Origin of the sequence: Flexivirga sp., assembly GCF_035551235.1 — a bacterium.
GTDB lineage: Bacteria > Actinomycetota > Actinomycetes > Actinomycetales > Dermatophilaceae > Flexivirga.
Genome location: NZ_DASZNO010000032.1, coordinates 1 through 57,671 on the forward strand (window position 1 = coordinate 1; position 57,671 = coordinate 57,671).

Sequence of the window (57,671 nt, forward strand, 5' to 3'; positions counted from 1 at the left end):
CGCGTGTCCGTCGACGATGCCCTGCACGCCCAGGCCCTCGACGTTGGCGAAGTCCTCGACGACGCCGAGCTCACCGGCCTCGCGGGCGGCATCCGCGATGGCGCGCGCGATCGGGTGCTCGGAGGCGTCCTCCAGCGCCCCCGCCATACGCAGCACGTGGGCGGTGTCCTCGCCGTCGGCGACGTGCGTGCGGGTGAGGGTCATCTCGCCGGTCGTGACGGTGCCGGTCTTGTCCAGCACGATGGTGTCGACCGTGCGGGTCTGTTCCAGCACCTCCGGCCCCTTGATGAGTATGCCGAGCTGGGCCCCGCGGCCGGTGCCGACCATCAGCGCGGTCGGCGTCGCCAGGCCGAGGGCGCACGGGCAGGCGACGATCAGCACGGCGACCGCTGCGGTCAGCGCACCGGCCGCGCCGGCACCGGTGCCGAGCCAGAAGCCGAAAACGCCGGCCGCGAGCGCGATGACGACCGGCACGAAGATGCCGGAGATGCGGTCGGCGAGCCGCTGCACGGCGGCCTTGCCGGTCTGCGCGTCCTCTACCAGCCGGGCCATCTGCGCCAGCTGGGTGTCGGCGCCGACCCGGGTCGCGCGCACCACCAGGCGGCCGGCCGTGTTGACGGTCGCGCCGGTGACCGCGTCGCCGGGGCCGACGTCGACCGGCACCGACTCACCCGTGAGCATCGACGCGTCGACCGCCGAGCGTCCCTCCTCGACGACGCCGTCGGTGGCGATCTTCTCACCCGGCCGGACCACGAACCGGTCCTGAACAGCCAGCTGCGACACCGGGATTCGTTGCTCGACGCCGTCCCGTAACACGGCAACATCGCGGGCGCCCAGGTTGAGCAGCGCCCGCAGCGCGGCACCGGCGTTGCGCTTGGACCGGTGCTCCAGGTAGCGACCGAGCAGCAGGAAGGTGGTGACGCCGGCGGCGGCTTCGAAGTAGATGTTCGAGGTGCCGTCGCTGCGCTCGATGGTCAGCTCGAAGGGGTGACGCATCCCCGGCATACCGGCATCGCCCCAGAAGAGCGCATAGACCGACCAGGCGAACGCCGCGAGCGTGCCCATCGACACGAGCGTGTCCATCGTCGCGGCGCCGTGCCGCAGGTTGGTCCAGGTCGCGCGGTGGAAGGGCAGCGCGCCCCAGACCACGACGGGCGCTGCGAGCGTCAGCGACAGCCACTGCCAGTTGTCGAACTGCAGGCTCGAGATCATCGCCATCGCAATGACGGGGACCGAGAGTATGGCGGAGCCGATCAGCCGGGTCCGCAGGTCGCTCAGCGCCGGATCCGCTTCTGCTTCCTCAGGACTCGCGCCGCTCTCGTCCGGCGCGTCCTGCGGCGGCTCGGGAATCCTTGCGCCATACCCGGCGGCCTCGACGGTCGCGACCAGGTCGTCGGTCGTCACGTCGTCGGCATACGTGACCCTGGCCTTCTCGGTCGCGTAGTTGACCGTGGCGGTCACGCCGTCGAGCTTGTTCAGCTTGCGCTCGATGCGGTTGGCGCACGACGCGCACGTCATCCCGGTCAGCAGCAGCTCGACATCGGTCCCGGCCGGCGCCGAGCCGGTGTCGCTGGTTGCCGCGTCAGTGGTCGTGCTCATGCTGGGCGCCTCCTTCGTGTCCATTGTCCTCGCCGGTGGCGGTGCCGGCCCCGTCGCGGTGCGCGTCGAGCGTGAACGCCGCCGTGTGCACCCGGCCGTCGACCCGGAAGTCGAGGAAGAGGTGATAGCGGGTCGCGCTCGGCACCTCCGCGCCGAAGCCGATGCTCGGACCGGGCTTCGTGGTGCCGTCCCCGGGCTCACCGTCCGGGTGCACGTGCAGGTATGCCGCGTCGTCCGCGCGCAGCGCGACCAGGTGGCCGTAGGCGCCGAGGTAGGGCTGCAGGTCGGTGACCGGCTTGCCGTCCCTGGTCACCCGGAAGTCGAGCATCGAGTGCTCACCCGCGGTCAGGGACCCGGTCGCGGTGACGGTGTAACCGTCGACGTGCGCCACCCGCTGCGGTGCGGGCAGGGACTGTTTCCCGGGATCGCCGGGCACGAGCAGGTCGCTCGCGAGGGTCAGGCCGTCGCCGCCCGTGGGGACGAAATCGGTGTAGATGCGCCAGGTGCCCGGCGCCAGGTCGAGGCCGACCGTCCAGGTGCCGGACGAGGTGTCCAGCGTCGGGTGCACGTGCTGGAAGCCGCTGAAGTCCCGCCGCACCGCGATCAGGTGCAGCTTCTTCTCGTGCGACGTCCGGTATGACGTGACGGGCTTGCCGTCCGGGCCGGTGATCCGGAACGACACCTGCTGCCGGCCCGCCCGGTGCACCGCGGTCGCGAGGTGCAGGTTGTAGCCCTGCCGCCCGGCGGTGACGCCCTGTGGCAGGTCGGTGGGGGAGGCGGTGTTGGTCTTCATGTCGTGCGTCGTGCCGCCGGCCATGTCGTCGGTCATGTCGTCGGTCATGGCGTCGGCTCCCTCGTGGGTGCCCATGCCCGCATGCGTCGAGTCCGTCGTGTTCGGCGATCCGGCGTCGACCCGGCCACCGACGGCGTAGCCGCCGGCAGCGAGCAGCAGCAGGCCCGCGCCATACGCGCCCAGGCGGGTCGGTGTGTTCATGCCGGTCCTCTCGATCGAGTGCACAATACCCCCTAGGGGTATTGCGAGTGTATACCCCCAGTGGGTATTCGGCCAGCGCCGCCGAAATCCCGGTGCGCGGGCGGCACGCAGCCGCGAAGATCTGCGTATGACGAAAGACCCCGCACCGACTCCCGATTTCGCCGGACTCGGGCTGGATCCGGCGGCCTTCCCCGGCTGGACGGTGCGTGCGCTGCGACTCGACGATGCGCCGGGAGTTGCGGCCGCGATGGCAGCGTCGGAGTTGCACGACATCGGCCAGGTCGGCATCGAGGAGGCGGACATCGTGAGCGACTGGCAGCGGCCGTCATTCGAGGTCGGTGCGAGCACGGTCGGCGTCTTCACTCCGGGCGGAGAGCTCGCGGCATACGCCGAATATCCCGGGCACGACCGCTGCGACGCGACCGTCCAACCGGCATACAGGACACGGGGTTTGGGCACTGCGCTCGCTCGCTGGGTCATCGCGCGCGCTCGCCGGGCCGGGGCTGTGGCGGTTGGTATGCCGGTGCCGCAGGGGTCCGCCGGGGAGAGCCTGCTGCGCGGCCTCGGTTTCGCCGACCGCTGGACATCATGGACCCTGCGACTGCCGTCCGACGCGCAGATCGAGCGACCGCGGCTCCCGGACGGACACCGGATCCGGAACGCCGTCTCGACGCAGGATCGGAGGGCGGCATACGACGTGCTCGAGGACGCGTTCCTCGAGTGGTCGGCCCGCGACAAGGCGACCTACGACGATTTCGCCGCGCAGACCTACCAGCGCCCTGGCTTCGCCGACTGGCACATGCGCATCGTGTGTCGCGACACGGCGGACGGCGAAGACGTTGTGGCAGCGGTGTTTTCGGTCGTCGACACCAATCACGGTTCGGTGTATGTCGACCGTCTCGCGGTCCGTGCCGACGCGCGCCGGCAGGGGCATGCGCGCGCCCTGCTCGCCGACGTGTTCGCGATCGGGCGTGAGCACGGGGCGACCGGCTTCGAGTTGTCGACCGACTCCCGGACCGGAGCGCTCGGTCTCTACACCGGGCTCGGCATGGAGGTCACGAGCACCTGGATCAACCTGGCGGTCTCGCTCTGGCCAGCCGATGTTACTCGCTGGTAAGTTTGCCGGGTTCACGCCGTAGAACCTCGACCTGAGACCTCCCCTGAGGACAACCGATGAAGCGTTCCGTTATCCGCTCCGCCACCGCCGCTGCTCTGACCGTCACGGCTTCCGTCGCCTGCATTGGCATGGCGCCGCACGCACGCGCAGCGACCACCGATCCGTTCTTCACCTACTCCGGAAGCACGCCGCTGGCGTCATACAAACCGGGCGCGGTGCTCAAGACGCGGACGCTGCCCTATCACGTGGTGGGCATTCCGACGCCGGTGCAAGCGGTCCAGATCCTCTACCGGACCATCGACGCGCAGGGCCGGCCGGCCGCCAACGTCACGTCGATCCTGAAGCCGGTCGGTGGCGGCGATCCCTCGAAGGCCGTTTCTTTCCAGTCCTATTACGACTCCGGCAACCCCGAGGACGGGCCGTCCCGTGCGATCGCCGGCGATGTGCGACTGGGCAGTGCGCTCTTCGACACCGAGACCCTGCTGATCGTGCCGCTGCTGACGCAGGGCTACTCGGTGATCGTCGCCGACACCGAGGGGCAGCAGGCCGACTTCCTCGCGAGCCCGGAGTACGGCACGAACACGCTGGACTCGATCCGCGCGACGACCCACGAGCCGGCGACCGGACTGAACACGTCCACCCGGATCGGGATGATCGGCTACTCCGGCGGCTCCGTCGCCTCGACCTGGGCCGCGCAGCTCGCGCCGAAATACGCGCCGGACGTCAACAAGCAGCTGGTGGGCGCGGCGGTCGGCGGCGTGGTCGTCGATCCGGCGCACATGACGGAGTATGCGAGCGGCAGCCTGCTGTGGGCCGGGGTCATGCCGACGATGATGGCGACCACCGCGCGTGCGTATGGCGAGGACCTCTCGCCATACCTGAGCGACTACGGCAAGCAGGTGATGCCGGCCCTGAGCCACGAGGCGATGGTCAACGTCCTCGGCCGCTACCCGGGGCTGAAGTGGCAGCAGCTCTTCAAGCCGGAGTACTCCACCCTCGCCTCCATCCCGCCGCTGGCGCGCTCGCTCAACAAGATCAACATGGGGTCGGCGCCGACTCCGACGATCCCGATGTTCCTCGGCCAGGGCGCCAATGGCGCGCTCGAGGGCACGCTGACCAACAATCTCCCGGGCATCGGCCCCGGCGACGGCATCACCGTCACCGGTGACGTGCGCGCCCTCGCGCGACAGTTCTGTGCCGACGGCAACAACGGGATCAGCTATTCGCAGTACGACCTGCTGAGCCACAACACCGCCGAGCCGGTGTGGGCGCCGCAGGCCATCCTGTGGCTCAACGCCCGATTCGCCGGCAAGACCGCACCGTCCAGCTGCGGCCACATCCCGCCCGGCAACTCGCTGGCGCCGCTGCCGACGTCGTGACGCGCGGCGGGTCGAGCCGCCGCTGAGCGTCCGATCCGAGTCAGTCGCCGCTTCGGGCAAGCTTTTGCGCGACGAGCACCACGGCTCGCCCGGAGCCGACCGCGGGCGTGAGCCGCAGCTCCGCCGTCGGCTGCAGTCCGGCCGCGGTCAGCATGTCCACGAACTGCTCCGGCTGCCAGCGATGCGTGGTCCAGCGCACGGGCACGTCGCCATACGCCTCGGTGCGCTGGACGTCCTCGTCGCCGACGTGCGTGGCGACGATCAGCTGCCCGCCGGGCTGCAGCGCCTGCGCGCAGTGCGCGAGCACCGGTGGCACGAGGTCGCGCGGCAGGTTGAACAGCGACCACCAGCCGAGGATCCCGCCGTATGACGCGGGCGGCAGCTCCAGCTCGCTCCACGAGCCGACCTCGAAGCGACACTCCGGGTGCAGTCGTCGCGCGTTGGCGATCATCCGCGGTGACAGGTCGATGCCCGAGACGTCGACTCCGCGCTCCTGCAGGTATGCCGTGACGGTGCCCGGCCCGCAACCCACGTCCAGCACCGGCCCGAGCGCAGTGACGGCGTCGGCGAAGACGTCCATGGCGGCGCACAGCCACGGCTCCTGCCGGATGTCGCCGAGCCCGTCGGTCGTCACCATCCGGGCGTAGTTGTCGGCGACGGCGTCATACGACTTGCGAACGGCCTCGAGGTCGGCGGGATGGCGGCGGGTCTGCGTGGGCATGGACGCCAGTCAACCCGGGAGCACTGACAGGGAGTTTCCTCGGCCACAACTGAATGCGCATTGGCTACGGCCTGGGTGAACGGCAAAGCACTGGTCTGTGTTCGGTCTCGGTTCGATCTGGAGCCCGAGCGGAGCGTCGATCCGCTCATAGGATGCGGCGCGCGATAGCCGATCTCGACTCGTTCGACCACCCCTTCGCCGAGACGGCTGGCGCTTCCTTTCCACCCTTTCAAGGAGGCTCCGTTGAAGGCAAAGCACTGGCTCATCAGCTCCCTCACTGCCGCGACGACCGTCGCAGCCGCAGTCTTCGTTCCGCTCGGCGGGACGGCCCACGCCGCGGGTGACTACTCGCTGGTCACGCTCCCGGACCAGGGCGAGAGCGCGATCTACAACTTCGTGAACACCGCCACGAAGTCGATCGACGTCACGATCTACGAGCTGCGTGATACGACGCTGGTCGATGATCTGGTCGCCAAGCAGAAGGCCGGCGTCAACGTCCGGGTGATCTTCGACTCCCAGCACTCCTCCATCGACGGGCCGGCATACAGCGCGCTCCAGGCTGCGGGTGCCGGTGTGACCTACTCGTCGTCGGCATACGTCTACACCCACCAGAAGACGATCACCGTCGACGGCACCGAGTCCTACATCAGCACAGGCAATTTCGACACGAAGTACTATTCGACATCGCGCGACTACGGCGTCTTCGACACCAACCAGTCGGATGTGTCGGCCATCGAGACCGTCTTCAACGCGGACTACGCGAAGCAGCCGATCACCCCCTCGGACGGTGCCGACCTGGTCTGGTCGCCCACCGACTCGCAGACCCGGATCCTGGCCCTGATCAACGGCGCCCAGCACAGCCTCGACGTGCAGGAGGAGGAGTTCGGCGACCCGACCCTGGTCAACGCGGTCGTCGCCGATGCCAAGCGCGGGGTCGCCGTGCGAGTGGTCGCGGAGAACGAAAACAACTCCTACACAACGGAATTGAATGAGGTGACTGCAGCCGGCGGTCAGGTCAAGACCTACACCAGCTCGGCCGGCTACTACATCCACGCGAAGGCGATCGTTGCCGACTACGGCACCTCGAGCGCGAAGGTCTTCGCCGGCTCGGAGAACTTCTCCGACAACTCGCTCAACCACAACCGGGAGCTCGGTCTCATCGTGAGTGACTCCGGCATCGTCAACGGGATCGAGCAGGCCTTCGACAAGGACTTCGGGTCCTCGGGCAGCAGCGGCTGCTCGAGCACGGGCCAGAAGCTCGGCAACCCTGGTTTCGAGACCGGCACCGCGTCACCGTGGACCGTCTCGTCGCCGCAGGTCCTGTATGGCGGCACCGCGGAGCCGGCCCGCACCGGGTCGTGGGACGCGTGGCTGGACGGCTACGGCACCACGCACACCGACACGCTCGCGCAGACCGTCGCACTCCCAGCCGGTTGCACCGTGTCGGCATCCTTCTGGATGCACATCGACACGGCCGAAACGTCGACCACGACGAAATACGACACCCTGAAGCTGCAACTGCTCGCCGGTAACGGCACGGTCCTGCGCAATCTCTACACGTATTCGAACCTGAACGCCAACACTGGATATGCGCAGCACACTTTCGACATCTCCGCGTATGCCGGGCAGACCGTGACGCTGAAATTCACTGGGACCGAGGACTCGATGAAGCAAACCAGTTTCGTCATCGACGACACGGCCGTCACTGCGTCCTGAGCGCGCCCATCGGTAGCTGAAACCGACGCCAATTGCATACAAGGGACTTAGGTCTATTGCCCGGGATCGGACTAGATCCCGACAATCGATAAGCACGCCACGGCGGCGACTTCATCGTCATTGCCGCGGCGTCAATGTCGTTCTGTCGATGGATCTGAGAGGAAACTGTGATGACGAATACAGCAGAGATTGATGGGCATGTCGCCGAGAGTCTCGACGTTTCGAACTTCGCGAAGCTCCAGGACGGTGGTCTTCGAGCGACGAACGAAGGGCAACTGAAGTCGGCATCGAAGCAGGCGGTGCACGCGCAGATCGAGCAGATCCAGAAGTATGCGGACGCTACGCCGGACGGTGAGTTGGTCCAACCCAACAAGGAGTTGCTGTCCCTGGGCGCAGATGTGGAGACGTGGTTCGCCGGCCCCGGGAATTTCAGCATCACGTCGGCATACGGATGGGCTCTCGGCGGCGGCGTGATGTTCCCGGGCAAAGCGCCATTGGGATTTTTGTATGGCGGGAAGGGTGAGAGTTGGAAGGCGTGGGCGACCGGAACCTGTGTCATGTTGGGTTCGTTCGTCGTTGATCCGATGAAAGTGTGCCTGTCCAAGGACTTCCACGATGAAGAAAGCCCGATCGGCGTCGTCCGGAAGGGCTTCTGCAACTTCACCTCGAGCGGAGGGGGAGCCGGGATATCGGAGACGAATATCAGCTTCTACTCGAAGGGCGGCGCCTTCTGGGGCAGCCTTTCCGGAAGCGGGGCGCTCATCGGCGGCTACAGCCTGGAGGGTGAACTCGAATTGGTCTGGCAGGGTTTCTGACCGACGGCTCTTCAGGGTCCGGAGCTGCCGGCACAGGGTCTCGGGCCCGGCCGGTCCGCGTCCTACTGCAGCGGGTCGGTCACGTCGGCGACCTCGGCGCCCAGCGCGCGGATGACGTCGTCGGCGTCGACCGTCGCGGAGACGCCGTGGTCGCCGCCACCGATCGAGATGGTGCCGGCGACCCGTGTGTCGGCGATGACCGGCCAGGCGCGCAGCGACCCGAACGGCGTGATGGTGCCGCGCTCGTAACCGGTGACAGCGAGTGCGGTCGCGGCATCGGGCATCGAAAGCCGTTTGACACCAAGCAGATCGCGCAGTTTCGGCCACGAGATCTTGCGATCGCCGGGCACCAGTACGAAGAGGTAGTCGTCATCGTCACGGCGTACGACGATCGTCTTGGCGATCTGGGACGGCTCGATGCCGCGCACCGCGGCCGCCTCGGCCAGCGAGCTGACCGGCCCGTGCCGAACGATCTCGTGCGCGATGCCCGACGCCTCCAGGGCTTGCGCCGCCCGCTGCGCACCGTTGCTCGTCACGCTCGTCCTCCTCGTGGTCCGAGGCCATCATGGTGCCAGGCCGCAAGGTTCTGCGTGGCCGACGGGTTGACCGGTCCGGGACCGGCCGCCGGTCAGAGATCGCTCGCCAGCCGGTTCAGGTAGCGCTGCTCCGGGATGCTGCGCGAACGTTCGGCGGCACGCAGGAACGCCGCCCGGGCCTCCGTGGTCCGGCCCGCCCGCACCAGCAGGTGACCGCGCGCCGCGTCCACCCGGTGGCCGGCACCCGCCACTCCGTCCAGGGCGTCGAGCCCGGCGTCCGGGCCGTCGACCTCGGCGATCGCGATCGCGCGGCCGAGTGCGACCGCAGGGCTCGGATCGACCTGCCACAGCATGTCGTAGAGGACCCGGATCTGCGGCCAGTCCGTGGCCGCGTCGTCGCCGGCCTCGTCGTGCACCGCCGCGATGGCTGCCTGCAGTTGGAACAAGCCGACGTAACCGGCCGGGAGGGCCCGCTCGATGAGGTCGACGCCCTCGGTGATCAGTGTCCGGTCCCAGAGGGTGCGGTCCTGCTCGTCCAGCGGTACGAGGTCACCGCTCGCGGTGAACCGCGCCTTCCGCCGTGCCTCGGTGAGCAGGAGCAGCGCGAGCAGGCCGGCGTTCTCCGGGTCGGACGGGGCGAGCCGGTGCAGGTCCCGGGCCAGCCGGATCGCGGTGGCGCCCAACGTCGTTGCCCGTTCGTCGGTGCCGTCCTGCGCGGCGTGCGCCCGCGTGTAGAGCAGCGCGATCGCGTGCCGCACGGCTACGAGGCGTCCCGGGAGGTCGGCCGGCGCCGGCCGCTCGAACCTCGCGTTCGCCCTGCCCAGGCTGCTCTTCGCGCGGCTGATCCGCTGCCCCATGGTGGCCTCGGGGACGAAGAAGCCGTCCGCGATCTCGCGGGTGTGCAGACCACCGACTGCCCGAAGCATCAATGCGACCTGCGAGGTGGGTGTCAGCACTGGGTGCGTGCACAGGATCATGAGCTGCAGGGTGTCGTCATCGGCAACGGGCTCAACGGTTTCCGGCGCTGTCTGCTCGAGTCGAGCCGCCTTCTGCTCGCGGGCACGGCGTGAGGTGTCGGCGCGGATCTGATCGATCAGCCTGCGCGAGGCGACTGTGGTGAGCCACCCGATGGGTTCGTCCGGAAGGCCGTCCCGCGGCCACTGTTCGGCGGCGGCGACCAGTGCGAGCTGCACCGCATCCTCGCAGTCCGCGAAGTTGTCGTGCCGGCGCAGCAGTGCCGCGAGACCGTATGGCGCAGCGCCGCGCCATACGTCCTCGAAGTCCGGGGTCACCATCGCGCCTCAGGCGTCGTCCGCCCCGTCGCTCATCACCGGGCGGAGCTCGACCGTCTCGCCGGGCCCGCTGAAGAACTTCGCGATGTGTTCGGCGCGCTCCTGCGACTCGACGTCGATCAGGAAGAAACCGGCGAAGTGTTCCTTTCCCTCGGCATACGGACCGTCGGCGACGATCCGTTCGCCGTCGCGGAACCGGAACAGGCGCGACGTCGCCGGCGCTCCCAGGGCTGCTCCGGTGACGAACTCGCCGCGCTCCGTCATTTCGGCGAAGACGTCGTCGAACTCCTTGTTCAACCGGTCACGTTCGGCCTGCGGTAGTGCCTGGTGCTCGGCGACGAAGTCGGAGGTCGGGTGTCCCCACGGCTGCGGGTTGGAGTGGATGAGGATGACGTACTTCATGGCTGCTCCTTGCCTGTGTGCTCGGAAGCACCTTGCTTCCACCATCCAAGTCGGAGCTCAGCGGCGGGCTTCGACATACGGCACGGACATTTCTGCGAACCGCCGGCCGAAGCCGTCACAACGCGGTCAGCAGGACCAGCACGACCGTCGTCACCGCGAACAGACCGTGCACCAGCACGGCGGGCGGGGGGAAGCGGTCCTCGGCGGCGTGCCGAGGTGCGTGCGCGTGCCGGCCGCGACTGATGTTGCCGGCCGCGAACCACAGGCCGAACATCGTCAGGCCGAGGGCCGCGACGCAGACCAGCACGCCCAGGGCGACCCAGGGCAGTGCCTTGGCGCCGCTGATGAGGTACCAGACCCAGATCGCCAGGCCGGCCGCGGCGAGCCCGGCGTGACCGAGGATCAGCGGCGGCGCGAAGCGGGACGCTCGACCCTCGGTGTCCTTCTGCAGCCCACCGTTCGCCACGAACGTAGTGAGCAGGAAGCCACCCAGGAGCGCGGCGAGAATCCACGTGATCAGAGCCGCGAACGTCACGAGGGCCTCCTGGTACCGGTCCGCCGGGGACAGTATTCCAATCTATTCGGACAGTATGGCGGGTCAGGCCCGCAGACTGCTGAGGGATTGGCGGGACAGCGCGGCGGCGGCCGCCCGGTCGGCGACGACCAGCACGTGCGGGTGCCGCTGCAACCACGACGCCGGGCAGTCCGCCGACGGCGGCTGCTCCATGGCGCAGGCCAGCGCGTCGGCCTTCCGGGAACCGGACGCGAGCAGCAGGATGCTGCGCGCCTGCATGATCGTGCTGATGCCCTGCGTCAGCGCCTCGCGCGGCACCTCGTCCGGAGAGTCGAAGAAACGCGCATTGTCCTGCCGGGTGCGTTCGGCAAGTGTCACTGCGCGAGTGCGCGAATCCGCTTGGGAACCGGGCTCATTGAAGCCGATGTGGCCGTTGGCACCGATGCCCAGGATCTGCAGGTCGACACCACCGGCATCGCGCACCTGCTGCTCGAAGAGGGCAGCTGCCGCCTCGAGATCGTGCGCGGTCGCACGCGGTACGGCGACATGCTCCGGCGGTATGCCGAGCGGCTCGGCGATGTTCCGGCGCACGAATGTCGTGTAGCTGCCGGGGTGGTCGGCGGGCAGCCCGACATACTCATCGAGGGCGGCGAGGCGCACGTCCGCCAGCCGGCCGTCAGCGCGACGGGCCAGCTCGCGGTAGGTGCTGGCGGGGGTGCCGCCGGTCGCGACACCGAGGACCTGCAGGGCACCGTCGGCGCGAGCCTGCAGGATCCGCTCGGCGCCGACACGACCCAGCGCCGCGTCGTCGGCCACGACCTCGAGATGCATGGTGAGGAAGCCCCTTCTCGTTTCTGTAATAGAATTTCAGTTTAACTGTTGATCTGTGAAGTGCCACTCCATCTCATCCGGAGGTCCTCATGCCGCACCAGGCGGTGACACCGCACGGCGACGTGCTGCGGCTGGTGGCTGCGCGCCGGGACGACCTGACGCCGGCGTTGCGCCGCATCGCGGACACGATCGCTGCGCATGCGGACGAGGTCGTGCACATGTCGACCGCGGAGCTCGCCCGTCGCGCCGACACCTCCGACGCTGCCGTCTCCCGCTTCTGTCGGAGCGTCGAGGTGACCGGCTTCCCGGAGCTGCGGTCGCTGATCGCGGTGGCGCTGGCCCAGGGCAAGGAGCCGACGCCCGTCTCGCTGGCCGACGTTCGGCGCAACAGTGACCTCGCCACGATCGCGCGCGCGATCCGCAACGCACACGTGGACGCGGTCGACCTGACCTTCACCCGGCTCGACTTCGATGAAACCGCCCTGGTGATCGACGCGATCGGCACCGCCCGGCAGGTCGTCGGCTTCGGCGTCGGAGCGGCCGGTGCGGTGCTGGCCGACCTCGACTTCAAGCTCGGCCAGGTCGGCGTCCCGGTGACCACCACCACCGACGTGCATCGCGCGCTCGCGCTCACCGCCCGGGCCGGCGCCGACACCGTCGCGATCATCGTCAGTCACTCCGGCGACACCCGTGAATGCGTCGAGGTCGCGCAGGCCGGTGTCGAGGCCGGCGTCACCGTCGTGGCGATCACCGCGGCCGCCGGTTGCACCCTGAGCAAGACCGCCACCCACGTGCTGCGGCCGGTCGCCCATGAGCCGCGGGTCGGCGCCGGCGGCACCGCATCCCGCATCGCGCAGCTGTATGTCGTGGACCTGCTCTACCTCGGCCTGCTCGCCCGTGCCCCGGACGAGGAGACCGCGGCAGCGGACCGGATGAACCGAGCCGTGCGTCCGCACCGGGTCAGCAGCGGAGAGGGCGGCTGACGGCATGCTGGTCGGACAACACGTCGTGCTGCGGGCACGCGAAGCCGGGGACGTGCCGATCCTGCACGCCGAGTTGTATGACGACGTGCCGACGCGGGTCCGCGCCGACACCCGTGGCTGGACACCGGTGGGGGTCGAGCATTCGCCATACGCCGTGCGTGAGGGCGGCGCCGACGCCGCGGCGTTCTCGGTCGTCGAGCGTTCGGGCGGGCAACTGGCCGGCGAGGCGATCCTGTGGGAGATCGACCCGCACAACCGGTCGGCACACGCGGGGCTCGCGCTGCGGCCGTCGTTCCGTGGGCGTGGGCTGGCCGAGGACACCCTGCGGGTGCTGGTCGACTACGCGTTGTCGATCCGCGGCTTGCACCGGGTGCAGCTGGAGGTCGTCTCCGACAACAAGCCGATGCTCGCGGCAGCCCGGCGGGTCGGCTTCGAGCGGGACGGTGTGCTGCGCGAATCCGTATGGGTCAACGGCAGATTCACCGATCAGGTCGTGTTGAGCCGACTCGCCGGAGGCCCGGCGCGGTAGTCGCCTCGACATACGCCGTATGTCGTACGCGCAATGTCGTCACAGTGCTGACGACGGGGCGCCGGGATCGGCCGACGATGGAGGTATGACGCTTCCCGCCGCACACCCTGCTCGTGGCTGGGCGCTCGACGCCGCCGTGGCGACCGCCGTCACCGCTGTGATGATCGTCCTGTCCGGCCACATCCCGGTGGGTGCGCACAGCCGCGGCGTCGACGGGCTCGCGTTGGTGTTGCTGGCAATCGCCGGGATCTCGATGGGCGTGTGCAGACGCTGGCCGCGCGCGGCGACGGTTGCCGTCACCCTCGCACTCTGCGGGTTCATCGCGCGCGATTACCCGAACAGCCCGATCTGGATCACCGGCTGGGTGGTGCTGGTCGTGCTCGCCTGGCGCACGGGCCGGCGGACGGCCATCATCGGGGCCGCCGGGATGATGGCCGCACTCTCGGTGACCGCGGCCGCGTTCTCCAGTGGCGGCCTGCTGGAGTCCGCCCTCTACATCGGCTGGGGCGGCGCGGCCATCTTCCTCGGTGACGGTGTGCGCAGCCGCGGGCGTTATCTGGCCGAACGGCGCGAGCGGGCGGCCGCCACCGAGCGCAGTCAGGAGGACGAATTCGCCCGTCGGCTCGCGGAGGACCGCCTGCGGATCGCACGGGACCTGCACGACGGCGTCGCCCACGCGATGACGACGATCAACGTGCAGGCGGGCGCGGCGGCGCACGTGCTGACGCGTCGGCCGGAAGTCGCAGCGGAGGCGCTGACCGTCATACAGCGGGCCAGCGGTGAGGTGCTGGACGAACTCACCGTCATGCTCAACGTGCTGCGTGCCGAGGACCAGCACGCGGATCGGGTGCCGACACCCGGGCTGTGGGACGTGGCGCGACTCGTCGACGGCACCGCCGCGTCGGGACTGACCGTCACTCTGAGCCTCGACGCACCACCGCAGCACCTGGCCCCGTCGATCAGCACGGCTGCCTACCGGGTGGTGCAGGAGTCGTTGACCAATGTGTTGCGCCACTCGGTCGCCCGGCAGGCCGAAGTCCACGTGTGTGCGAGACCCGGAGCGCCGATCGAGGTGGATGTCGTCGATGCCGGTCCGGCCCGGCTGGACCGCACGGACGGCACCGGTGTCGGCATCCGCGGTATGCGCGAACGGGTGACGTCGACCGGTGGACTGTTCGACGCAGGCCCTACCGAACCGGGCGGATTCGCCGTGCACGCGCGCTGGCGGAGGCCGGCGTGATCCGGGTGCTGTTGGTCGACGACCAGCCTTTGGTACGAGCAGGATTCGCGATGATCCTCGATGCCGAGGAGGACATCTGCATCGTCGGCCAGGCGGATGACGGCGCGATCGCGCTGGAGCTGGTCGCGGCCACCGTGCCGGACGTGGTGCTCATGGACATCCGGATGCCGGGCATGGACGGGCTGGAGGCGACGCGACGGATCGTGGCGCGACCCGAGCTCGAGCAGGTGAAGGTGCTGATCCTGACGACGTTCGAGCTGGACGAGTACGTCTTCGAGGCACTGCGGGCGGGCGCGAGTGGGTTCCTCGTCAAGCACACCCAGCCCGCGGACCTGGTGCGCGCGGTCCGCGAGCTCGCCAGCGGGGAGGCGTTGCTGTCGCCCAGCGTGACGCGGCGGCTGATCGCGGAGTTCGTCGCCCGACCGGAACGCCCGGTGCTGGTGCCGCCGGAGTTGCAGGAGCTCACCAACCGGGAGCGTGAGGTCGTCGCGCTGGTCGCTCAGGGGCTCACCAACGATGAGATCGCCGACGAGCTCGTGGTGAGCCCGGCGACGGCGCGCACGCATGTCGGCCGGGCGAAGATGAAACTCCACGCGCGCGATCGCGCCCAACTCGTCGTCTTCGCCTACCAGTCCGGCCTCGTCACGCCGTAGCCGGCGCGACCCCCTCGACATCCGACGCAGCGCCTCCGTCGGGGCGCGTACCCGGAAGATACGTGCTCACGAGGACGACGTGAGGGTTGCGATGGCTAAGGCTGGATCCCGTGAGTTTCCAAAGTAATTGGAGTATGAGACATAGGAGTCCGACATGAGAAGAACCTCACCGGCGATCAGTGTTTCGAGACTCGTGAAGGACTACGGGACCCATCGCGCGGTCGACGACGTGTCGTTCACCGTCCGGCGCGGGTCGGTCACCGGGTTCCTCGGTCCGAACGGTGCCGGGAAGTCCACCACGCTGCGCATGGTGGTGGGCCTGACACAACCGACGTCGGGCACCGCCGAGGTGCTGGGCGGGTCGTATGCCGACCTGCCCAATCCCGGGCGTCGCGTCGGCGTGCTGCTGGACGCATCGGCACAACATGCGGGCCGAACCGGTCGCGAGGTGTTGCGGCTGAGCGCGATGGTGATGGGCCTGCCGCTCGATTGCGTGGCCGCCATGATCGACCGCGTCGGCCTGACCGCGGGTGAGGCAGATCGCCGAACCGGCACCTACTCCCTCGGTATGCGCCAGCGGCTCGGGATCGGTGCTGCGTTGCTCGGTGACCCCGAAGTCCTCGTGCTCGATGAGCCGGCCAACGGGCTCGACCCAGCAGGCATCCGGTGGATGCGTGGCTTGCTACGGGACTTCGCCGACGGAGGTGGATCGGTGCTGTTGTCATCCCACCTCCTGCGCGAGATCGAAGCAATTGCAGACGAACTGGTGATCATCGGCCGCGGTCGCGTTGTCACCGCAGGTCACACGAAACAACTCATCGACGCCGCCGGCGGCGATCTAGAGGAGCTCTTCCTGACCCTCACCGCGGACGATGCACGAGAGGACGTCTCATCATGACCACTGCTTCCACCAGCACCCCGGCTCTCGCGGGTCGCGACGCCGCCATACCTTTCGAGCGCCTCGTGCGCACCGAACTCCGCAAGCTGTATGACACCCGTGCCAGCCGCTGGCTGCTGATGGCCATCGCCGCGCTCACCCCGGTGGTGATCGCCGTGCTCGTTGTCGCCATGTCGCCGAAGGACCTCACCTTCAACAAGCTGGTCGACTTCTCCTCGACACCGGAGAAGATGCTGCTGCCGGCGCTGGGGATCCTGGCGATGACCAGCGAGTGGAGCCAACGCACCGGCCTGGTGACGTTCACCCTCGTTCCGCACCGGCGCCGGATCCTGACAGCGAAGTTCGTCGCGACGCTGTGTCTCGGGATCGCAGCAACCGCAGTCATGTTCGCGGCGTGCGCCGTGGGCAATGTGCTGGCAGCCGCGCTTCGCCACGGTGACGGGAGCTGGTCGTTCGGGTTTGCCGGCTTCGGCGGCATCACGCTGGTGATGCTCATCGGTCTGATCGAGGGTATGGCGTTCGGTATGGCGCTGCTCGTCACGCCCGTCGCGATCGTCCTCTTCTACGTCCTGCCCAACGTCTGGAGCGCGGTGTTCGCGACGGTGGGTGGCCTGAAGTCGGCCGAGGCATGGGTCGATCTGAGCGAGGCGACCGGGAACTTCTACAACGACAAGATGACCGGCACCGGCTGGTTGCAGCTGCTCGTCGCGTTGTCGATCTGGGTTCTGCTGCCGCTCGCAATCGGGGTGTGGCGGGTCAATCGGACGGAGGTGAAGACCTCGTGACCCCCGACGGGTCTACGGTCGAAAGGGACGGTGCTCCGAGCACCGATCCATGACAGGCGGCCGCATCATTCGAAGGAGCCACGCAGATGAAGATCGGAGTCCCCACCGAGGTGAAGGCAGGCGAGCACCGGGTGGGCATCACCCCGGTCGGCGTCCACGAACTCGTCCGCAACGGCCACGAGGTGCTCGTGCAGCGCGGCGCGGGGGAGGGCAGCTCGATCACCGATGACGACTACGTCGCCGAGGGCGCCACCATCGTCGATGCCGCCGACGATGTCTGGGGTGACGCCGAGCTGGTGATGAAGGTCAAGGAGCCGATCGCCGAGGAATACCACCGGCTGCGCGAGGACCTGACCCTCTTCACCTATCTGCATTTGGCCGCGGACGAGAGGCTGACCCGCGAGCTGATGCGGACCAAGGTCACCGGGATCGCTTACGAGACAGTGCAATTGCCGTCCGGGATGCTTCCGCTGCTCTACCCGATGAGTGAGGTCGCCGGCTGCCTCGCGCCGCAGGTCGGGGCGCATTCGTTGCTGAAGGCACAAGGCGGTGCCGGGGTGCTGATGGGCGGTGTCGGTGGCGTCGCCAGCGCTAAGGTCGTCGTGCTCGGTGCCGGTGTCACCGGTCAGAACGCCGCCAACATCGCCCTCGGCATGGGCGCCGACGTGACGGTGCTGGACACCGATCTGGAGAAGTTGCGAATGACGTTCTGGCGCTACGACAATCGGGTCCGGCAGATCGCCAGCTCGACACTCGCGGTGCGCGAGCAGGTGCTCGGTGCCGACCTGGTCATCGGGTCGGTGCTGATCCCCGGCGCCCGTGCGCCGAAGCTGGTCACCAACGAGATGGTCGCGAACATGAAGCCCGGCTCGGTCCTGGTCGACATCGCGGTCGACCAGGGCGGCTGTTTCGAGGACACGCACCCCACGACCCACGACGACCCGACCTTCCAGGTGCACGGCAGCACGTTCTACTGCGTTGCGAACATGCCTGGTGCAGTGCCGAATACGTCCACCTGGGCGCTCACCAACGCCACGCTCCCGTATGTCGTGCGGCTGGCCAACGAGGGCTGGCGCGACGCGCTGCGAGCCGACCCGGCGCTGGGCCTCGGTCTCAACACGTATGCCGGCCACATCGTCTGTGAGCCGGTCGCGCAAGCCCACGGCCTCGAATACGTCGATCCTGCAACGGCGTTCGCGTAGCAGGTGGATCCAGCACTTCGACTGCATCCAGCATGGTGGATGTCCCACCTCATGTCTTCGCGTGGATTAGCGTTACCCTCATGGCGATATCTCTGCGCGATCGCGGCTGGCAGCTATTCGACGAGATCGTCGATTCGGCGCCGCTTGCCGGTGAAAATCCATGGACCCGTGTCGGAGACGATGAACTGTTTATCCCCGATTACGCGACCCTGGAACGCCTGCTCGGCGTACCGGTGTACCTTTCCGCAACATCGCAATCTGGTGTGCCCGCGCTTGCACTGGACGTCTGGGTTTCATACGAATTGCGCCGTGCTGGCTTTGATGGTGACAGGGTATGGCCGCGGGCGAGCGAGCCCCGTGTCATGCCGTACGAAGTCACGCAGTTTATTGCGGGTCTCCCTGTCAAGCTTCGCAGTCAGCTCGCCGACCGAGTCAGAGGTGGCAAGGTCGTCGGGGCTGCGAAGAGCGCGAATCTCCTCGGCAAGAACTACGTGAAACAAGTCGACGTCGTGATGAGTTCATGGGCGACAGGACCGGAACTCATGATCTCCACCAAGCGGATGGATTCGTCATTCGGAAAGAATGCGGCCAACCGCGTCGAAGAGAGTTACGGCGACGCGAAGAATCTGCGGCTACGTCATCCGCAAGCGGCGCTCGGTTTCGTGTACGCGCTGAGCGCGATTTCCCTTGTCACCGAACGAGATACAGCTCTTTGGCTGATCGACTTGCTGCAGAAGCTGGGGCGAGAAGATGACGCGTACGACGCGGTGGCGCTGGTGATGCCCGATCTCGCCGGTGAGCAGGAGCCGACCGGGGCTGAAGAGCCCGAACCTGCCGGACCGCTCGAAGCAGGGGCGGTCGATGACGACGAGTCCGAGTTACCGGTGTCGAGCGAACCTCCCGCGGATCGTCTGGAAGATGTCGTGCCAGTGAGTCTCTATACGGGAGAAATTCCCAATGCCTTGGACCCCGGCCGTTTCTTTGCAGTCATGTGCGCGCGAGTACTCGACAACTCGCCGATCAACTTCCACACGGAAGCTCGCAGACGTCGAGCAAATCCGGTGACCGGCCCGCGCTGACCGAGATCACTTCGATCGGGACCGGGCGATGCGCCGGTCGTGGAGTGCCAGACGCCCAGCGCGCAGCGTCCTGAGCGTCGCGTCGTCGATATCGCCGAGGACCACGGTGTCGACGAGCTCTATCGCGTCGAAGAGCCGACCCGCGGCGAGCAGATCGCGCACTCTCCTGCGTATCTGGCGCAGGTCCGGAACACAGTCACGGATGTGTGCCATCGATGGAACCGGCCATGTGTCCGCTTCGCGTGGCTCCATCTTGAGCACGCCTCCGCCATAGGACCTGCCGACTAACTCGGCACCCAACAGCGTCACCGAGTTGAGTGCAGCGAGCGGGAGCATGTCCTTGCCAATCGCTCGTCGTCCCTGCGCGAAGTACACCCCGTGAACCGAGTTGAGGTGGTGGGCGGCCACAGGGTTGCCGATCAGCCGAGGTGTGTCGGCGTTCATATAGGTCAGCAGCAAGTGGGCCGGCGGTTGGTAGGGAACGCGCCACCACGGCGAACGGACCCGGCATTTGTAGGCTTCATCGACGCCGCGCTTCTCGCCTTCACGAATGTATGCCCACGCGGCGCGCGACGGTTCGCCGGCGGGGCGGAACAGCCACGTCGCAAGCCCGTCCCGACCCAGCGTGTCCAACCCCCGCAGACTGAGCACGCGACGCAGGTGACGGCTGCCCGGCGGCGACAGCGGCAGGAGGTCGTGCTGCGTCAGGCCGCGGGCCGCCACCTCGGCGCTCGTCAGGGTGAAAAAATCGTTGTTACCAGTGACCATTCCGAGAGTGGTGTCACCCCAGCTCTGGAGCGGCTCGAAGAGGTCGCCCGTGAGGATATCGGCGTACGCCGCTCCGGCTTCGGGATCGACGAGCGCAAGCGACCAGCGTCCGCCGGCCTGTGGTCTCCATCGCCGCACGTCGGCTTCAACAAGACCGACGAGGGCGGCCCCGTTGCGGGCGTGCAGCAACTCACAGTGGTCGGTAGGGCCGAGGCCTCGGCCGTCCGCCATGAGGAGCACGACATCCTCCATGACACCAGGGAACACCCGCTCGGTGAACAAGACCAGCCGCACGCTGGAGAACTCCCGCATGAGGAAATCGCGGATCGGAGCCGCATAGTTGACGCTCAAGATTTCGGCAGGCAAGACGAGGCCTAACCGTCCTCCGGTTTTGACATTGAGACCGGAATGCACCGTGAATGCTGCCCAGCTCGATGCGAGATTTGTCAGCGCAACGCCTGCCCTGAGCGCAGCGCGCTTGGCGGCTGCCCTTGCCGCACCGGAAAAATCCTGGTAGCGCACGTATGGAGGATTGCCGATTACTGCGTCATACCGTGGTTCTGGCTCGGCGAGCAAAAAGTCGCCGACAGCAACGCGCACGTCGGCGCCGCTCGCTGCGAGCAGCGCTTCGGCGCGCTGTGCGGACGCCAAATGTATATCGGCGCCAGTCAACTGTGCGCCCAACCGGCCGACGGCTCCGAGCGCTCGGAGCCGCTCAGCCGCGGGCAGGAGGAAAGCCGCCTCACCACACGATGGCTCGAGCACGGTGTCGGCCGCGTCGCGAACGGCCCACCGCGTGACGTATTCAGCGACCTCTGGAGGGGTGAAGAACGCTCCTCGTGCCTTCCGCAGCAGATCGGTATCGGAGTCGGTCAACGTCACGTGACCTATCGTGTACCAACGGACCGACAACCGGCGAATCGAATCGCCGCGTCCGGTCCAATAGAGACGAGTTCCGTTGGAATCGTGAGCCGTTGCTGCAGGGAAACGTACCGAAACGGTCGTCTGAGGCGCCAACCGCGACCTCTTTCCTCTGTCGGCCTCAGCAGCGACTGGAGTCAGACTCTGCGGTCGCAAGATGCCTGTGACGGCTCGTGTGTCGGATGCTTCGTATGACGTTCCACGGTTGCGACAGTCGGCGCTGTGTATCGCAGGACCGGTACTAGTGCGTTAGCCCGCGAACGCCAGCGCGATGAGGCCGAGCGCCGGCAGCATGCCCTGGGTGGCGGCGGCGCGTGCCTTCGATCGATCACTCGCGACGAGCACGAGCGCGGCACCCACCATCGAGCCGGCACCCGCGACGGCGAGGGCGACCGATGCGTCGTGCGCGCCGGCACGCAGCGCCATGGCCACGAGGACGACGATCGCGAGGAAAAGGTTGTAGAAGCCCTGGTTGAACGCCAACGGCTTTGTCTGCTCTGCCTGTTCGGCGCTCACACCGAACGTGGCACGGGTTCGCGGCGCCGTCCACGCGAACGACTCGAGCCAGAAGATGTAGACGTGCAGCACGGCAGCAAGCACGAGCAGCACGGACGCCACGAAGACCATGGCCGCAGCCTACGGGCGGCGAGCAACGAAAGCGGTGCTTGAAGCGCCCTTGTCGGTGTGCAAGATTCGACGTGGTGCGGGCGGGGTGTCACGCATCGTGCAGGAGGGGGAGATCATGCGCAGGGGACTCACGGCGGCCGTGGCCGCAGCAGCGATCGTCGGACTGGCCGGCTGCCAGAACACGGGTGCAACGGGCACGTCGTCCGCGGCGCCGTCGCACGGCTCGGCGGGTCCGACAGGAGCATCCGGATCGGCATCCGCGTCGAGCGCGACGTCCGACACGACCGATGCGGCGACGACGGCGTCATACCCGCTGGCGCGCTCGCACCCGAAGCCGGACAGCTACTACCCGCAGCACGGAGTGCCCTACCTCGACACGCTGCACTATCAGCTCGACCTCGACTGGCAGCCGAGGAGCAAGCGGCTGTCCGGGACCGCGACGATCGCCTTCCGCGTCACCACGGACCGCCGGACCGTGCGCCTGGAGCTGGGCTCGCCGCTGAAGGTCAGCAAGGTCGTGCTCGACGGCAGGACCGTGACCTCCAGCCGCTCTGGCAACGACGTCATCTTCAAAACACCTGGCATCAAAGCGAACTCGAAGCATACGGTCGCCATCACGTATGCCGGAAGGCCGGCTCTCATCCAGGAGCCCGCGCAGCGGAGCGATGTGCAGAAGGACGGTTTCCACATCGGCAGGAACGGCCAGGTCTGGGCGTTCCAGGAGCCGTTCGGCGCGTTCACCTGGTATCCCACGAGCGATCAGCCGGCCGACAAGGCCTATTACGACGCGCGACTCACCGCGCATGACGGGCAGAAGGGCGTGTTCAACGGTCAGGTCACCTCCACGACGGTGACAGGTCAGGACACGACGACATGGTTCCACCTGGACAAGCCGGCGTCGTCATACCTGACGACGATCGCGTTCGGGAAGTACAAGCACGAGGTCGCCACGGGTCCGCACGGTCTGCCGATCAACTACTGGTACGCCAATCCGAATGCTCCGACCCTGAAGCTCGCGCGCAAGACGCCCCAGTACCTCAAGTGGATCGAGAAGTTGCTCGGTCCCTACCCGTTCGCCAGTGCCGGTTACCTTCTGGTTCCTGGAAATTCGGGGATGGAGACGCAGACCCTTCCGACGTTCAGCGAAGCACTCTCGAAGCCGACGCTGGCCGACTCGGAAGGTGACATCGTGCACGAGCTGGTCCATCAGTGGTTCGGCGACGAGATCACGCCGAGCGACTGGAAGGACATGTGGCTCAACGAAAGCCTGACCATGTATGTCGAATTCCGGTACTACGAGATGGCCCACCTGCCGATGTCATGGGGCACCTACGTGGAGATGCAGGCTGACGGCGATCAGCTCTTGCGCGACACCCAGGGCCCTCCGGGTGCGTACCGGAAGAACGACTTCGGCGACCTGAACGTCTACCTGTCCGGTGCGCTCATGCTGCACAACCTCGAAAAGGCTTATGGCAGAACGAATCTCGACGCTGCTCTCAAGGGCTGGCCGGCGACCGCGAAATACGGCAACAGCGACCGGACCAAATTCGCGGCCTACATGAGCAGGGCGCTCGGCCCGAAGGCCGGCCCCTACATCACCAACTGGCTGACCGCGAAGACGACACCGAAGCCGCTGCCCAAGCAGTCCTGACGGGCGCCAGGTCGGGTGTGCCCCGCCGGTCAGCCTTCGCCGGAGGAGTTCGCCATACCCTGCTGGATGGCGCCCATCACGGAGTCGTCGGCGAGGGTGGAGACGTCGCCGACCTCACGATGCTCGGCGACATCACGCAACAGGCGGCGCATGATCTTGCCGGAGCGCGTCTTCGGCAGCTCGGACACCACCATGATGCTGCGCGGCCGGGCGATGGCGCCGATCTCGGACGAGACGTGCCTGCGCAACTCGTCGATCACGTCGTCGCCGCCATCGGCACTGACGCCGGAGCGCAGGATCACGAACGCCACCACGGCCTGCCCGGTCGTCACGTCCGCGGCACCGACCACTGCGGCCTCGGCGACCTTCGGGTGCGAAACCAGCGCAGACTCGATCTCGGTCGTCGACAACCGGTGACCCGACACGTTCATCACGTCGTCCACGCGGCCGAGCACCCAGATGTCGCCGTCCTCGTCCTTCTTGGCGCCGTCCCCGGCGAAGTAGCTGCCCTTGAATCGGGACCAGTAGGTGTCGACATACCGCTCGTCGTCGCCCCAGATGGTGCGCAGCATCGCCGGCCACGGCTCCCTGATCACCAGATAACCACCCGAACCGTTCGGCACCGACGCGCCGGCATCGTCGACAACGTCCGCGACGACACCGGGCAGCGCGTTCATCGCCGAGCCGGGCTTGCCACTGGTCACACCCGGCAACGGGCTGATCATGATCATCCCTGTCTCGGTCTGCCACCACGTGTCGACCACGGGCGTCTTCCCGCCGCCGATCGTGTCGCGGTACCAGACATAGGCCTCCGGGTTGATCGGCTCACCGACGGACCCGATCAGCCGCAACGACGACAGGTCGTTCCGGGCCGGTATCTCCGCGCCGAACTTCATGAACATGCGGATCGCTGTCGGGGCGCAGTAGAGGATCGTCGCCTTGTACTTCTCGACGATCTCCCACCAGCGCCCGGGATGGGGTGTGTCGGGTGTGCCTTCGTACATGATCGACGTCGTGCCGTTCGCGAGCGGCCCGTAGACGATGTAGGAGTGTCCGGTCACCCAGCCGATGTCCGCCGCGGTCCAGTAGACGTCCGTCTCCGGCTTGATGTCGAAGACCGACCAGTGCGTGTATGACGTGCCGACCAGGTAACCGCCGGTGGTGTGCAGGATGCCCTTCGGCTTGCCGGTCGTGCCCGAGGTGTACATGACATAGAGCGGGTGCTCGGAGTCGAAGGCCTCGGGTGTGTGCTGTGTCGACTGCCTGCCGACGACGTCGTCCCACCACAGGTCGCGGCCGTCGGTCCACTCGACGTCCTGGCCGGTTCGCTTGACCACCAACACGTTTCGCACATCCGGGCATTCGGTCAGCGCCTCGTCGACGGCCGGTTTCAGCGCCGACGGCTTACCCTTGCGGTTGCCGCCGTCCGCCGTGATGACGATCCCGGCCTGGCAGTCGATGATCCGGTCGCGCAGCGCCGACGCCGAGAAGCCACCGAAGACCACGGTGTGCGGCGCGCCGATACGGGCGCAGGCCAGCATGGCCACGACGGCCTCGGGAATCATCGGCAGGTAGATCGCGACCCGATCACCGGTCCGGACGCCGAGCTCGATCAGTGCGTTCGCGGCCCGGCATACCTCGTCCTGCAACTGTGCGTAGGTGATCGTCCGGGTGTCGCCGGGCTCGCCTTCGAAGTAGTAGGCGACGCGGTCGCCGTTGCCCGCCTCCACATGGCGGTCCACGCAGTTGTATGCCGCGTTGAGCTTGCCGCCGACGAACCATTTCGCGAACGGCGGGTCCGTCCAGTCCAGGACCTGCTCGAACGGCTCGTCCCAGCTGAGTCGCTTGGCCTGTTCGGCCCAGAAGCCCAGCCGGTCGGCGTCAGCCGCGTCATACGCCTCGGCCGTGAGGTTGGCCGACGCGGCCAGGTCGGCCGGCGGGTCGAAGCGCCGGGTCTCGTGCAGCAGGTTGGACAAGGTGGTCTGCGCCATGGGTCTCTTCTCCGCGAGTGTCGAGGTGATGCGGCACACACGGTAGGGAGCCCGACGTTGCAGCAACGTTGCGTCAGGCCACGCCGCGGCTGACCGTCACTCGGCGCCGGTGCGGCGGGCGAGGAGGGTCGAGTCGTCGATGTCGATAGTCTTCCCGTCGCGCACGACCGAGCGGGGCCGCTGTTCGGCCACTATCACTTCGAAGCCGTCGGGCAGGCCGGCCACCAGCTCCTCGGCAACGAACATGGCCCGGCGTTTGCTCTCCGACAACTGCGTGAAGTGGGCGGCCGGGGAGTGGCCGACGACGAGCAGGTGACCACCCGGATTGACCGCCGAGGCGAAGCGTCCTACGGCGTCGACCATGCGACCGTCCGGCAGGTGCAGGAAGTGGCTGGTGACCAGGTCGTAGGAGCGACCGGCCGCGTCGAACTCGCGGGCATCCACCTGCCACCAGTCCGTGCGATCGTCGACGCCCGCCTCTTTCGCGTGCTGTGCCGCGCGAGCCAGTCCCTTCGCGGAGAAGTCCGCGCCGGTGACGTGCCATCCCTGCTGCGCCAGCCAGATGACGTCGCCGCCCTCACCGCAGCCGACGTCCAGGGCGCTGCCCGGCTTCAGCTTCGAGGCCTCGGTGACCAGTTGCGGGTTGGGATTGCCGCTCCAGACGGAGTCGTCGCCGTCATACCGGTCGTCCCAGGAGGCGACTTCGAAGAAGTCGGGCTCCGTGGCCGCGTGGTCGGTGGCGTCGTCGGTGGAGTGGTCGTGCGTGCGGGGTGTGTCGTCGGCGTGTGTGTGCATGCGCTCAGCGTCGCAAAGCGCCGGCGGAGCTGGCAAATGGCGTTGCCAAACTGGCAAATTCACGAGGTCGGGGCGACGGGTCGGCTGCGCCGAGCGGAGCCCGGCGCCGGGTCAGAGCAGGTGCGGCAGCGCCTTGACCAGCATGATGACACCGGTCACGGTCAGCAGGCCGAGGACCACGACGCTGAACACCGTCGCGTTCACGTGGCCGCCGCGTCGGATCGCTGTGCCGGCGACCAGGCCGACCAGGGTCACCAGCGCGATCACCGAGCCGAGCCAGAGCAGGTGCGGCGTCATCAGACCGTTCGCCAGCATCTGCCCGATCCGCTCCGCGAATACGAGCGTGAAGACCAGGCTCATCCCGCCGATGTACCGACGCGCATCCCGCTCGAAACTGTGCAGGTATGCCGGCAGCAACGGTCCCATGTTCACCGCGCCGAGCAGGATTCCCTCGACGACCCCGATCGTGCCCAGAGCAACCGGGTGTGCACTGCGTGCCGCCGGCTTGCCGCGGCGCAGGACCGACCATGCGACATACCCGAGCAGCAGGACTCCGATCGCCACGCTGAGCACGGGCTTAGCCGGCAGCCGGGTGAGCACGAACACGCCGATGGCCGACCCGACCAGGGCTGCGGCGACCAGCTGCCAGTACTGGCGCAGGTAGCGCCATCCGGTTCCCGTCTCACCGACCTGGAACAGATTCATCATCAACGCCGGAACGGCGAGGACGATCACCGCCACCGACGGGTCGATCAGGACTGCGGCCAGCGGTGTGGCGATCAGCGCATACCCGAATCCGGACAGCCCCTTCACCGCGCCCGCAATCACCGCGACAGCTAGGAAGATCACGAGCTGCGTCGTCGTGAAGCCCGCGTGCAGGCCGGCGGTGAGAGCACCGTGGCTGGTGCCGGGGAACAGTGCGACCGCCGGCACCAGCACGATGAGCAGGGCCAGGGCCATCACCGTCCGGCGGTAGTACGGCGACGGACTCGGCGCGGGGGCGATGGCGGTGGCAGTGGCGGCGGCTGGCCGTATCGGGGTCGAGACAGCCATGATCGAAAGATCGTCGTGCATGCAGTCCTCCATCGATCCTGGCATTAGCACCTTCGCCGGAACGGTGGGTTGCTGCAGCATTGACGAGCCAGGTCTCTGTGCTGCTCTTGATAGGTGCCGACAATTTACCAGGTCGGCGAGGCGCTACCCGTCGACGCTGCCCGCCGGGACCTGCTGCTCCCCGGACGGTGAGGGACGCGAAACCTGCTGATGCGGGTTGCGGAAGAACAGCGCCGCGGCGATCGCGAGGACGGCGATGGCGGCCGGCAGATAGATCGACTCACCCATCGATCGCGCGAAGCCTTCCGCGACCGCGGGCGGCAGGTGCACCTGGGTGTGGCCGCCGCGCGCGGCGGCCAGGTCACCGGCCGAGTTGCCGAGGTGGTGCGCAAGACGTGCCTGCATGACCGCCGCGATGGCGGCGCTGCCGATCACGGCGCCCATCTGCCGGGTCATGTTGTAGACCCCCGAGCCGGCGCCCGCGCGTTGCGGCGGCAGGGTGCGGGTCGCGGTCACCGAGATCGGCGACCACATGAAGCCGTTGGCGAAGCCGAGGACGACCAGCGGCAGGACCAGCTGCCAGGTGGGAGTGTCCGGACCGATCGCGGTCCCCAGCCAGAACAGCCCGACGGACAGGCAGGTCAACCCGAAGCCGGCGATGAGCCGCGGGTGATAGCGGTCGACCAGATGCCCCACCACCGGCGAGAGTATGGCGGCCAGCACCGCCATCGGCACGAAGAGCAGGCCGGACTCGATCGGCGACAACCCGCGCACGACCTGGGCGTAGATCATCATCGGCAGCGCGAACGACGTGATGACGAAACCGACGACACAGATCGCCACGTTGGCCAGGCTGAAGTTGCGGTCCTTGAACAGCACCAGTGGCACCAACGGGTCGACCTTCGTGCGCGACTGCCACCACACGAAGGCCGCCATCAGCACCAGCCCGACGACGATCAGGGCCGGCACGGAGACGAACTTCCACATCGTGCCCCAGTGGTAGGACTCGCCCTCCTGGATGCCGAACACCAGGCAGAAGAGACCGGCACCGCTGAGCGCGACACCGACCCAGTCGAAGCTGTGCGAGTGGACCTCCAGCGTGGGCACCAGCCACCACGCCAGCACGAAACCGATGACACCGACCGGGACGTTGACGTAGAAGATCCACTCCCAGCCCCAGCCCTCGGTGATGACGCCGCCGAGCACCGGCCCGACCAGCGTCGCCACGCCGGCGACCGCACCCCACAGGCTCATCGCCTGACCGCGCCGCTCGCCCGGGAAGGTGCGGGTGATCACCGACATCGTCTGTGGCGTCATCATCGCGGCGCCCAGGCCCTGCACGACGCGCGCCGCGATCAGCATGCCGATGCTGCCGGTCAGCCCGCACCACAACGAGGACAACGTGAAGACGGCCAGGCCGATCAGGTAGAGCCGGCGTGGCCCGAACCGGTCGCCCAACCGGCCGGTGACCAGCAGCGGCACGGCATACGCCAGCAGGTAGGCGCTGGTCACCCATACGGCGCTGTTGATGTCGGTGTGCAGGCCCTCCTGGATGGCGGGCGTCGCGACCGACACGATCGTCGAGTCGACCAGGATCATGAAGAACCCGACGCACAGCGCGATCAGCGCGCGCCACGGATTGACCTGCTGCAACTCCACTGGCGGTGTGTCCTTCGCGGTATGGCGGGGCCGGCCGGGGTCCGGTCCGGAGGAAGTCCCCAGCTTAGGTCGCCCGACCGACAACGAAGCGCCCTCCCGATATGCCGGGAGGGCGCTTGATTCGCTCGGGTCGATCAGACCGCGGGCGGCGGAGTCTGGCCCGGAGCGGGCGGATTGGGTGTGTCACCCGAAGCCGGCGGGATCGGGGTCTCACCGCTGCCGGCGTCGGGTCGCTGCTCGGCCAGCTTGTCCGCGCCCTTCAGTGCCGCGTCCTGCGCCTTCTCGAGCTTGTCGTGGTATTTGCCCTGTGTCTTCTCGTCGATCTTCGAGGTCAGCTTGCCGAGCATGCCGGCGAGCTTGTCGCGGTTGTCGTGCGCCATCTGCCCGGCCTTCGCCTTGGCCTGGTGGGCGGCGTCCTCGGCATTCTTCTTGAATTCGTCCTTGTTCGGCACGGTGGCCATCTCCTTGATCACTGGACCTTCAACTATTGATTCCCAACGCCGTCATTGCAAGATGCGTTCCGCCGCGCCGGCCGACGCGGGGACGTCCGACGGGCGTCATACAGTCGTGCCCGTGACGTTGATCCTGCACCGCGCCGAGCGCACGGACGCGCTGGCCGAGGGGCTCGCGCGGTTGCTGATCGACCCGCTCGACGACCCGTTCGCGCAGGAGTTGGTCATCGTGCCGACGCGCGGTGTCGAGCGCTGGCTGGCCCAGTCGCTGGCGGGCCGGCTCGGTGCCGGACCGCGCGGCGGTGACGGCATCTGCGCCGGCGTGCGATTCGTCGCGCCACACTCACTGGTCGCGCTGCTTACCGGGCGCGAGCGCGACGACCCCTGGCATCCCGACCGTCTCGTCTGGCCGTTGCTGGAGCAGATCGACGCCAACCTCGGTGAGCCGTGGTGTCGCACGCTCGCCGAGCACCTCGGCCACGGCGCCGACGACCCCGACGGGCACAAGGCGGGCCGCCGGTATGCCGTCGCCCGCCGCGTCGCCGGGCTCTTCACCTCGTATGCCGCCCAGCGGCCCAGCCTGCTCACGGCCTGGGGTGCGGGCGAGTTGACCGACGGCACCCCACGCGGGTCGAGTTCCACAAGCGGGTCGAGCGGCGTCCTGAGTAGCCCGGAGCTTGCGGAGGGCGTATCGAAGGGTAGGGCGAGGGACGAGCCCGTATCGAGACCCCTGGACGCAGACCTGGACCCCGACCTCGTCTGGCAGGCGAAGCTGTGGCGCTGCTTGCTGGAGCAGATCGCCGATCCGACACCCGACCAGCGGCACACGCGCACGCTGGAGCAGCTTCGCGCGGGCCAGGACCCGGCGCCGAATGCCGCACTGCCGCCACGCATCTCGTTCTTCGGGCACACCCGGATGCCGGTGACCGAGCTGGAGCTGCTCGAGGCGCTCGCCATACACCGGGACGTGCACCTGTGGCTGCCGCAGCCGTCCGACGCGCTGTGGAGGGCGGCCTGCGACATACCGTCCGGAGCGGTGCCGCGGGTCGAGGACCGGAGTGCGGAGTTGGTGCGGCACCCGCTGCTGGCATCGCTGGGGCGCGATGCGCGGGAGTTGCAGCGTGGGCTGCCTGCTGCAGAGGACCGCACCGAGCCCGTGCCGGAGCCGGCCGAGCCACCGACCAGCGTGCTGGGCCTGCTGCAGCACGACATCCATCGCAATACGTTGCCGGACAACACGATTCGCGAGCAACGACGAGTCACAGCCGACGATCGTTCACTGCAGGTGCACGCCTGTCACGGCGCCGCGCGCCAGGTGGAGGTGCTGCGCGAGGTCCTGACCGGCCTGCTGCAGGACGACCCGACACTGGAGCCGCGCGACATCCTGGTGATGTGCCCCGACATCGAGAGTTATGCCCCGCTGGTCCAGGCGGCGTTCGGGCTGCGGGAGCAGTCCGGTCCCGGACCGGCGGCCGGCCATCCCGCGCACACACTGCGCGTCAAGCTTGCCGACCGGTCGCTCGCCAGGGTCAATCCACTCTTCGAAATAGCTTCCGATCTGGTCGATTTCGCCGTCGGCCGGCTTCGGGTCAGTGACCTGCGCGCGCTCATCGCCCGGCAGCCGGTGCGTCGGCGATTCGGTCTCGACGAGGAGGACCTGGAGCGCATCGCCGAGTGGATCGACGAGGCACAGATCCGGTGGGGACTCGATGGCGATCACCGCCAGCGTTTCGAGCTGTCCGACATCGACCAGAACACCTGGCGGTTCGGCCTGCGGCGACTGCTGCTCGGGGTGACGATGAGCTCCGCCGGTGGAGCCGCGCTCGGCGAGGTGTTGCCTGTCGACGACGTCGAGAGCGGTGACATCGACCTGATCGGCCGGTTCGCCGAGCTCATCGACCGCATCGGCGGTTCCCTGGATGCACTGCTCGCTGCCCGCACCGCCGACGACTGGATGGCGGCCCTCACCGACGGGGTGTCCGGGCTCGGCGCCGTTTCACGCGAAACCCTTTGGCAACAGGCACAGTTCGACCGCGAGCTACAGGTCGTCCGGAGTATGGCGGCCGGTGGCACCGCACTGCGGGTCAGCGACGTGCGGGAGCTGCTGCGGTCCCGGCTGGAGGGCCGCGCGACGCGGGCCAACTTCCGCACCGGCACCATCACGGTGTGCACCATGATGCCGATGCGCTCCGTGCCGCACCGGGTCATCTGCCTGCTCGGCCTCGACGACGGAATCTTCCCGCGTAGCAACGGGATCGACGGTGATGACGTGCTCGCGCGGCTGCCGTTGACCGGTGAGCGCGACCCCCGCAGCGAGGACCGCCAGCTCCTGCTGGATGCCGTGCTCGCTGCCACCGACCACCTGATCGTCACCTATACCGGAGCCGGTGAGCACACCGGCGCCGAGCATCCGCCCGCCGCTCCGCTCGGTGAGCTGATCGACGCCGCCCGCCGGTGTGCGACCTGGCCGGAGGACCGCGACGTGGTGGTGCGACACCCGCTGCAACCCTTCGACGCGCGCAACCTGGTCCCGGGTGCGCTGGACACCGCCGAGCCGTTCAGCTTCGACCGCACCGCGCTCGTCGGCGCCCGCGCGGCACAGCACCAGCGACCGGCCGACCCGCGACTGCTGACGACGCCCCTGCCACGGCAACCTGCCGACGACGTCAACTTCGCCGACCTCGCCCGCTTCTTCGCAGACCCCGCAGCGCATTTCGTGCGTCGCCGCCTCGACGTGGCGTTGCCCTACGAGGAGCAGGAGGCCGGTGACGCGATGCCGATCACCCTCGACGGCCTGCAGTCCTGGCAGATCGGCGACCGGGCGCTGCAGGAGTCACTGGTCGGCACCGCACCGGATGCCATCACCCGGATGGAGCGACTCCGTGGCGCCATACCTCCCGGGGCGCTGGGTGGCGAGGTGCTGCGCAAGTCCATCGACGGGGTGAAGGCGCTGCGTGGTCCCGTCGTAGAGCTGCTGCAACGCGAGACCGCGAGCATTGACCTCGACGCGCGACTGCCCGACGGGCGACGCGTCACCGGCACCATCGGCGACCTCCGCGGGGACGTGCACCTCGCCATCACCTACTCCACGCTGCGCGCCAAGCAACGACTCCAGTCTTGGCTGACCCTGCTCGCACTCGCGGCCGCAGTGCCCGATCGCCCGTGGCAGGCGGCGGCCGCCGGCTGGTTGCGCGGCGGCACCCACCGGCAGGCCGGCTACTACCTGGCCGGGGGTCTCGACCAGGAGACCGCGACGCGGTATCTGGCCGAGCTGGTGGATGTCTACGACCGGGGCATGTGCGGCCCGATCCCGTTGGCACTCAACACTTCTCTGGCGTATACCGAGAAGCTCGCCCAGCGCTCCGGAAACGACCGCTTCGCCATTGAAGCGGCCAAACAGAAGTGGGAGAGCGCCGGGTTCGGCGAGCGGCGCATCCCCGGCGACGGCGACCAGCCGGCTCCGCAATTGCTGTATGGCGGGACGCTGCCCTTCGACGACCTGCTGGCTGAGCGACCGCTCGACGACGAGGCCTGGAACGCCGCCACGAGCCGGCTCGGGCAGTACGCGTTGCGGGTGTGGAGTCCGTTGCTCGCGAACCAAGGTGCGCACACATGAACACCCCGCTCGCCGACGAGCCCTTCGACATACACGGACCGCTGCCGACGGGCACCACCGTGCTCGAGGCGAGCGCGGGCACCGGCAAGACCTGGACCATCGCCGCGCTGGTGACGCGCTATGTCGCCGAGGGTGTGCACACCCTTGATGAGTTGCTGGTCGTGACCTTCGGCCGCGCGGCATCGCGCGAACTGCGCGAGCGCGTCCGCGAGCAACTCGTGGCATGCGTGGAGGCGCTGGAGGACCCCGCCGCCATACCGACCGACCCGCTGCTGGCGAGGCTGATCGCCGTCGATCCGGCGGAGCGGACGGCCCGGGCCCGTCGGGTGCGCGATGCCCTGGCAGCGTTCGACGAGGCGACGATCGCGACGATCCACCAGTTCTGCCACCAGGTGCTGCGCGGGCTGGGCATCGCCGGTGACACGGACGCCGGCGCGACGCTCGTCGAGGACGTCGACGATCTGCTCATGGAGGTCGTCGACGACCTCTACCTGCGCGGCTTCGCCCGGCAGGGCCGCCCCCCGGAGTTCAACCTCGCCGATGCCCGGCGCATCGCCCGCACCGTCGCCGGTGATCCGAGCGCACAACTGGTGCCGGCCAACCCGAAGCCCGGGTCGGCCGAAGCCCGCAAGGTCGGCTTCGCACACGCCGTTCGCGGCGAATTGGCCCGCCGCAAGCGGCGACTCGGCCTACTGACCTACGACGACCTGCTCTCCCAGGTCGCCGATGCGCTGCGTGCCGAGGATGGTCCGGCGCGCGAACGCCTGCGCCGGCAATGGAAAGTCGTGCTGATCGACGAGTTCCAGGACACCGACCCGGTGCAGTGGGAGGTCTTCGACCGGGCCTTCCGCGGGCACGCCGCGATGGTGCTGATCGGCGACCCGAAGCAGGCGATCTACGCGTTCCGCGGCGGCGACGTGACGACCTACCTGCAGGCCGCGCGCACCGCAGGGGTGCGCCGGACGCTCGGCACCAACTGGCGCTCCGACGCGCCGCTCGTCCGGTCGCTCGGGCACTTTCTGACCGGAGCGGCACTCGGCGACCCCGACATCCTGGTGCACCCGGTGACTGCCAGCCACACCGGGAGCAGGCTGGCCGGCGCTCCCGATCCGGCGCCGTTCCGGATCCGGCTGCTGGGCACCGATCAGGTCCGCCGGTCCGAGCTGACCAGGGACGACGCGATCCGCACGGCGGCATTCCGCGAACGCGCGGCTCAGGACGCCGCACATGACATCGCCCGATTGCTCAATTCCGATGCCACCTATGACGATTCGGGCACCATCCGACCGATCAGACCGAGCGACATCGCGGTGCTGGCGTCCCGCAACGACCATCTGGCCCTGATGCAGCAGCAGTTGCGCGACGTCGGGGTGCCGGCCGTGTTGAGTGGTGCCGGCAGTGTCTTCCGGACACCCGCTGCGGCGGCCTGGCGGATCCTGCTGGAAGCGCTCGACCAACCGCACCGTTCCGCGCGGGTCCGCGCGGCGGCACTGACTCCCTTCATCGGCAAGTCCGCCGCCGAGCTGGACGCCGACTCCGAGGCCGTGACCGAGGAGGTCACCGAGCGGCTGCGACGGCTCGCCTTTGTCTACGAACACCGTGGCATCGCAGCCGTTTTCGAGATCTGCAACATCGACGGCGTGCCCGCGCGGGTGCTTGCTGAGATCGGTGGCGAGCGCGAGCTGACCGACCTGCGGCACATCGCGGAGGCGCTGCATGCCGTGTCGATGGACCGCGCCAGCGGCCTTCCCGCATTGCTGGCCTGGCTGCAGGAGCAGGCCGAGCAGGATCGCCCGGCCTCGGGCGACGCCCGCGCGCGCCGCCTCGACAGCGACGCGCAGGCCGTGCAGCTGCTGACGATCCACGGCAGCAAGGGTCTCGAATTCCCCGTTGTCTACTTGCCGTTCGTCGCCGATCGGTGGGTCGACAGCGACAACCTCAACCCACTGTTCCACGCGCCCGGTGACCCGCCGAAGCGGTCGATCTACATCGGGCGACCGGACAAGGAGTCCGGTGCACTCGCCCGTCGGGAGGACGCCGGCGAGTCGCTCCGCCTGCTGTATGTCGCATTGACCCGCGCGAAGTCCCAGGTGGTGGCGTGGTGGGGGCCGTCGTACAACACGCCGGACTCGGCGATCCACCGCATGCTGATCGACCGGGACCCGGGTGCGCCGACCCCGGGCGGCGTGGTCGCCGACTCGCGTGGCCAGCGCACCGCCGAGCAGGCCGCCGCGCTCCTGCAACGCTGGGCCGATGTCGGCGGTCCACACTGGGAGAAGGTCACCAAGGCCGGCTCCGAACCGGTCCGATCCGCAGTGGCTGCAAGCGATCTCGCGATCCGCCGGTTCACCCGCGTCATCGACGAGGACTGGCGTCGCACGTCCTACTCGGCGTTGAGTCGTGTCCTGGAGACGATGCCGACCGACGGTGTCACCAGTGAGGCCGACGCCGACGTCAAGAACGACGAGGTTCTTGCCGATCGAGTAGTGGGCGAGGAACGAGCCCACGTATCGAGATCTTCCGACGTTGCAGGGAACCTCGATCGGGAATCACCCATGGGTTCCCTCCCGGTCGGCGCGACCTTCGGCTCGCTCGTGCACGCGGTCCTCGAAACGGCCGACGCGACGGCGCCGGACCTGGCCGCGGAGCTGACTGCACGGGTCCGCGAGCAGCTCGTGCAGTGGCCGGTCGAGGTGGACGTCGACACGCTGGTCGAGGCACTCGTCGCGGTCTACGACACGCCGCTCGGGCCGTTGGCCGACTCGGTCACCCTGCGCTCGGTCGGCCGGGACAAGTTGGCAGAGCTGGATTTCGAGCTGCCGCTGGGCGCACGGGACGGCACGCAGCGCGTGCGTCTGGGCCAGCTTGCCGCCATACTCCGTCGGCACCTGCCGGCCGGGGATCCACTGCTTCCGTATGCCGAACTGCTGGACCACGAGGAGTTGGGCGGCCAGGTGCTGCAGGGTTACCTCACCGGCTCGATCGACGTCGTGTTGCGCGTCGGAGAGCGCTACCTGGTCGCCGACTACAAGACCAACTGGCTCGGTCCGGCTGACGAGCCGCTGCTGCTCTCGGCCTACGGGCCCGAGCCGCTCGCGTCGGCGATGGGGCACTCCGACTATCCGCTGCAGGCACTGCTGTATGCCGCGACGCTGCACCGCTACCTGCGCTGGCGGCTGCCCGACTACGACCCGGAGCGGCACCTCGGCGGAGTGCTCTACCTCTACCTGCGCGGTATGGCGGGCCCGGAAACCCCTGTGGTGGACGGCAATCCGACCGGCGTCTTCTCCTGGAGCCCGCCGACCGCGCTGGTGCTCGAGTTGTCCGACCTGCTCGACGGCGAAGGTGGTGCGTGATGACGATCGACGACGACGTGCGGGTGGTCCGGCACGCGGGTGGGGTGCTCGCGCTCGCCAATCGTGCCGGCATCCTCGAGCCGGCCGACGTGCACGTCGCGCGCGAGTTGAGCAGCGTTGCGGGAGAGTCGGATCCGTCGGTCGTGCTGGCGCTGGCGCTTGCCGTCCGGGCGGTCCGTCGTGGCTCCATCTGCCTCGACCTGCACGAAGCGCTCGACCTGCCCGCCCTCGCGGTGGAGGACCCGAGGAGCGACGAGGGAGCCTCTCCAGGTCCTGACGAGCCTGACGCCGACGCTCTCCAGCAGGAGCTGCGCGACCCGTGGCCGACCGACGCCGACGCCTGGTTCCGCGCGGTGCGGGCCAGCACACTGCTCCGATCCGGCGTGCTGCGAGTCGAATTCGGTCTCCTCTACCTCGAGCGCTACCACCGCGAGGAGGTCCGCGTCGCCGACATCCTGCGAGCTCGCGCGGCGCAGGACCCGCCGGTCGTCGACTCCGCATTGCTGCACACCGGGCTCGATCGCCTCTTCATCGGTGCCACGTATGCCGAGCAGCGTGCCGCCGCCGACAGTGCCGTACGGCAGTGGACGACCGTACTGACCGGCGGCCCGGGCACCGGCAAGACCAGCACCGTCGCCCGACTCCTGGTGCTGCTCAGCGAGCAGTGGGAGGCATCCGGGCAGACCCGGCCGATGCGCATCGCACTCGCCGCGCCCACCGGTAAGGCCGCCGCGCGGCTCAAGGAGTCGGTCACCCAAGCAGCGGCGCAGCTGGCGCCCGCGGACGCGGCACGGCTGCAGGACCTGGACGCGATGACCCTGCACCGGCTGCTCGGCTGGAACTCCCGCAGCAGCAACAAGATCCGCTTCAACGAGACCAACCGGCTGCCGCACGATCTGATCGTGGTCGACGAGACGTCGATGGTCGCGCTGACGATGATGTCCCGGCTGTTGCGCGCGACGCGGGCGACGAGCCGGCTGGTGCTGGTCGGTGATGCGGACCAGCTCGCCTCGGTCGACGCGGGCGCGGTGATGGCCGACCTGGTCGACGGCTACCAGCAGCTGGCTCCGAGCACCGTCTGCAGGCTGGACACCTCGCACCGGTTCGACGCCGAGATCGGTGCGCTGGCGTCCGCCATACGCGAGGGGCGGGCCGAGGACGTGCTCGGCCTGCTGCGTGACGCCGGCGGCGCCGTCCGGTGGATCCAGGACGACGATCCGACACCCGAGTTGCGCGGGCAATTGCTCGAGCACGCGCTCCGGCTGCGCGAGCTGGCCATCGCCGAGGATGCCGAGGGCGCCCTCGCCGCCCTCGGTGAGCACCGGCTGCTGTGTGCGCAGCGCACCGGCCCACGTGGCGTGCGCAACTGGAACCGCCTTGTCGACGAGTGGCTCTCCGAGGCAACGGGCGACCCGCTCTGGGAGCCGATGTATGTCGGACGCCCGATCTTGGTCTCCCGCAATGACTACGCGCTGGCGGTGCACAACGGCGACAGTGGTGTCGTCATGGGTGGCCCCGGCCCTGCCGTGGCGCAGATCGGCACCGCGGCCGGCCCGGTGCCGATCGCGGCGAGCCGGCTGTCCGACATCGAGACCATGCACGCGATGACGATCCACAAGAGCCAGGGCAGCGAGGCCGGCAGCGTCACAGTGCTGCTGCCGCAAGACGAATCCCCGCTGCTGACACGGGAACTCCTCTACACCGCGGTCACCCGCGCCCAACGACACGTCACGATCGTCGGCAGCGAGGAGACCGTCCGCGCCGCCGTCGACGCGCAGATCCGCCGAGCCACCGGCCTGCGCCGGCGCCTCGCCGATCAGCGGGTCGACTAGCGGAGGAGCGAAGCGGGGGAAGCGTATCGAGACCTGAGCGCCCCACCATGCCAATCGCGTTGTATGGCGCGCGTTCGGCCCTGCATCGATTTCCCGCGTGGCGCCGGCCATGCCGATCGCGCTGGATGCCGCGGCATGCGCTCGGCATGGCACTGCCCTGGTGGGCGCGCGACTCAGTCGCGGAGCAGCCCCAGCTCGCGCGCACGCGCCACCGCACCGGTGCGCGAGTCGACGCCCAGCTTCTCGAAGACATGCACCAGGTGCGTCTTCACCGTTGCCTCACTGACGAACAACTCCTTGGCCACCTCGCGGTTGGAACGCCCGTGCGCGACCTGCCGCAGGACCTCGAACTCACGAACGCTCAACGTCGGTGCGGGGTTTCGCAGCCGCGCCAGCAACCGGTCCGCCACGACTGGAGCAAGCACCGTCTCGCCCCGCGCCGCCCGGTGCACGGCGTCGACCAGGTCGTCCGGTGGCGCGTCCTTGAGCAGATAGCCCGAAGCACCCGCCTCCACCGCCCGCAGGATGTCCCGATCGGTGTCGTATGTCGTCAGGATCAGCACCCGCGGCGCATCCGGTCGGGCCAGCACCTGCTCCGTCGCGGCCACCCCGTCGATCCCCGCGCCCATCTGCAGGTCCATCAGCACCACGTCGACGGCATACTCGCCGGCCAACCGCACGGCGTCATCGCCGTTCGAGGCCTCGGCGACCACCTCGATTCCCGCGGCTGTCAACAGCATTCGCAGTCCGGTCCGCACCACCGGATGGTCGTCGACGAGCAGCACCCGGGTCATCGCGGGCCGCCGGCCGGCACCTGCACGTGCACACTCGTTCCCTCGCCGGGCGTGGACTCGACCGAGGCGTAGCCGCCGGCTTCCGCCGCCCGCTCCCGTATGGCGCGCAGCCCGAACCCGCCCGCAGCGCTCGGCACGACCTCCGCCGTGGTGTCGAAACCGACACCGTCATCCGTGATGTCGAGCGTGACAGCGTCGCCGAATCCGAGGGTGATCACCGCCTGCGTGGCGTGTGCGTGCTGCCGGACGTTGGACAGGGCACCCTGCGCGATCCGCAACAACGCGGCCTCGATCGCCGTCGGCAGCGGGCGTTCCGCGCCGTCGATCACGAGCCGCACCGCGAGCGCGCCCTCCTGCCGGTCGGCGAGCCGTTGCAGGGCTGCCGACAGTGGCGAACGCTCGAGATCCGTTGGCGTCAGGGCGTGTACGACGGTGCGGACATCACCCAGGCCGGTCGCGGCCGACTCCTCGATCTGGCGCAACACCGCTGTCAGCCGCTGCGGATCGGGATCGCCGGCCAGCCCGGCTCGGGACATCAGCAGGATGCTGGAGAAGCTCTGCGCGACCGTGTCGTGCACGTCCCGCGCGAGGCGTGCACGCTCGGCCAGGACACCGGACTCACGCTGCGCGCCCGCCAGTGCATCGTGCGTGGCCACCAGATCCTCTTGTGCCGCAACGAGTTCGGCGTTCAGCGCGCGGCGACGTTCGTTCTCGCGGCGGAGCCCCCCGTAGATCCAGGAGATCCCGATCGCGACCAGCGCGCCGATGACGGGACCAAGGATCGACGGCACTGTCGCTGTGTCCGGCTGGTGCAGCTGGGTGACGATCACCAGCGCCGTACCGACGGCGACGGCAGCGAGACCGGCCCAGCGCGGCAGCAGGTGCAGGCCGAGGAAGAACAGTGCGAAGACGACCCAGCTCAGATCGGGACCGGCGAACAGCAGCGCCGTCCAGCCGACGAAGAGGACGACGAACCAGAGCCGACCGGCCGTAGACCGACGGTCACCGACGTGACCAGGTGTCAGTGCCAGCCCGAGCAGATACCAGGCGAAGAGCGCCAGGCAGCCGGACAGCAACCAGAACGGATGGCCCGACTCCTGGACGCCACGAATCGTGCCGATCACCAGCAGCACCACGAAGAGGCCGTGCATGGCCAGTTGCAAGGTGCGGATTACCGGTGCATCGGACGTCGGGGCGTGGTCTTCGAGCATCACCTCGACGCTATGGGATCCGGTCCCGTATGTCGCGCTCCCACCATCCATCGATCGGTTGAGTCGAAGCTCCATCGAAGCGGCCTTCCTCGTTCCATCGTTCTCCCGATGTGCTGGACGGGGATGGCCGATGGACTGAGGGACAGCACATTCGGACAGCGACGAAGGAGAAGAATTGTTCCTGGCAATCAGGGATCTGTGGTGGGCGCGCGGCCGTTTCGCGTTGATGGCCGGCGCCATCGCACTGATCACCCTGCTGGTGGTCCTGCTCAGTGGCCTCACCGAGGGTCTCGGCAGGCAGAGCACGTCGGCGATCACGTCACTCCGGGCGGACCGGATCGCGATGGAGCGGCCGGCGTCGGGCGAGACGCTCTCGATGTCGACCAGCCGGATCACCGAGGCCGCGTTGCAGCGGGCCTGGAAGCAACCGGGAGTGCGGGCCGCTGACCCGATCGGGATCAGCTCCACCCGCATCGCGATCGGGTCGTCTCCGGCCCCGGTCACGCTCTTCGGGATCGACCCGGACGCAGCGGCGGCACCGGACGGGCTGACCTCGGACAGCGTCGTGTTGAGCACGGACCTCGCTCATGACCACGATGTGCGTGTCGGGCAGGCGGTCATCGTCAACGGCACGCGGCTGCGGGTCGCGCGGGTCGTGGACGATGCGTCGTTCAGTCACCTGCCGGTCGTCTGGGTGCCACGCACACTCTGGCGCCATACAGCGGGGCCTGCGGCTGGCGAGGGCAGCGTGATCGCCCTGCAGACGACCAGCGGATTCGACGTGACGTCCTTCGACGACGCCACCGGTCTGGTGGCCACGTCCCGCGCCGGTGCGCTGTCCGCGATCGGCTCCTACTCCGCCGAGAACGGTTCGCTGACGATGATCCGCGGGCTGCTGATCGGCATCTCGGCGTTGGTGATCGGCGCATTCTTCACCGTCTGGACGGTGCAGCGCGAGGGCGACCTCGCGGTGCTCAAGGCGATCGGCGCGCGCACCAGCTACCTGTTGCGGGACGCGCTCGGGCAGGCGCTGCTCACGCTGCTGATCGGCGGGGGTGTCGGCACCCTCGCAGCCCTCGGTCTCGGCGTGCTCGCCGCGGGGGAAGTGCCGGTGGTGATCGACCCCGGCACGGTGCTCGTCCCGTTCGCGCTGATGGTCGCGGTCGGCCTCGTGGGTGCGACGGCCGCCCTGCGGCGCGTCGTGACCGTCGACCCGATGACGGCGCTGGCAGGTGCGCGATGAGGGAGGAAGGCAACCTGCACGCGCTCGAACTCGACCGGGTGACAGTGCGATTCCCCGACGGCGAGGGGTGGACCGACGCCCTGCGCGACGTCTCGCTGGACCTCGCGCTCGGCGAGTTCCTTGCGGTGACCGGTCCGTCGGGTTCGGGCAAGTCCACGCTGCTGGCCGTCGCCGGACTACTCCTCACACCGACTGAGGGCGCTGTGCGCCTTGCCGGTGCGGACGTCACCGATAACCCGGCAAGGACGCGAACCGACCTGCGGCGCAACGACATCGGCTTCGTCTTCCAGCAACCGCACCTGCTCGGTTCGTTGACCGCTCTCGAGCAGTTGCAGCTGGCCGCGCGCCTGGATGGGGACCGCTCGAAGGCGACGACCGCGCGCGCGAAGGAGTTGCTCGAGCAGGTCGGCCTGGGCAACGTCATGCACAAGCGGCCGTCCGCGCTGTCCGGCGGACAGCGCCAGCGGGTCGGCATCGCGCGAGCGCTGATGGGCGATCCCAGGCTGCTGTTGGTCGACGAACCCACCTCGGCGCTCGACCACGAACGCGGCATCGCCATCATCGACCTGCTGCGCGACCTCACCATTGATCGCGGGCTCGGCACGCTGGTCGTCACGCATGACCTCGGCACCCTCTGCCCGGATGACGAGGTCGTGCGCCTGGTCGACGGTCGCCTGGGTCGCCTGGCCGAGCAGGTCCCCGCCGCCGCCCCATGATCGCGAATGACGGCTTCCTCGGCGAGTGACGGCGCGATCAGACCGTCACTCGGCGAAGAAGCCGTCACTCGGCAGGGGTTGGCCAGGCGGGGGCGGAGCGGTCGGCATACGCCGCAGCGAGTATGGCGACAACCTCCCCGCGGGGCAGCGAGCCGCGGTAGCCCGCGAACACGTCGTTGACCTGCACCGAACCGTCGGCCGCTTCGGTCTCACCGATCACCGCGAACGCGTAGTCACGACGCGAGCGGGCGCCGCGGATTCGCGCACCCAGCGATCCGGAGGCGTCCAGCTGTGCGCGCAGGCCACCGGCCACCAGGTCGTCGACGAACTTCCGCGCGACCTCATCCACCGACTCCGACACGGGTAGCACGGAAAGCTGGATCGGGTTGAGCCACAACGGCATACGCCCGTCATACCGCTCGAGGAGCGCAGCGGTGACCCGCTCCATCGACCCGACGGTGCCGCGGTGAATCATCACCACCTGGCCCTTGCGGTCGTCCGGCCCGTCATACACGAGCTCGAAGCGTTGCGGCTGCACGAAGTCCAGCTGCACGGTCGCGATGGTCTCCTCATGGCCGTTGCCGTCCATCACCTGCAGATCCAGTTTCGGCCCGTAGAACGCGGCCTCGCCCGGCGCCTCCACCAGCTCCAGCTCGTATGACGCAAGGTCGACCGCGACCGCGGCCCGTCGCAGGGCCTCGCCGGCGTCGGCCCAGACGGCCGGATCACCCAGGTAACCGGGGCCGTCGTCCGGCAGCGACAGCCGCACGTAGTCGATCGGCATACCGAGCACCCGCTGGGCGTAAAGCGCTGAGCGCAAAGCACGTTCGGCCTCGTCCGCGACCTGGTCCGGCCGGCAGAAGACGTGGGTGTCGTCGAGGTTGATCTGCCGGACCCGGGTCAGCCCGGACACCACGCCGGAGCGTTCTGCCCGGAACATCGGCGCGAGTTCGTTGAGCCGGATGGGCAATTCGCGGTAGGAACGCTGCCGGGCCGCGTAGATCATGGCGTGGTGCGGGCAGTTGGCCGGACGCAGCACCAGTTGGTCACCGGGCAGCTCGTCGCCCAACGCCATCGGCGGAAACATGTCGTCGGCGAATTTCGCCCAGTGGCCGGACTTCTCGAAGAGTGCGCGCTTGCCGAGCACAGGGGTGTGCACGCTGACGCAGCCGTCGGCGCGGGCGATGTCGCGGGCCAGGCGCTCGAGCTCGTCACGGATCACCGAGCCGGCGGGCAGCCAGAGCGGCATGCCGGAGCCGACGATCGGGTCGCCGGCGAAGAGGTCGAGGTCGCGGCCGAGCGCGCGATGGTCGTTTGGTGAATTCACTTCAAGAGCAGCGTTTTTCATGGCATCCCTCGGAATAGGTGCCCGGTTCGCCGCCGCAACGAAAAACGCCCCGGAGACGACTCCGGGCGGTGGTGGGCAGGTGTGTCAGCGCAACACGGCATCGCCGGAGAGATCCGGCGTCGTCGTGCGCTGCGCGTCATACATGCCCGTGAGGATACTCGGTCTCCCGGCCCGACGCACGAGAGAATTCGCGGACGAGTCAGTCCGCCAATGCGTCCAGATCCGCCATGTCCAGGACGAACCGGTAGCGCACGTCACCTCGGGCCAGCCGCTCCAGCGACTCGTTGACCCGGGCCGAGGGCAGCAGCTCGATCTCGGCCACCACGTCGTGCTCCGCGCAGAACTCGAGCAGCTCCGCGGTGTGCGCCCGGCCGCCACTGCCGGCGGACGTGAGCTTCTTGCGCCCGATGAGCAGGTCCAGGCTGTCGACGGAGACGGGCCCGAGGAAGCCGACCTGTGAGAGCGTGCCGTCGAGGGCGAGCAGGGCGAGGTAGGGCCCGAGGTCATGGGCGACGGCGACGGTGTCGATGATGACGTCGAAGCGCCCCCGGCCCGCGGACATCGCATCCGCATCGGTGGAGACCAGCACGTCCCGGGCGCCGAGCCGCCGCGCGTCGTCGGTCTTGTCGGGGGAGCGGCTGATGACGGTCGTCTCCGCGCCGAGTGCCACCGCCAGCTTGACGGCGAGATGACCGAGGCCGCCGAGGCCGACAACGGCGACGCGCGTGTTGTGCCCAACGTCCAATGCTCGCAACGGTTCCCAGACGGTGATGCCGGCGCACAGCAACGGTGCGGCAGCGGCGGGGTCCAGGGAATCGGGCAACGCGTAGACGAATTCCTCCCGCACGACGTACTCCCGCGAGAAACCGCCGAACGTCGGCCGGCCGTCCTGGCGGTCTGTCCCGCCATACGTCAGGGTCGGGAACTCGCGGCAGAAGTTCTCCTGTCCCGCTTCGCACATGTCGCAGGCGAGGCAGGCATCCACGATGTTGCCCACCGCGACGGCGTCATCCACCGCGAAGTGCCGGACGGCGCTGCCGACGTCCGTGATGACACCGGTGAACTCGTGGCCGGGCACCAGTGGGTCGGCGGAATCGGATGCGTGCGAGCGCAGTGCGTGCAGATCCGTGTGGCAGACACCGCAGTAATCGACACGGACGGCGACGTCGTCGGGCCGCAGGTCGCGCCGTTCGAGCGGGGCCGTGCGCAGCCCGGCGGACCCGGTCGCGGTCCATGCAGGGGTTCTTCTCATCACAACGCTCTCTAAACAGACTGTTCGGTCTATTTCAGCGTACGGCGGATGAAACGGAGAAACAAACCAACTGGTCTGTTGGGTACGGTGGGGCGATGCCCGAGAAGGAACTGACAGCGCGCGGCGAAGCAACACGCAACCGGATCGTCGAAGCGGCGACGGCCGAGTTCGCCGAGCACGGCATCGCGGGCGCTCGGGTGGAGCGCATCGTGGCCGCCGCAGGCACCAACAAGGCGCAGCTCTACGCCTACTTCGGCAGCAAGGACGGGCTGTTCGACGCGATCTTCGGCGCGTCGCTGGAGCGGATCATCGAGGTCGTCCCGCTGGAGTCGCCGGATCTCGCGGACTGGGCAGTGCGCCTCTACGACGAATACCTGCGGCGGCCCGATCTCATTCGACTGGCCACCTGGAACCGCCTCGAGCGCCGGCCCGCGGGTCACCTCGTCGACGATGCCGATCGGCTGGACGATCGCAAGTTGCGCATCATCGCGGACGGTCAGGCGGCCGGGTCGGTGCAGCCGGGTGATCCGTTCGACATCATGGCGCTGGTCATCGGTATGTCGATGGCCTGGTCACCGGTCAGCAATGTCTACGCCGCCACGGGGGAGGAGCCGAAGCGGGTCCACAGTGGCCGTCGCGAGTTGCTGCGCGAGTGCGTCCGGCGAGCGGTGCTGATCGACTGACACATCGACTGACACATCGACTGACACATCGACTGACGCCCTCAAATCTCCCCGAATGACGGCTCCCTCGCCGAGCGACGGTCCGATCCCGCCGTCGTTCGCCGAAGAAGCCGTCATTCGGCAAGTGTGGTGTCAGGTCCGATCGGCCACGAGGTATGCCGCGCCGGCGCTGACCGCGGCTGCGGTGAACACCGACGGCCAGGCGCCGATCTTCTTGGCCAGCGGGTGGGACGCGCCGAACGAGCCGAGGTAGAGCGCGCTGAGCGCAGCGGTACCGGCCGGTCCCGACTTGGCCAGCCAGGTGCGACCGGCATACACACCGGCCGCCGCCAGCACGACACCACCGAGCGGGCGGATGCCGGTCTCGCGTGCGGTCAGGAATCCGCCGACCAGTCCGAGGGCGGCGAGCGGTGCGGTCTGGACGTCGGTCGCGTTACGAAGAGCCATGTGGCCGACTGTAATTCGCCGAACTGGAAGGCCTGCGTGCGGGACCTCGAGACGCCGGCTCGTCCCTCACCGGCTCCTCGGCCACCTTGAGTCGGCGGGGGGCCTTGAGACGCCGGCTCGTCCCTCACCGGCTCCTCGGCCACCTTGAGTCGCGGGGGCCTCGAGACGTTCGCTCGTCCCTCGCGAACTCCTCAAGGATCTCCGGAGAAGGGCTACTTGTTGCCCCAGGAGATCGAGACGCGGCGGTTCTTGGCCCGGCCGGCCGGGTTGTCGGCGCCGTCGGCGGTGGTGTTGGCGGCAATCGGCTTCGACTCCCCATTGCTGGTGACCTTCAGGTCGACACCGGGCAGCTTGGCGCGCAACTCCGCAGCGACGGCGTCGGCGCGCTGCTTGCCGAGCTTCAGGTTGAACGCGGTGCTGCCCTTGGAGTCGGTGTTGCCGACGACGGCGACCGTTTTGCCGGTGACGTGCGCCTTGATGGTCGCAGCGGTCTGGTCGACCACCTGCTTGCCGGAAGCCGTCAGTTTCGCGCTGCCGAAGGCGAAGAGCACGTCGGCGTTGAGATCGACCGTCGAAGTGTCACCGACGTTGCAGACGACATACCGGCCGGCGAGCTTGGCGCCCTGCGGCGGCTTGCCGGCGATCGTCCTCTTGCCGGACTTGTCGACATAGAACAGGCCGCTCGTGGACGCGGCACCCTTGGCGCCGTCGGACCCGACGAACTGCAGGCCCTTCTTGTTCGCGCAGGTCACCGACCCGTCGGGCAGGACACCGATGACACCGGACCGGTCGGCGATCACGCCGGCGCCCTTGCTGTTGACGGTCGAGGGCGTGCCGCTGGCGGCGACCCATGTCGCCTGCGTGGCGGTGAGGGTGAGCGAACCCTTGGCGGTCCTGCTCTTGGTGTGGTGCAGGTCGGTGACCGGGGCGCCCGTGTCGACGGTGTAGCGGATGCCGTTGTTGTAGACGAAGGTGACCCTGCTGCCCTCGGCATACCAACCACCGCTGTTGCTCAGCGCGCCAGCCTCCGGGCCGGTCCCACCGCTGGAGGGCTGCTCGCTCGTGCTCGTGCTCGCGCTCGTGCTCGGTGAGTCCGACGACTGCGACGCGTCCGACGAGGAGCCCGAGGTCGCGCTGCCGGTCGAAACGGCGGGACCCGCCTCCTGCTGCTGGCACGCGCTCAGCAACGCGGCCGCCGCCAGCACCGCAGTGGCCGTCGTCAACGAGGTGATTCGCTTCATGTCCCCTGATCCTTCCGCATTCGCTCGATCGCTCGGGTATGACGCAACGACCCCGCGAAACGCTCCCTCCCGAACACCCCGCCTACGATCGAAGCATGTCACCACGTATCGCCACCGCACAGCGAGTGGATCGCGAGGAACTGCTGGACTTCGTCCGCACCCGTCATCGGGCCACGCTGGTCACGCACAAGCGCAACGGCGCACCGCAGCTGTCCCTGGTCACCTGTGGCGTCGGCGAGACTGGGGAGGTGCTGATCTCCACCTATCCGCAGCGCGCGAAGGCGGCGAACATCCGGCGGAATCCGCTGGTGTCGTTGCTGATCCAGTCCGATGACTGGAACGACGCCTATGTCCAGCTGGACGGCACCGCGCGCGTGATCGACCTGCCGGACTCGGTCGAGCCGCTGGTCGAATACTTCCGCTGCATCTCCGGCGAGCACCCCGACTGGGACGAATACCGCCAGGCGATGCGCGACCAGGGCAAGTCGCTGATCGCGGTGACCGTCACCGAGTGGGGCCCGATCGCGACCGGCGGGTTCCCGCCCGAGATGGCGAAGGACTGACGGCATACAGAAAGGCGCCCGTACTCGGCTGAGTACGGGCGCCTTTCCACGAAGTGCAGGAGAAACTTCGTGGGGTGAGCCTCAGTGCATCATGATCGGCGCAGCGTCCTCACCGGCGACCGGCTCCGGCAGCGGCTTGCGCGGCAGCATCAGTGCCGGGATGACCGTCAGCAGACAGAGCACCGCGGCGACCCAGAAGGTCGTGCTGAACGACCCGGCGAGGTCGTGCAGCGCGTTGGCCATGAACTGCTTTTGGCCACCGGCCTGGGCGATTGCCTGCAGCTGATCCTTGCTCGGCGGCAGCGGGTGCGGCTTGTGCTGGGCCTGCTCCTGCAGTGCCTGCCCGATCTGCACGAAGTGCGAGGCCTTCTGGCGGTCGGTCAGGACCGTCGACATCACTGCGACACCGACCGACGAACCGATCTGCTGCACGATGTTGAGCAGCGTCGAACCGCGCGCGATCTCGTGCGGCCGCAGTGTCTTCAGCGCCGAGGTCATGATCGGCATCATCGTGCCGCCCATGCCCAGACCCATCAGGAAGAGCACCGGCAGGATGTACCAGTAGCTGGTGTGCTCGTCGATCTGGGTGAGCATGAACATGCCGACGATGATTCCGACCAGACCGAACGGCACGACCCGGCCGACGGGCATCTTGTCGACCAATGCACCGGCCAGCGGCATGGTGATCATCGCGCCGATGCCCTGAGCCGCGACCAACAGGCCGGAGTCGAACGTCGACTCGCCACGGACCGCCTGGAAGTAGGTCGGCACCAGCAGCAGACCGCCGAAGAACGCCGCCACGAAGAGGAACATCGTGATGGTGGACATCGACAGCAGCTTGTTCTTGAAGAGCCGCAGGTCGAGCAGCGGGTGCTTCGGCTTGAACGTGTGCCGGATGAACAGCGCGATCAGGACCAGGCCGATGATCGCGGTGATCAGCACCTTGGCGGACCCGAGTCCGTCGGTCGGGATCGAGGACACGCCGAAGAGGAAGAGCGCCAGCCCGGGCGACATCATCAGCATGCCGACGAAGTCGAAGGACTCCGATGGGGTCGGGCTGTCGTTCTCGAGGGCGAACCACGAGTAGATGATGGCGATCAGGCCGATCGGCACGTTGATCAGGAAGATCCAGTGCCAGCTGGCGTGCTCGATGAGGTAGCCGCCGAGGATGGGGCCGCCGATCGGGCCGAGCAGCATCGGCACGCCGAGGATGGCCATCAAGCGGCCCATCCGCTTCGGGCCGGCCGCGTGGGTCAGGATCGTCATACCGAGCGGCATGAGCATGCCGCCGCCGAGGCCCTGCAGCACGCGGAAGCCGATCAGCATCTCGATCGAGCCGGCCGTCGCGCACAGTGCGGAACCGAGGGTGAAGAGCAGGATCGCCAGCATGTAGAGGCGTTTGGTGCCGAACCGGTCGGCTGCCCAGCCGGTCAGCGGGATGACGGTCGCGAGCGAGAGCGTGTATGCCGTCACCGTCCACGCGACGGTCGAATAGGCAACGGGGTCACCGCCATCGGCGAAGACGCGCTGGAAGGTCGGCAGTGCGACGTTGACGACGGTGATGTCGAGGATCGACATGATCGCACCGAGGACGACGACTCCGGCGACCTTGAGGACGGCGCCGTCGATTTCTTCCGGATATTCAACGGGTGCGGCGGTGCTCATGCGTAGGTCCTCGTGTGGTGTCCTCGGCGCTGCGAGATATCTTCTGGGTTCTCCACGGGTATAGCGCTTGACACGCTTCCCCCTCCTTCGGGCAGTGAAAGGCTTTCGGCAACAGCCTGACCGGGGTCGGTTTCACCGCGGTTTCACCGCCGACGCTGCAGCACAGCACAAGGCCGCCCCCGGGCAACTCACCCAGCGTATTACTCGGAGGCTCTCTCCGGAAATGAAATTTCCGTGTACTGGGTCAACTGTCCAACGTTGCCTTGGTGGCCTGACAACACCCCGTTATCGGGAGAGCAGCTGCGCAACCCGCTCGATGGTGGCGGCGGTGGCGGCCGCATCGCCGTCGGGCAGGTCGGTGTCGGTGAACAGGTGCCCCTTGCCTGCGGTCACGAAATCCTCGAAGCCGGCGCCCGATGCGCGCACGGCATCGCCCAGGGCCTGCAGGTCGGCCGGATCGACGAAGGGGTCCTCGGCATACCGGTGCACCTGGACCGGCTGGCCGCTCCAGCTCCCGCGCCGGGGCGCGGCGACGCTGTGCATCAGGACCACGGCGGCGGCCTGTGGGCGGTCCGCGGCGAGGCGTTGCGCGAAGGCAGCGCCGAGGGAGAAGCCGGCCAGGGCGGTGTCGGCGGGGAGTTCGTCGATGATCGGCCGCACCCGGGCCAGTAGTTGGGCCGGGCCCACGTCATCGCGATGTGAGAGCCCCGCGCAGTTGTCGTCGAAGACGTTGCCGGAGTAGTAGTCCGGCGTCACCACGTCGTGCCCGCGTTCCCGCAGAGCGTCCGCGAACCGGGTCACCGCAGGCCGCAGCCCGAGCGCCGAGTGCAGCAGCAGGACGGTTGTCATTGAGCGATCACCTCGGCAGCATTCTCGTCCTTGGGCGGTGGCGCCGCACGCAGCAGCACGGCGAGCAACCCGCCGAGCACCATCACGATGCCGACCAGCCACAGGCCGGTCTTCTCGGTGCCGGTGCCGTCCTTCAGCCAGCCGGTGAAGTATGGCGCGAAGAACCCGGCCGAGTTGCCGACCGAGTTGATCAGCGCGATGCCACTCGCAGCCGCGGCACCGGACAGGAAGTTCGTCGGCAGCGCCCAGAAGGTCGGCAGCGCGCACATGATGCCGACGGCGCAGATCGTGACCGCGACCATCGCCGCGAACGGGCTGCCCAGATAGAGCGTGATCGGTATGGCGATGCCACCGACGATGGTCGGCCCGGCGACGTGCCAGACGCGCTCGCGGGTCCGGTCGCCGTGCAGCGCCCACGGAACCATGACGAGCGCACCGATGACGTAGGGCACGGAGTTGATCAGACCGCGCTGCACGATCGAGTAGTTGGTGCCGTACTGGTCGGCGAAGCCCGAGATGATCGTCGGCAGGAAGAAGCCGAGTGCGTAGAGGCCGTAGACGATCCCGAAGTAGACGAACGCGAGCGCCCAGACCCGTGGTCGGGTCAGCGACTGCAGGATGCTGACCTGGTAGGCGCGGCTGCGGCCGCGTTCCTCGGCGTCGAGCACGCGTTGCAGGGCGTCGCGTTCGGCCGGCGGCAGCCACTTGGCGTTCTCCGGCCGGTCGGTGAGGTAGAACCAGGTGACCACACCGAGGATGACCGCGGGCACGCCCTCGACCAGGAACATCACCCGCCAGCCCTCCAGGCCGAGCCAGTTGTGCGCGTGCTCGATCAGCAGCGACGAGATCGGCGTGCCGATGGCGCTCGACAGGGGGACTGCCACCATGAAAAGCGCTGTCATCCTTGCGCGTTGGCGCTGCGGGAACCAGTAGGTCAGGTAGAGCACGATCCCCGGGAAGAAGCCCGCCTCGGCGATCCCGAGCAGGAACCGCAGCACGTAGAGCGAGCCCGCGTTGGGCACGAAGGTGATCGCCGCCGCCACGATGCCCCATGTGACCAGGATCCGCGCGATCCACCGGCGGGCGCCGAACTTGTGCAGCGCCATGTTGCTCGGCACCTCGAGCAGCAGGTAGCCCAGGAAGAAGATGCCGGACGCGAAGCCGAACATCGACCCCGACAGGTGCAGGTCGTCGTTCATCCCGTTGGGTCCCGCGAAGCCGATGTTGGTGCGGTCCAGGTAGTTGACGAAGTAGAGCAGCGCGACGAACGGCACGAGCCGGCGCACCGAGCGCCGTACGGCGCTGCGCAGCAACGGGTCATCGCTGTCCGGGGCGGCCGCCGCGACGAGCTTGGTCAGATCGGGCCCATCAGCGCGCGACTGCGTCATCGAGGTCTCATTCTCCGCCTGCGTTGCGGCTCGCGAGCTCGCCGCAACGCAAACGGATCGTGAGCCCCTGTGCCCTATTTTCAATCAACTTCATACGTGCAAACGTATCGGTTTCCGCGATACAACTGGGTGGTGGATGGCAACCAGGTCTGGCACGTCCGAGACGGCGAACTCCTTGGGGATCGACCGGATTCGTGGGTCTACGTATGGCGGCTGCCGGACAGCCCCGACCCCCGCGCGAACGTCCTGTATGTCGGCACGACGGGTATGCCGCCCGCGCTGCGCACGTGGCTGCACGTGCACGCCAAGGACAAGGAACTGGGGCGTGTCGCCAAGCGCTTCCCGAAGATCAAGACCACGGAAGCGGCTGACATCTATGCGTTTCCGGTCCCGGCCGGGCTGTCCCGGCCCGAGGTCAAGCATGCCCTGGTGCATGCCCTGGGTGACGCCGGCCTGCTCGCCCCGGAGTATGTCGGCCCGCCCCTCGAAGGAGTTGCCCGGGTGAGCGACGCCGTCGCGTCATACGTCGCCGAAGTGGTGACGGCCCTCGCGGGTTGAGTAGTCCGGAGGGCTAGCGGCTCGCGCTACTCGACCCGCTCACCCGAAGAGGATCGCGGCCTCGTCCCAGCGCTCCTGCGGCACCGTCTTGAGCACGGTCGTCGCGGAGTGCAGATCAACGCGCTCGATCTGGGTGCCGATCAGCGAAACCATTGTGCCCCACTGCTTTTCGATGACCGCGTCGACGGCGGCGGTGCCGAAGCGTGTCGCGAGCACCCGGTCGTATGCCGAGGGCACGCCGCCGCGCTGCAGGTGTCCGAGGGTCGCGGCGCGGGTCTCGATGCCGGTGGCCTCCTCGATCTGCGGAGCGAGCCGTTCGCCGATGCCGCCGAGCCGCGGCCGGCCGAACGCGTCCAGGCCGCGCGGTGCGTGCAGGTGCTCCTCGCCGGAGGGGACGAAGCCCTCGGCGACGACCACGACCGGCGCGCGGCCGCGGTCGCGGGCGTCCTCGACCCAGCCGCAGATCTGCTCGATCGACACGTCGACCTCCGGGATCAGGATGGCGTGCGCTCCGGACGCGATGCCGGCGTGCAGGGCGATCCACCCGACGTGCCGGCCCATCACCTCCACGACCATGCAGCGGTGGTGCGACTCGGCGGTGGTGCGCAGCCGGTCGATCGATTCGGTCGCCACCGACACGGCGGTGTCGAAGCCGAACGTGTAGTCGGTGGCGGACAGGTCGTTGTCGATCGTCTTCGGCACGCCGACCACCGGGATGCCCTCGTCGGCGAGCCGGCGGGCCGCCGTGAGAGTGCCTTCGCCGCCGATCGCGATGAGCCCCGTCATACCGTGCGCGTCCATCACCTCGCGGACCCGCTCGACACCGCCGTCCTCGAAGGGGTTGGTGCGCGAGGTGCCCAGGATCGTGCCGCCGGCGCGGGAGATGCCGCGCACGTCGCGACGGGGCAACGGGACGATGTCGTCCTCGATGAGGCCACGCCAGCCGTCGTGGACGCCGAGGAAGGGCACCTGGTGGATCCGGTCGCCCTTGATCACCGCCCCACGGATCACCGCGTTGAGGCCGGGGCAGTCGCCGCCGCTGGTCAGGATTCCGATGGTCATGCCGTTGCTCACGTGACCCATCGTGGTGGTTTCCGTCGACCGACGGGTGGATGTCCACGATGTTGTCGAGGTGTGAGATGGCCAGGGCGGAATACCGGGCCGAGCAGCCTGGTCGCCCGAGCTGTTGCCGGCCGGCTGACGCGGAAAGGGACGGCGTGTGGTCCCACGCCGTCCCTCCCTGCGAACTCGCCCGGGTCAGCAGGTACCAGCGATCGATTCCCGGGTGACCAGGTCGGTACGGGCGTAGCTGGTGTCCAGCCAGACCAACCGCTGGCCGTCGCCGAGCTGGGGCGCGATCTCCGCGCCGGCGCCGCAGGCAGCACGCTGCCAGGTCGCCTTGCCGGCGAGCAGATCCTGCACCGGTGCGATCTGCACCTTCGGCATCTCCTCGTTGCTGGGTGCGGAGCCCAGGATGCTCCACGGGCCGTAGGTGTCGAACGCGGCGTAGTCATCGTTCACCGTGAACGATGCGCTGTAGAGGCCCTTGCCGAAGTCCAGCTTCCGCATCGTCGTCGCGTCGGCCGGGTCGGCGAACAGTACCGAGTCGCCGAATCCGGAGGTCTGGACGAACAGGCCGGTGGCGTTGAACTGCAGGCTCTTGACCGAGGTGAAGACCCAGCCCGGGATCTTTTTGCTGCTGGTCCGGCCGTCGGTGAGATTGACGGTGTTGACCGTGTGACCGGAGTCGACCCACGCCAGGTCGTCACCGTGCACCGCTACCCGGGTCGCGTGCGTGCCGGACGCAGCTGTCAGGTTCCGTGCCGGCTCGTCACCCTGTTTCACCCAGACGTCGGTCTCGTCGCCGCGCACGTCCAGCCAGGCCACGGTGGTGCCGGAGACCGACGGCATGATCTGGTCGCCTTCGCTGCCGGCGACGACCCTCGTTCCGCCGAGACCCTCACCCTTCTGCTCCACGATGTCGACGGACGTGGGCGTGATCCGGGTCCAGACCAGGCGGTCGCCGTCCATGGCCGGGTTGAGATCCCATCCATCGTGGTCATTGATCGTCCGGGTTTTGTCCGGCTTGCCGAACTCGCCGGTGACGATGTTGAACTGGTTGTCGCCGGCGAAATACTTCTCGACGTCCATCACCGAGCTGGCCCATCGATCGCCGTCGATCGCGGCAGAGGTCTGCGCCGACTGCGCCCAGCCCTCGTATGTCGGAACCATGTCCTTGATCAGGGGAGTGGCGTCACTGGTCCGGGTCTTCTCCTCCCAGCCCGAGTAGATGCCGTGGTCGTCGAACGCCTTGCCGATATCTGCGAGCTGGGCGGCCGAAAGGCCCTGCGCCTTCGCGGCATACTCCACGGCTGTGCGCATGTCGGTGAAGTTCGACAGCGGTGTCAGGTAGTCGGTCTGAGCGGCATACACCAGCTGGTCGGTGATGGTGCCACCGAGCTTCTGGCGGATGTCCCACAGCGCTCCGCCGACGATCGTCGAGTTGGCGTGCACGCCGCCGTTGTCGTAATCGACCGGCAGCAATTGGTAATCCGTCCCGGCGACTCTGCCGTCGTTGAGATCGCGCAACGCGCAGTCCTTGGGCGCCTTGTCGGTGCAGAGGTATTCGCCGATCAGACCGGAGTCGGGGTCGTTCATCGCGATGCCGAGGTCGTCGTCCTCCATGGCGTTCCCGAAGTAGTCGCTCACGGCTTCATTCAGCGCGCCGCTCTGGTTGAGGTAGATCAGGTTGGCGGTGTGCTCGGTGATGCCGTGGGTCATCTCGTGCCCGACGACATCCAGCGTGCTGGCGAACGGCACGCCGTTGTAGCTGCCGTAGACCATCTTGGTGCCGTCCCAGAAGGCGTTGGCGTACTCCTTGCCGTTGCTGGTGACATTGACGACGGAGTTCATCGTGCCGCCCTTGCCGTCGATGCTGTTGCGGTCGAGGTGGCTGCGCAGGAACTCGTAGACCTTGCCCGCATTCAGCTGGGCGTCCACGGCCCCGATCGAAGTCGCCGCGCCGTTGAACGTCGTCGTAGGGCTGGTGTAGATCGGGGTGTCGGCAGGCATCGTTCCGGAGTACTCGGTGTAGTTGCGACCCTGCGCGTCATACGTGCGCAGTTCGCCGCCGTTCGTGGCGTGCATGGCTCGGCTCTGATCGCGCAGCTCGTAGCTCCCGGCCACGGTTCGTGTCACCTGGAGCGTGACAGTGGAGCCACGGAAGGTCGTTCCGGTCGCGGTGGCCGGCTCGCCCGGGTCATCGGCGGTGTCGAGTGTGTTGAACGACAGCGCGATGCCGCCGACGCGACCGTCGACGAAGACCTGCTGACTGATCGGCTTACCGGCACGAGAGGTCCCGGATACTTCGAATTGCCAAGCGGGAGAACCTGATCCGTTGGGTAGGACGACGAGACCCTGTGCCGTGATCGTCGGATCCTCGATGCTTGCCACCGTCTGGTCGAGGTGGAGGCGCTGCTGGGCGAGTGTCTGGCTGACCGCCGGCTTCATCGACCCGGACAGCTCGGTGTAGACGTGGCCGGTGGTCGAGTCGACACGAACACCACCGTCGATGTTCCGGGTCTGCACGACGTACTGCGCACCGAAGACGGGGACTCCGTCATACGTCTGCTGGAAGCGAACGGAGGAGTGACCCTTCGCGGTCGAGGTCGTCGCGATCTCCTTCAGCGAGTCGGCGTCGAGGTGGTAAGTGCCGGCGTGCTCGGTCAGATGCGCTCTGGCCGCTGCGGCCGGCTTGCCGGCGTGGACCTTCTTGTCGATTCCGCGAGTCGCCCGAGGTGCCTTCGTGGGGGTGGTGCCCAGGGGGTCGCCGGCGGTGGCGCGCGCCGGAGCGCTCGTGCCCGTGGCAGCCGGAGCCGAGCCGATCTGTGGTGTGGTGGCCTGTGCAGGTGCGCTGACCAGCGCGGTCAGTGTGGTTGCCGCAGCGACTGCGGCGAGCACGCCCTTGAGGGGTGAATTGCTCATCGATCGTCTTCCTTCGTGACGTGCTCCGGCGGGGTCCGGCAGCACTGCCAGGAACGATGCCCGAGCGAGCCGGACCGGAGAACCCTCTGTGCCCGGCGAGGTCTCGCCATGGCGGGAACTCGCACCAGTCGTTGGTATGACGGGTCAGTCCGCAGGGTCGGGCAACCACCCCGCGCGCACTGCGTGGCTGCCCAGCTGGAATCGGCTGCGAGCTTCGGCCAGGCCCATCAGTCGGTGCATCCGGCGCTGGACGGAGCGTGGAGCGATGCCGATCTGACGAGCGATGTTCACATCGGTGAAACCGGCATTGAGCAGGGCAAGGATCGATCGGTCGACCTCGTCGGGCTGTGCCGCGGATGAATCGGTGCCGCGCGCTGCGTCAGCCAGTTGAACTGGCGTGACCTTCCCCGAGGTGATCGCCCACGAGCGCTCGCGGTAGGACACGAAGAGGGCGCGGAACGCCTCGACCAGACCGGGATCGTGGATCAGCGCGGCCGCCGGCTCGCTGGCCTGGCCGGCCGGTGCGACCGGCACCATTGCGATGCGTCGGTCGACCAGGATCATCTGCAGTGGGAGCGAATCGATGACGTGCAATTCCTCGCCGGCTGCCAGGGCGACCCCGGCCAGCGCTCCGGCATCCGGCCGGTCGAACCATGCCCGCTCGATGATGATGACGAAGCGGACCCCACGCCGGATCGCCTCCTTCTCGGCCGGATTGTCCTCGACGGGGACGATCGGTGACCCGCCGTAGAAGGGTTGGAACGCCTCGATCAGCCGGGTGGCGCTCAGCTGGACCTGCGCGAAACGTTGGGCGATCACCTCGCGTCCGTGGACGACCTCGATCGGTGAGCTCGAAGCGTGCGGGCGGCTGGCCTGATAGGCCGCCGAGAGCTTGGCGATGACTCCCTCGGCCGTGGTGAGTTGGCTGCGCCGCGCCGCGAGTAACGGGGTGAGGGCGAGGCTCGGCGGAGTGGCCCGGAGCCGCTTACGGCCAGGCCCGTCCGGAGCGAGCTCGACCGCCAGACCGTGCTCGCGCAGGTCCTCGAACGACGCTGCGACCTCCTCCTCGGCCAGGCCGGTGTGCTTCGCGATCTCCGCGGCATCGGCATCGGCCACCGCCACGAGCGCGCGGTACGTGGCAGCCGATTCCTCGCCCACCCCGAGCACGGACAACTCGTCACCGGCGTCGGCCGAGCCGGACGGTGTTTCGCTCTGCACGCCATACATGATGACAAGGGCGGTGGGTCGGCGCCCAGCGATTGCAGGCATGCTGGCCGGTGATGACGAAACCGATGTGCCTGGTGTTCCTGTTGCGCGGCGACCCCGCCGGCGACGGGGAAGTCCTGCTCGGGCTGAAGCAACGCGGCTTCGGCACGGGGCGGATCGTCGGCATCGGCGGGCACGTCGAGCCGGGTGAGAGCGATGTCGACGCGGCCGTGCGGGAGACCTTCGAGGAGACGGGCCTGACCGTCATACCCACTGACCTGTATGACGCGGGGCGCATCGTCTTCCGGTTTCCCGGCACGCCCGAGTCGGACATGTCGGTGGCGCTCTACCGGTGCACGACGTGGACCGGCGACATGGTCGCCTCCGACGAGCTCGACCCGCAATGGCACCCGGTGGCGGCCCTGCCGACACGGGAGATGTGGGACGACTCGCGCATCTGGCTGCCCCACGTGCTGCGCGGCGAGCGCATCGAGGCCGACATCACGTATGACGCGGC

General features: G+C 68.3%; 49 protein-coding genes and 1 riboswitch (1 of these 50 running past the window's edge). Of the genes, 22 read left to right on the forward strand and 27 right to left on the reverse strand.

What is annotated here, in order from left to right; translation table 11 throughout:
- Both VG502_RS11225 and VG502_RS11230 read right to left on the reverse strand, forming a co-directional pair.
- On the reverse strand, positions 1–1,599 hold a 1,599-nt coding region (locus VG502_RS11225; protein WP_325550143.1), incomplete at its 3' end, for a heavy metal translocating P-type ATPase.
- Positions 1,583–2,593 (reverse strand): hypothetical protein, encoded by a 1,011-nt coding sequence (locus tag VG502_RS11230; protein WP_325550144.1) that lies wholly within the window; start codon positions 2,591–2,593, stop codon positions 1,583–1,585. The genes VG502_RS11230 and VG502_RS11225, both read right to left, overlap by 17 nt.
- A 127-nt stretch (positions 2,594–2,720) precedes the next feature.
- On the opposite strand from VG502_RS11230, the gene VG502_RS11235 reads away from it, so the two are divergent.
- Both VG502_RS11235 and VG502_RS11240 read left to right on the forward strand, forming a co-directional pair.
- On the forward strand, positions 2,721–3,710 hold the full coding sequence (locus VG502_RS11235) for a GNAT family N-acetyltransferase (protein WP_325550145.1): 990 nt from the start codon (positions 2,721–2,723) through the stop codon (positions 3,708–3,710).
- A 56-nt stretch (positions 3,711–3,766) separates the two neighbouring features.
- A complete protein-coding gene (locus VG502_RS11240; RefSeq protein ID WP_325550146.1) occupies positions 3,767–5,089 on the forward strand; it encodes a lipase family protein in 1,323 nt (440 codons plus the stop codon).
- A gap of 40 nt (positions 5,090–5,129) precedes the next feature.
- Here the strand turns inward: VG502_RS11240 and VG502_RS11245 are convergent, their stop codons facing one another.
- Positions 5,130–5,810: a class I SAM-dependent methyltransferase gene (locus tag VG502_RS11245; protein ID WP_325550147.1), complete on the reverse strand. Its 681-nt coding sequence runs from the start codon at positions 5,808–5,810 to the stop codon at positions 5,130–5,132.
- A 243-nt stretch (positions 5,811–6,053) separates the two neighbouring features.
- Between VG502_RS11245 and VG502_RS11250 the strand changes: the two genes are divergently transcribed.
- Together VG502_RS11250 and VG502_RS11255 are read left to right on the forward strand one after the other, a co-directional pair.
- Positions 6,054–7,526, forward strand: a complete 1,473-nt coding sequence (locus VG502_RS11250; protein WP_325550148.1) for a phospholipase D-like domain-containing protein — start codon at positions 6,054–6,056, stop codon at positions 7,524–7,526.
- 170 nt (positions 7,527–7,696) lie between these two features.
- On the forward strand, positions 7,697–8,341 hold the full coding sequence (locus tag VG502_RS11255; protein WP_325550149.1) for a hypothetical protein: 645 nt from the start codon (positions 7,697–7,699) through the stop codon (positions 8,339–8,341).
- A gap of 62 nt (positions 8,342–8,403) precedes the next feature.
- Here the strand turns inward: VG502_RS11255 and VG502_RS11260 are convergent, their stop codons facing one another.
- The 5 genes from VG502_RS11260 to VG502_RS11280 all read right to left on the reverse strand — a co-directional run bounded on the left by VG502_RS11260 (position 8,404) and on the right by VG502_RS11280 (position 11,916).
- A complete protein-coding gene (locus VG502_RS11260; protein WP_325550150.1) occupies positions 8,404–8,877 on the reverse strand; it encodes an aminoacyl-tRNA deacylase in 474 nt (157 codons plus the stop codon).
- A 92-nt stretch (positions 8,878–8,969) separates the two neighbouring features.
- On the reverse strand, positions 8,970–10,172 hold the full coding sequence (locus VG502_RS11265) for an RNA polymerase sigma factor (RefSeq protein WP_325550151.1): 1,203 nt from the start codon (positions 10,170–10,172) through the stop codon (positions 8,970–8,972).
- A 6-nt stretch (positions 10,173–10,178) separates the two neighbouring features.
- Positions 10,179–10,571: a YciI family protein gene (locus VG502_RS11270; RefSeq protein ID WP_325550152.1), complete on the reverse strand. Its 393-nt coding sequence runs from the start codon at positions 10,569–10,571 to the stop codon at positions 10,179–10,181.
- Positions 10,572–10,686: 115 nt separating this feature from the next.
- The gene (locus VG502_RS11275; protein ID WP_325550153.1) at positions 10,687–11,106 is read right to left on the reverse strand and encodes a hypothetical protein; all 420 of its coding nucleotides are present in this window, start codon (positions 11,104–11,106) and stop codon (positions 10,687–10,689) included.
- A gap of 63 nt (positions 11,107–11,169) precedes the next feature.
- On the reverse strand, positions 11,170–11,916 hold the full coding sequence (locus VG502_RS11280) for a glucosamine-6-phosphate deaminase (protein ID WP_325550154.1): 747 nt from the start codon (positions 11,914–11,916) through the stop codon (positions 11,170–11,172).
- A gap of 89 nt (positions 11,917–12,005) precedes the next feature.
- Between VG502_RS11280 and VG502_RS11285 the strand changes: the two genes are divergently transcribed.
- The 8 genes from VG502_RS11285 to VG502_RS11320 all read left to right on the forward strand — a co-directional run bounded on the left by VG502_RS11285 (position 12,006) and on the right by VG502_RS11320 (position 19,285).
- Positions 12,006–12,899: a MurR/RpiR family transcriptional regulator gene (locus VG502_RS11285; RefSeq protein ID WP_325550155.1), complete on the forward strand. Its 894-nt coding sequence runs from the start codon at positions 12,006–12,008 to the stop codon at positions 12,897–12,899.
- 4 nt (positions 12,900–12,903) lie between these two features.
- Complete coding sequence (locus tag VG502_RS11290) at positions 12,904–13,428, forward strand: GNAT family N-acetyltransferase (RefSeq protein ID WP_325550156.1); 525 nt, start codon at positions 12,904–12,906, stop codon at positions 13,426–13,428.
- An 85-nt stretch (positions 13,429–13,513) separates the two neighbouring features.
- Positions 13,514–14,668 carry a sensor histidine kinase gene (locus tag VG502_RS11295; RefSeq protein ID WP_325550157.1) on the forward strand — a complete coding sequence of 385 codons (1,155 nt, stop codon included), beginning with the start codon at positions 13,514–13,516 and terminating at the stop codon, positions 14,666–14,668.
- On the forward strand, positions 14,665–15,321 hold the full coding sequence (locus VG502_RS11300; RefSeq protein ID WP_325550158.1) for a response regulator transcription factor: 657 nt from the start codon (positions 14,665–14,667) through the stop codon (positions 15,319–15,321). Before VG502_RS11295 ends, VG502_RS11300 begins: the two co-directional genes overlap by 4 nt.
- A 154-nt stretch (positions 15,322–15,475) precedes the next feature.
- Positions 15,476–16,219, forward strand: a complete 744-nt coding sequence (locus VG502_RS11305) for an ABC transporter ATP-binding protein (RefSeq protein ID WP_325550159.1) — start codon at positions 15,476–15,478, stop codon at positions 16,217–16,219.
- Positions 16,216–17,004 (forward strand): ABC-2 transporter permease, encoded by a 789-nt coding sequence (locus VG502_RS11310; protein WP_325550160.1) that lies wholly within the window; start codon positions 16,216–16,218, stop codon positions 17,002–17,004. Before VG502_RS11305 ends, VG502_RS11310 begins: the two co-directional genes overlap by 4 nt.
- 86 nt (positions 17,005–17,090) lie before the next feature.
- The gene (gene ald / locus VG502_RS11315) at positions 17,091–18,206 is read left to right on the forward strand and encodes an alanine dehydrogenase (protein ID WP_325550161.1); all 1,116 of its coding nucleotides are present in this window, start codon (positions 17,091–17,093) and stop codon (positions 18,204–18,206) included.
- A gap of 80 nt (positions 18,207–18,286) precedes the next feature.
- Positions 18,287–19,285, forward strand: a complete 999-nt coding sequence (locus tag VG502_RS11320; RefSeq protein ID WP_325550162.1) for a hypothetical protein — start codon at positions 18,287–18,289, stop codon at positions 19,283–19,285.
- 6 nt (positions 19,286–19,291) lie between these two features.
- On the opposite strand, the gene VG502_RS11325 is transcribed toward VG502_RS11320, so the two are convergent.
- Both VG502_RS11325 and VG502_RS11330 read right to left on the reverse strand, forming a co-directional pair.
- Positions 19,292–20,935, reverse strand: a complete 1,644-nt coding sequence (locus tag VG502_RS11325; RefSeq protein ID WP_325550163.1) for an N-6 DNA methylase — start codon at positions 20,933–20,935, stop codon at positions 19,292–19,294.
- 288 nt (positions 20,936–21,223) lie between these two features.
- Positions 21,224–21,601 carry a DUF1304 domain-containing protein gene (locus VG502_RS11330; protein WP_325550164.1) on the reverse strand — a complete coding sequence of 126 codons (378 nt, stop codon included), beginning with the start codon at positions 21,599–21,601 and terminating at the stop codon, positions 21,224–21,226.
- Positions 21,602–21,686: 85 nt separating this feature from the next.
- Here VG502_RS11330 and VG502_RS11335 point away from each other — a divergent pair, with 85 nt between their 5' ends.
- Complete coding sequence (locus VG502_RS11335; RefSeq protein WP_325550165.1) at positions 21,687–23,252, forward strand: M1 family metallopeptidase; 1,566 nt, start codon at positions 21,687–21,689, stop codon at positions 23,250–23,252.
- A gap of 29 nt (positions 23,253–23,281) precedes the next feature.
- Here the strand turns inward: VG502_RS11335 and acs are convergent, their stop codons facing one another.
- The 5 genes from acs to VG502_RS11360 form a co-directional block, all read right to left on the reverse strand.
- Positions 23,282–25,243: an acetate--CoA ligase gene (gene acs / locus VG502_RS11340; protein ID WP_325550166.1), complete on the reverse strand. Its 1,962-nt coding sequence runs from the start codon at positions 25,241–25,243 to the stop codon at positions 23,282–23,284.
- A gap of 96 nt (positions 25,244–25,339) precedes the next feature.
- Positions 25,340–26,038 (reverse strand): class I SAM-dependent methyltransferase, encoded by a 699-nt coding sequence (locus tag VG502_RS11345; RefSeq protein ID WP_325550167.1) that lies wholly within the window; start codon positions 26,036–26,038, stop codon positions 25,340–25,342.
- A gap of 111 nt (positions 26,039–26,149) precedes the next feature.
- Positions 26,150–27,112, reverse strand: coding sequence for a sulfite exporter TauE/SafE family protein (locus VG502_RS11350; RefSeq protein ID WP_325550168.1), 963 nt, complete (start codon positions 27,110–27,112; stop codon positions 26,150–26,152).
- Between the two features lie 5 nt (positions 27,113–27,117).
- A riboswitch (SAM riboswitch) is annotated at positions 27,118–27,208 on the reverse strand.
- 27 nt (positions 27,209–27,235) lie between these two features.
- The gene (locus VG502_RS11355; protein ID WP_414655736.1) at positions 27,236–28,690 is read right to left on the reverse strand and encodes a DHA2 family efflux MFS transporter permease subunit; all 1,455 of its coding nucleotides are present in this window, start codon (positions 28,688–28,690) and stop codon (positions 27,236–27,238) included.
- A gap of 194 nt (positions 28,691–28,884) precedes the next feature.
- Positions 28,885–29,202, reverse strand: coding sequence for an antitoxin (locus VG502_RS11360; RefSeq protein WP_325550169.1), 318 nt, complete (start codon positions 29,200–29,202; stop codon positions 28,885–28,887).
- A gap of 121 nt (positions 29,203–29,323) precedes the next feature.
- On the opposite strand from VG502_RS11360, the gene recC reads away from it, so the two are divergent.
- The 3 genes from recC to recD are packed head-to-tail and all read left to right on the forward strand — an operon-like array spanning position 29,324 to position 38,006.
- A complete protein-coding gene (recC, locus tag VG502_RS11365; RefSeq protein ID WP_325550170.1) occupies positions 29,324–32,818 on the forward strand; it encodes an exodeoxyribonuclease V subunit gamma in 3,495 nt (1,164 codons plus the stop codon).
- On the forward strand, positions 32,815–36,174 hold the full coding sequence (locus VG502_RS11370) for a UvrD-helicase domain-containing protein (protein ID WP_325550171.1): 3,360 nt from the start codon (positions 32,815–32,817) through the stop codon (positions 36,172–36,174). Before recC ends, VG502_RS11370 begins: the two co-directional genes overlap by 4 nt.
- Entirely contained in the window at positions 36,174–38,006 is a 1,833-nt protein-coding gene (gene recD, locus VG502_RS11375) for an exodeoxyribonuclease V subunit alpha (protein WP_325550172.1), read from the forward strand. The genes VG502_RS11370 and recD overlap by 1 nt, the downstream gene beginning before the upstream one ends.
- Positions 38,007–38,179: 173 nt before the next feature.
- On the opposite strand, the gene VG502_RS11380 is transcribed toward recD, so the two are convergent.
- On the reverse strand, positions 38,180–38,800 hold the full coding sequence (locus tag VG502_RS11380; protein ID WP_325550173.1) for a response regulator transcription factor: 621 nt from the start codon (positions 38,798–38,800) through the stop codon (positions 38,180–38,182).
- Entirely contained in the window at positions 38,797–40,011 is a 1,215-nt protein-coding gene (locus VG502_RS11385; RefSeq protein WP_325550174.1) for a sensor histidine kinase, read from the reverse strand. Before VG502_RS11385 ends, VG502_RS11380 begins: the two co-directional genes overlap by 4 nt.
- A gap of 175 nt (positions 40,012–40,186) precedes the next feature.
- On the opposite strand from VG502_RS11385, the gene VG502_RS11390 reads away from it, so the two are divergent.
- Positions 40,187–41,254 (forward strand): ABC transporter permease, encoded by a 1,068-nt coding sequence (locus VG502_RS11390; protein WP_325550175.1) that lies wholly within the window; start codon positions 40,187–40,189, stop codon positions 41,252–41,254.
- Positions 41,251–41,970, forward strand: coding sequence for an ABC transporter ATP-binding protein (locus VG502_RS11395; protein ID WP_325550176.1), 720 nt, complete (start codon positions 41,251–41,253; stop codon positions 41,968–41,970). Before VG502_RS11390 ends, VG502_RS11395 begins: the two co-directional genes overlap by 4 nt.
- Positions 41,971–42,034: 64 nt before the next feature.
- Here the strand turns inward: VG502_RS11395 and VG502_RS11400 are convergent, their stop codons facing one another.
- Complete coding sequence (locus VG502_RS11400; protein WP_325550177.1) at positions 42,035–43,297, reverse strand: threonine--tRNA ligase; 1,263 nt, start codon at positions 43,295–43,297, stop codon at positions 42,035–42,037.
- Between the two features lie 220 nt (positions 43,298–43,517).
- The gene (locus VG502_RS11405; protein ID WP_325550178.1) at positions 43,518–44,570 is read right to left on the reverse strand and encodes an NAD(P)-dependent alcohol dehydrogenase; all 1,053 of its coding nucleotides are present in this window, start codon (positions 44,568–44,570) and stop codon (positions 43,518–43,520) included.
- A 95-nt stretch (positions 44,571–44,665) separates the two neighbouring features.
- Here VG502_RS11405 and VG502_RS11410 point away from each other — a divergent pair, with 95 nt between their 5' ends.
- Positions 44,666–45,253: a TetR/AcrR family transcriptional regulator gene (locus tag VG502_RS11410; protein ID WP_325550179.1), complete on the forward strand. Its 588-nt coding sequence runs from the start codon at positions 44,666–44,668 to the stop codon at positions 45,251–45,253.
- 132 nt (positions 45,254–45,385) lie between these two features.
- Here VG502_RS11410 and VG502_RS11415 read toward each other — a convergent pair whose 3' ends face one another.
- Both VG502_RS11415 and VG502_RS11420 read right to left on the reverse strand, forming a co-directional pair.
- Complete coding sequence (locus VG502_RS11415) at positions 45,386–45,700, reverse strand: hypothetical protein (RefSeq protein WP_325550180.1); 315 nt, start codon at positions 45,698–45,700, stop codon at positions 45,386–45,388.
- Positions 45,701–45,912: 212 nt separating this feature from the next.
- Complete coding sequence (locus tag VG502_RS11420) at positions 45,913–46,941, reverse strand: OmpA family protein (protein ID WP_325550181.1); 1,029 nt, start codon at positions 46,939–46,941, stop codon at positions 45,913–45,915.
- A gap of 95 nt (positions 46,942–47,036) precedes the next feature.
- On the opposite strand from VG502_RS11420, the gene VG502_RS11425 reads away from it, so the two are divergent.
- A complete protein-coding gene (locus tag VG502_RS11425) occupies positions 47,037–47,504 on the forward strand; it encodes a PPOX class F420-dependent oxidoreductase (protein WP_325550182.1) in 468 nt (155 codons plus the stop codon).
- An 81-nt stretch (positions 47,505–47,585) separates the two neighbouring features.
- Here the strand turns inward: VG502_RS11425 and VG502_RS11430 are convergent, their stop codons facing one another.
- From VG502_RS11430 to VG502_RS11440, 3 genes are all read right to left on the reverse strand, one after another.
- On the reverse strand, positions 47,586–49,169 hold the full coding sequence (locus VG502_RS11430) for a DHA2 family efflux MFS transporter permease subunit (protein ID WP_325550183.1): 1,584 nt from the start codon (positions 49,167–49,169) through the stop codon (positions 47,586–47,588).
- 285 nt (positions 49,170–49,454) lie between these two features.
- Complete coding sequence (locus VG502_RS11435) at positions 49,455–50,018, reverse strand: dienelactone hydrolase family protein (protein WP_325550184.1); 564 nt, start codon at positions 50,016–50,018, stop codon at positions 49,455–49,457.
- Entirely contained in the window at positions 50,015–51,406 is a 1,392-nt protein-coding gene (locus VG502_RS11440) for an MFS transporter (protein WP_325550185.1), read from the reverse strand. The genes VG502_RS11435 and VG502_RS11440 overlap by 4 nt, the downstream gene beginning before the upstream one ends.
- A gap of 132 nt (positions 51,407–51,538) precedes the next feature.
- Between VG502_RS11440 and VG502_RS11445 the strand changes: the two genes are divergently transcribed.
- The gene (locus tag VG502_RS11445) at positions 51,539–51,964 is read left to right on the forward strand and encodes a hypothetical protein (protein WP_325550186.1); all 426 of its coding nucleotides are present in this window, start codon (positions 51,539–51,541) and stop codon (positions 51,962–51,964) included.
- Positions 51,965–52,003: 39 nt separating this feature from the next.
- On the opposite strand, the gene VG502_RS11450 is transcribed toward VG502_RS11445, so the two are convergent.
- From VG502_RS11450 to VG502_RS11460, 3 genes are all read right to left on the reverse strand, one after another.
- Positions 52,004–53,026, reverse strand: a complete 1,023-nt coding sequence (locus tag VG502_RS11450) for a 6-phosphofructokinase (RefSeq protein WP_325550195.1) — start codon at positions 53,024–53,026, stop codon at positions 52,004–52,006.
- A 195-nt stretch (positions 53,027–53,221) separates the two neighbouring features.
- A complete protein-coding gene (locus tag VG502_RS11455) occupies positions 53,222–55,948 on the reverse strand; it encodes a M4 family metallopeptidase (RefSeq protein ID WP_325550187.1) in 2,727 nt (908 codons plus the stop codon).
- A 144-nt stretch (positions 55,949–56,092) separates the two neighbouring features.
- A complete protein-coding gene (locus VG502_RS11460) occupies positions 56,093–57,217 on the reverse strand; it encodes a hypothetical protein (protein ID WP_325550188.1) in 1,125 nt (374 codons plus the stop codon).
- Between the two features lie 11 nt (positions 57,218–57,228).
- On the opposite strand from VG502_RS11460, the gene VG502_RS11465 reads away from it, so the two are divergent.
- Positions 57,229–57,671, forward strand: partial view of an 8-oxo-dGTP diphosphatase gene (locus VG502_RS11465; protein ID WP_325550189.1) — the 5' portion only. The gene runs 76 nt beyond the window's last position; the window shows 443 of its 519 coding nt (coding positions 1–443); it begins with the start codon at positions 57,229–57,231; the stop codon falls past the right edge of the window.

Excerpts from the sequence above, each read along its gene's own strand:
- VG502_RS11330 (WP_325550164.1), bottom strand. The coding sequence starts at position 21,601 with ATGGTCTTCGTGGCGTCCGTGCTGCTCGTGCTTGCTGCCGTGCTGCAC.
- VG502_RS11455 (WP_325550187.1), bottom strand. The coding sequence starts at position 55,948 with ATGAGCAATTCACCCCTCAAGGGCGTGCTCGCCGCAGTCGCTGCGGCA.
- VG502_RS11430 (WP_325550183.1), bottom strand. The coding sequence starts at position 49,169 with ATGAGCACCGCCGCACCCGTTGAATATCCGGAAGAAATCGACGGCGCC.
- VG502_RS11285 (WP_325550155.1), top strand. The coding sequence starts at position 12,006 with ATGCCGCACCAGGCGGTGACACCGCACGGCGACGTGCTGCGGCTGGTG.
- VG502_RS11420 (WP_325550181.1), bottom strand. The coding sequence starts at position 46,941 with ATGAAGCGAATCACCTCGTTGACGACGGCCACTGCGGTGCTGGCGGCG.
- VG502_RS11385 (WP_325550174.1), bottom strand. The coding sequence starts at position 40,011 with ATGCTCGAAGACCACGCCCCGACGTCCGATGCACCGGTAATCCGCACC.
- acs (WP_325550166.1), bottom strand. The coding sequence starts at position 25,243 with ATGGCGCAGACCACCTTGTCCAACCTGCTGCACGAGACCCGGCGCTTC.
- VG502_RS11305 (WP_325550159.1), top strand. The coding sequence starts at position 15,476 with ATGAGAAGAACCTCACCGGCGATCAGTGTTTCGAGACTCGTGAAGGAC.
- VG502_RS11345 (WP_325550167.1), bottom strand. The coding sequence starts at position 26,038 with ATGCACACACACGCCGACGACACACCCCGCACGCACGACCACTCCACC.
- VG502_RS11245 (WP_325550147.1), bottom strand. The coding sequence starts at position 5,810 with ATGCCCACGCAGACCCGCCGCCATCCCGCCGACCTCGAGGCCGTTCGC.
- VG502_RS11240 (WP_325550146.1), top strand. The coding sequence starts at position 3,767 with ATGAAGCGTTCCGTTATCCGCTCCGCCACCGCCGCTGCTCTGACCGTC.
- VG502_RS11290 (WP_325550156.1), top strand. The coding sequence starts at position 12,904 with ATGCTGGTCGGACAACACGTCGTGCTGCGGGCACGCGAAGCCGGGGAC.
- VG502_RS11440 (WP_325550185.1), bottom strand. The coding sequence starts at position 51,406 with ATGACGCAGTCGCGCGCTGATGGGCCCGATCTGACCAAGCTCGTCGCG.
- recD (WP_325550172.1), top strand. The coding sequence starts at position 36,174 with ATGACGATCGACGACGACGTGCGGGTGGTCCGGCACGCGGGTGGGGTG.
- VG502_RS11380 (WP_325550173.1), bottom strand. The coding sequence starts at position 38,800 with ATGACCCGGGTGCTGCTCGTCGACGACCATCCGGTGGTGCGGACCGGA.
- VG502_RS11310 (WP_325550160.1), top strand. The coding sequence starts at position 16,216 with ATGACCACTGCTTCCACCAGCACCCCGGCTCTCGCGGGTCGCGACGCC.
- VG502_RS11355 (WP_414655736.1), bottom strand. The coding sequence starts at position 28,690 with ATGATCCTGGTCGACTCGACGATCGTGTCGGTCGCGACGCCCGCCATC.
- VG502_RS11450 (WP_325550195.1), bottom strand. The coding sequence starts at position 53,026 with ATGACCATCGGAATCCTGACCAGCGGCGGCGACTGCCCCGGCCTCAAC.
- VG502_RS11415 (WP_325550180.1), bottom strand. The coding sequence starts at position 45,700 with ATGGCTCTTCGTAACGCGACCGACGTCCAGACCGCACCGCTCGCCGCC.
- VG502_RS11320 (WP_325550162.1), top strand. The coding sequence starts at position 18,287 with ATGGCGATATCTCTGCGCGATCGCGGCTGGCAGCTATTCGACGAGATC.
- VG502_RS11350 (WP_325550168.1), bottom strand. The coding sequence starts at position 27,112 with ATGCACGACGATCTTTCGATCATGGCTGTCTCGACCCCGATACGGCCA.
- VG502_RS11395 (WP_325550176.1), top strand. The coding sequence starts at position 41,251 with ATGAGGGAGGAAGGCAACCTGCACGCGCTCGAACTCGACCGGGTGACA.
- VG502_RS11295 (WP_325550157.1), top strand. The coding sequence starts at position 13,514 with ATGACGCTTCCCGCCGCACACCCTGCTCGTGGCTGGGCGCTCGACGCC.
- VG502_RS11425 (WP_325550182.1), top strand. The coding sequence starts at position 47,037 with ATGTCACCACGTATCGCCACCGCACAGCGAGTGGATCGCGAGGAACTG.
- VG502_RS11370 (WP_325550171.1), top strand. The coding sequence starts at position 32,815 with ATGAACACCCCGCTCGCCGACGAGCCCTTCGACATACACGGACCGCTG.
- VG502_RS11435 (WP_325550184.1), bottom strand. The coding sequence starts at position 50,018 with ATGACAACCGTCCTGCTGCTGCACTCGGCGCTCGGGCTGCGGCCTGCG.
- VG502_RS11410 (WP_325550179.1), top strand. The coding sequence starts at position 44,666 with ATGCCCGAGAAGGAACTGACAGCGCGCGGCGAAGCAACACGCAACCGG.
- VG502_RS11235 (WP_325550145.1), top strand. The coding sequence starts at position 2,721 with ATGACGAAAGACCCCGCACCGACTCCCGATTTCGCCGGACTCGGGCTG.
- VG502_RS11280 (WP_325550154.1), bottom strand. The coding sequence starts at position 11,916 with ATGCATCTCGAGGTCGTGGCCGACGACGCGGCGCTGGGTCGTGTCGGC.
- VG502_RS11270 (WP_325550152.1), bottom strand. The coding sequence starts at position 10,571 with ATGAAGTACGTCATCCTCATCCACTCCAACCCGCAGCCGTGGGGACAC.
- VG502_RS11460 (WP_325550188.1), bottom strand. The coding sequence starts at position 57,217 with ATGCCTGCAATCGCTGGGCGCCGACCCACCGCCCTTGTCATCATGTAT.
- VG502_RS11265 (WP_325550151.1), bottom strand. The coding sequence starts at position 10,172 with ATGGTGACCCCGGACTTCGAGGACGTATGGCGCGGCGCTGCGCCATAC.
- ald (WP_325550161.1), top strand. The coding sequence starts at position 17,091 with ATGAAGATCGGAGTCCCCACCGAGGTGAAGGCAGGCGAGCACCGGGTG.
- VG502_RS11230 (WP_325550144.1), bottom strand. The coding sequence starts at position 2,593 with ATGAACACACCGACCCGCCTGGGCGCGTATGGCGCGGGCCTGCTGCTG.
- VG502_RS11405 (WP_325550178.1), bottom strand. The coding sequence starts at position 44,570 with ATGAGAAGAACCCCTGCATGGACCGCGACCGGGTCCGCCGGGCTGCGC.
- VG502_RS11255 (WP_325550149.1), top strand. The coding sequence starts at position 7,697 with ATGACGAATACAGCAGAGATTGATGGGCATGTCGCCGAGAGTCTCGAC.